Origin of the sequence: Amycolatopsis sp. NPDC059235, assembly GCF_042754125.1 — a bacterium.
In the GTDB taxonomy this organism is placed as follows: Bacteria; Actinomycetota; Actinomycetes; order Mycobacteriales; family Pseudonocardiaceae; genus Amycolatopsis; species Amycolatopsis albidoflava.
In genome coordinates this window covers 1-56,633 of sequence record NZ_JBHZAG010000050.1, presented here as the reverse complement: position 1 = coordinate 56,633, position 56,633 = coordinate 1, and the positions used below count along the sequence as shown (strand labels likewise).

The 56,633-nt window shown below is 68.1% G+C and carries 51 protein-coding genes and 4 tRNA genes (1 of these 55 running past the window's edge); 39 read left to right on the top strand and 16 right to left on the bottom strand.

All coding sequences use genetic code 11. The features are described 5' to 3' along the window. Positions 1-844 carry the 3' portion of a GntR family transcriptional regulator gene (locus ACFXI3_RS28285; RefSeq protein ID WP_378403492.1) on the top strand. The gene continues 5 nt to the left of window position 1, outside the view, so the window shows 844 of its 849 coding nt (coding positions 6-849); the start codon falls outside the window, past its left edge; it ends in the stop codon at positions 842-844. Further along, positions 844-1,788: an NAD(P)-dependent oxidoreductase gene (locus ACFXI3_RS28280; RefSeq protein WP_378403490.1), complete on the top strand. Its 945-nt coding sequence runs from the start codon at positions 844-846 to the stop codon at positions 1,786-1,788. Before ACFXI3_RS28285 ends, ACFXI3_RS28280 begins: the two co-directional genes overlap by 1 nt. A 691-nt stretch (positions 1,789-2,479) precedes the next feature. On the opposite strand, the gene ACFXI3_RS28275 is transcribed toward ACFXI3_RS28280, so the two are convergent. Then, positions 2,480-2,561 (bottom strand) — tRNA-Tyr (locus ACFXI3_RS28275). A 118-nt stretch (positions 2,562-2,679) separates the two neighbouring features. Here ACFXI3_RS28275 and ACFXI3_RS28270 point away from each other — a divergent pair. Continuing rightward, complete coding sequence (locus ACFXI3_RS28270) at positions 2,680-3,171, top strand: YajQ family cyclic di-GMP-binding protein (protein WP_344269916.1); 492 nt, start codon at positions 2,680-2,682, stop codon at positions 3,169-3,171. Between the two features lie 43 nt (positions 3,172-3,214). Here ACFXI3_RS28270 and ACFXI3_RS28265 read toward each other — a convergent pair whose 3' ends face one another. Beyond that, positions 3,215-3,916: a hypothetical protein gene (locus ACFXI3_RS28265; protein ID WP_378403488.1), complete on the bottom strand. Its 702-nt coding sequence runs from the start codon at positions 3,914-3,916 to the stop codon at positions 3,215-3,217. A 199-nt stretch (positions 3,917-4,115) separates the two neighbouring features. Here ACFXI3_RS28265 and ACFXI3_RS28260 point away from each other — a divergent pair, with 199 nt between their 5' ends. Further along, positions 4,116-5,264 (top strand): exo-alpha-sialidase, encoded by a 1,149-nt coding sequence (locus tag ACFXI3_RS28260; protein WP_378403486.1) that lies wholly within the window; start codon positions 4,116-4,118, stop codon positions 5,262-5,264. Between the two features lie 74 nt (positions 5,265-5,338). After that, on the top strand, positions 5,339-6,220 hold the full coding sequence (rfbA, locus tag ACFXI3_RS28255; RefSeq protein ID WP_344269924.1) for a glucose-1-phosphate thymidylyltransferase RfbA: 882 nt from the start codon (positions 5,339-5,341) through the stop codon (positions 6,218-6,220). A 202-nt stretch (positions 6,221-6,422) separates the two neighbouring features. Here rfbA and lon read toward each other — a convergent pair whose 3' ends face one another. The 4 genes from lon to ACFXI3_RS28235 all read right to left on the bottom strand — a co-directional run bounded on the left by lon (position 6,423) and on the right by ACFXI3_RS28235 (position 11,559). Next, complete coding sequence (gene lon, locus ACFXI3_RS28250) at positions 6,423-8,825, bottom strand: endopeptidase La (RefSeq protein WP_378403484.1); 2,403 nt, start codon at positions 8,823-8,825, stop codon at positions 6,423-6,425. A gap of 87 nt (positions 8,826-8,912) precedes the next feature. Then, on the bottom strand, positions 8,913-9,737 hold the full coding sequence (locus tag ACFXI3_RS28245; protein ID WP_378403482.1) for an SAM-dependent methyltransferase: 825 nt from the start codon (positions 9,735-9,737) through the stop codon (positions 8,913-8,915). Then, entirely contained in the window at positions 9,734-10,582 is an 849-nt protein-coding gene (locus ACFXI3_RS28240; protein ID WP_378403480.1) for an SAM-dependent methyltransferase, read from the bottom strand. Before ACFXI3_RS28240 ends, ACFXI3_RS28245 begins: the two co-directional genes overlap by 4 nt. A gap of 35 nt (positions 10,583-10,617) precedes the next feature. After that, positions 10,618-11,559, bottom strand: a complete 942-nt coding sequence (locus ACFXI3_RS28235) for a GNAT family N-acetyltransferase (protein WP_344269936.1) — start codon at positions 11,557-11,559, stop codon at positions 10,618-10,620. 249 nt (positions 11,560-11,808) lie between these two features. Here ACFXI3_RS28235 and ACFXI3_RS28230 point away from each other — a divergent pair, with 249 nt between their 5' ends. The 6 genes from ACFXI3_RS28230 to ACFXI3_RS28205 all read left to right on the top strand — a co-directional run bounded on the left by ACFXI3_RS28230 (position 11,809) and on the right by ACFXI3_RS28205 (position 16,007). Further along, positions 11,809-14,430 carry a putative bifunctional diguanylate cyclase/phosphodiesterase gene (locus ACFXI3_RS28230; protein WP_378403478.1) on the top strand — a complete coding sequence of 874 codons (2,622 nt, stop codon included), beginning with the start codon at positions 11,809-11,811 and terminating at the stop codon, positions 14,428-14,430. Positions 14,431-14,509: 79 nt separating this feature from the next. After that, positions 14,510-14,582 (top strand) — tRNA-Thr (locus tag ACFXI3_RS28225). Between the two features lie 163 nt (positions 14,583-14,745). Continuing rightward, a tRNA-Met gene (locus ACFXI3_RS28220) sits at positions 14,746-14,818 on the top strand. Between the two features lie 49 nt (positions 14,819-14,867). Next, complete coding sequence (gene rpmG, locus ACFXI3_RS28215; protein ID WP_005152047.1) at positions 14,868-15,032, top strand: 50S ribosomal protein L33; 165 nt, start codon at positions 14,868-14,870, stop codon at positions 15,030-15,032. A 130-nt stretch (positions 15,033-15,162) separates the two neighbouring features. Continuing rightward, positions 15,163-15,612 carry a MaoC family dehydratase N-terminal domain-containing protein gene (locus ACFXI3_RS28210; RefSeq protein WP_344269986.1) on the top strand — a complete coding sequence of 150 codons (450 nt, stop codon included), beginning with the start codon at positions 15,163-15,165 and terminating at the stop codon, positions 15,610-15,612. Beyond that, a complete protein-coding gene (locus ACFXI3_RS28205; protein ID WP_344269989.1) occupies positions 15,609-16,007 on the top strand; it encodes a MaoC family dehydratase in 399 nt (132 codons plus the stop codon). Before ACFXI3_RS28210 ends, ACFXI3_RS28205 begins: the two co-directional genes overlap by 4 nt. A gap of 153 nt (positions 16,008-16,160) precedes the next feature. Here the strand turns inward: ACFXI3_RS28205 and ACFXI3_RS28200 are convergent, their stop codons facing one another. Both ACFXI3_RS28200 and ACFXI3_RS28195 read right to left on the bottom strand, forming a co-directional pair. After that, a complete protein-coding gene (locus ACFXI3_RS28200; protein ID WP_378403475.1) occupies positions 16,161-17,069 on the bottom strand; it encodes an SGNH/GDSL hydrolase family protein in 909 nt (302 codons plus the stop codon). Between the two features lie 50 nt (positions 17,070-17,119). Beyond that, positions 17,120-18,022: a TIGR03619 family F420-dependent LLM class oxidoreductase gene (locus ACFXI3_RS28195; RefSeq protein ID WP_378403473.1), complete on the bottom strand. Its 903-nt coding sequence runs from the start codon at positions 18,020-18,022 to the stop codon at positions 17,120-17,122. A 555-nt stretch (positions 18,023-18,577) separates the two neighbouring features. On the opposite strand from ACFXI3_RS28195, the gene ACFXI3_RS28190 reads away from it, so the two are divergent. The 6 genes from ACFXI3_RS28190 (at position 18,578) to ACFXI3_RS28165 (ending at position 22,213) form a co-directional block, all read left to right on the top strand. After that, positions 18,578-18,650, top strand: a tRNA-Trp gene (locus ACFXI3_RS28190). Between the two features lie 32 nt (positions 18,651-18,682). Then, complete coding sequence (secE, locus tag ACFXI3_RS28185; protein WP_161269654.1) at positions 18,683-19,117, top strand: preprotein translocase subunit SecE; 435 nt, start codon at positions 18,683-18,685, stop codon at positions 19,115-19,117. Positions 19,118-19,191: 74 nt separating this feature from the next. Next, on the top strand, positions 19,192-20,010 hold the full coding sequence (nusG, locus tag ACFXI3_RS28180; RefSeq protein WP_344270001.1) for a transcription termination/antitermination protein NusG: 819 nt from the start codon (positions 19,192-19,194) through the stop codon (positions 20,008-20,010). A gap of 82 nt (positions 20,011-20,092) precedes the next feature. Further along, positions 20,093-20,524, top strand: a complete 432-nt coding sequence (gene rplK, locus ACFXI3_RS28175; RefSeq protein ID WP_037360170.1) for a 50S ribosomal protein L11 — start codon at positions 20,093-20,095, stop codon at positions 20,522-20,524. A 90-nt stretch (positions 20,525-20,614) separates the two neighbouring features. Further along, positions 20,615-21,334, top strand: coding sequence for a 50S ribosomal protein L1 (gene rplA, locus ACFXI3_RS28170; protein ID WP_344270008.1), 720 nt, complete (start codon positions 20,615-20,617; stop codon positions 21,332-21,334). Between the two features lie 69 nt (positions 21,335-21,403). Continuing rightward, a complete protein-coding gene (locus ACFXI3_RS28165) occupies positions 21,404-22,213 on the top strand; it encodes an alpha/beta fold hydrolase (protein WP_378403470.1) in 810 nt (269 codons plus the stop codon). A 6-nt stretch (positions 22,214-22,219) separates the two neighbouring features. On the opposite strand, the gene ACFXI3_RS28160 is transcribed toward ACFXI3_RS28165, so the two are convergent. Then, the gene (locus ACFXI3_RS28160) at positions 22,220-23,209 is read right to left on the bottom strand and encodes a hypothetical protein (protein WP_378403468.1); all 990 of its coding nucleotides are present in this window, start codon (positions 23,207-23,209) and stop codon (positions 22,220-22,222) included. 318 nt (positions 23,210-23,527) lie between these two features. Here ACFXI3_RS28160 and rplJ point away from each other — a divergent pair, with 318 nt between their 5' ends. The 13 genes from rplJ to ACFXI3_RS28095 all read left to right on the top strand — a co-directional run bounded on the left by rplJ (position 23,528) and on the right by ACFXI3_RS28095 (position 36,515). Further along, positions 23,528-24,082 (top strand): 50S ribosomal protein L10, encoded by a 555-nt coding sequence (gene rplJ / locus ACFXI3_RS28155; RefSeq protein ID WP_116200926.1) that lies wholly within the window; start codon positions 23,528-23,530, stop codon positions 24,080-24,082. A gap of 49 nt (positions 24,083-24,131) precedes the next feature. Further along, entirely contained in the window at positions 24,132-24,518 is a 387-nt protein-coding gene (rplL, locus tag ACFXI3_RS28150; protein ID WP_344270019.1) for a 50S ribosomal protein L7/L12, read from the top strand. A 454-nt stretch (positions 24,519-24,972) separates the two neighbouring features. Next, positions 24,973-26,151, top strand: coding sequence for an ABC transporter ATP-binding protein (locus ACFXI3_RS28145; RefSeq protein ID WP_344270022.1), 1,179 nt, complete (start codon positions 24,973-24,975; stop codon positions 26,149-26,151). Between the two features lie 32 nt (positions 26,152-26,183). After that, a complete protein-coding gene (locus tag ACFXI3_RS28140; protein WP_051165981.1) occupies positions 26,184-26,936 on the top strand; it encodes an ABC transporter permease in 753 nt (250 codons plus the stop codon). Between the two features lie 2 nt (positions 26,937-26,938). Then, entirely contained in the window at positions 26,939-27,775 is an 837-nt protein-coding gene (locus ACFXI3_RS28135; RefSeq protein ID WP_344270025.1) for an ABC transporter permease, read from the top strand. Next, on the top strand, positions 27,772-29,103 hold the full coding sequence (locus ACFXI3_RS28130; RefSeq protein ID WP_344270028.1) for an MCE family protein: 1,332 nt from the start codon (positions 27,772-27,774) through the stop codon (positions 29,101-29,103). Before ACFXI3_RS28135 ends, ACFXI3_RS28130 begins: the two co-directional genes overlap by 4 nt. Then, positions 29,100-30,128, top strand: a complete 1,029-nt coding sequence (locus ACFXI3_RS28125) for an MCE family protein (protein WP_344270031.1) — start codon at positions 29,100-29,102, stop codon at positions 30,126-30,128. The genes ACFXI3_RS28130 and ACFXI3_RS28125 overlap by 4 nt, the downstream gene beginning before the upstream one ends. Continuing rightward, positions 30,125-31,111: an MCE family protein gene (locus tag ACFXI3_RS28120; protein ID WP_344270034.1), complete on the top strand. Its 987-nt coding sequence runs from the start codon at positions 30,125-30,127 to the stop codon at positions 31,109-31,111. Before ACFXI3_RS28125 ends, ACFXI3_RS28120 begins: the two co-directional genes overlap by 4 nt. After that, positions 31,108-32,289, top strand: coding sequence for an MCE family protein (locus tag ACFXI3_RS28115; RefSeq protein ID WP_378403464.1), 1,182 nt, complete (start codon positions 31,108-31,110; stop codon positions 32,287-32,289). Before ACFXI3_RS28120 ends, ACFXI3_RS28115 begins: the two co-directional genes overlap by 4 nt. 10 nt (positions 32,290-32,299) lie before the next feature. Beyond that, on the top strand, positions 32,300-33,523 hold the full coding sequence (locus tag ACFXI3_RS28110) for an MCE family protein (protein WP_377926247.1): 1,224 nt from the start codon (positions 32,300-32,302) through the stop codon (positions 33,521-33,523). Next, complete coding sequence (locus ACFXI3_RS28105) at positions 33,523-34,785, top strand: MlaD family protein (RefSeq protein WP_344270043.1); 1,263 nt, start codon at positions 33,523-33,525, stop codon at positions 34,783-34,785. Before ACFXI3_RS28110 ends, ACFXI3_RS28105 begins: the two co-directional genes overlap by 1 nt. Before the next feature lie 36 nt (positions 34,786-34,821). Continuing rightward, positions 34,822-35,430 (top strand): hypothetical protein, encoded by a 609-nt coding sequence (locus ACFXI3_RS28100; RefSeq protein ID WP_344270046.1) that lies wholly within the window; start codon positions 34,822-34,824, stop codon positions 35,428-35,430. A gap of 26 nt (positions 35,431-35,456) precedes the next feature. Continuing rightward, complete coding sequence (locus tag ACFXI3_RS28095; protein WP_378403462.1) at positions 35,457-36,515, top strand: hypothetical protein; 1,059 nt, start codon at positions 35,457-35,459, stop codon at positions 36,513-36,515. 17 nt (positions 36,516-36,532) lie between these two features. Here ACFXI3_RS28095 and aroQ read toward each other — a convergent pair whose 3' ends face one another. Next, positions 36,533-37,006 (bottom strand): gamma subclass chorismate mutase AroQ, encoded by a 474-nt coding sequence (aroQ, locus tag ACFXI3_RS28090; RefSeq protein ID WP_378403460.1) that lies wholly within the window; start codon positions 37,004-37,006, stop codon positions 36,533-36,535. A 719-nt stretch (positions 37,007-37,725) separates the two neighbouring features. Between aroQ and ACFXI3_RS28085 the strand changes: the two genes are divergently transcribed. The 3 genes from ACFXI3_RS28085 to ACFXI3_RS28075 all read left to right on the top strand — a co-directional run bounded on the left by ACFXI3_RS28085 (position 37,726) and on the right by ACFXI3_RS28075 (position 45,999). Beyond that, positions 37,726-41,229 carry a DNA-directed RNA polymerase subunit beta gene (locus ACFXI3_RS28085; RefSeq protein WP_344270055.1) on the top strand — a complete coding sequence of 1,168 codons (3,504 nt, stop codon included), beginning with the start codon at positions 37,726-37,728 and terminating at the stop codon, positions 41,227-41,229. Positions 41,230-41,319: 90 nt separating this feature from the next. Continuing rightward, entirely contained in the window at positions 41,320-45,231 is a 3,912-nt protein-coding gene (locus ACFXI3_RS28080; protein WP_344270058.1) for a DNA-directed RNA polymerase subunit beta', read from the top strand. Positions 45,232-45,360: 129 nt separating this feature from the next. Beyond that, a complete protein-coding gene (locus ACFXI3_RS28075) occupies positions 45,361-45,999 on the top strand; it encodes a zinc ribbon domain-containing protein (protein WP_378403457.1) in 639 nt (212 codons plus the stop codon). Positions 46,000-46,128: 129 nt separating this feature from the next. On the opposite strand, the gene ACFXI3_RS28070 is transcribed toward ACFXI3_RS28075, so the two are convergent. The 5 genes from ACFXI3_RS28070 to ACFXI3_RS28050 form a co-directional block, all read right to left on the bottom strand. Then, the gene (locus tag ACFXI3_RS28070; RefSeq protein ID WP_378403534.1) at positions 46,129-46,290 is read right to left on the bottom strand and encodes a hypothetical protein; all 162 of its coding nucleotides are present in this window, start codon (positions 46,288-46,290) and stop codon (positions 46,129-46,131) included. 144 nt (positions 46,291-46,434) lie between these two features. Next, positions 46,435-47,940: a hypothetical protein gene (locus ACFXI3_RS28065; protein ID WP_344270064.1), complete on the bottom strand. Its 1,506-nt coding sequence runs from the start codon at positions 47,938-47,940 to the stop codon at positions 46,435-46,437. A gap of 4 nt (positions 47,941-47,944) precedes the next feature. Then, a complete protein-coding gene (locus ACFXI3_RS28060; RefSeq protein WP_378403455.1) occupies positions 47,945-49,102 on the bottom strand; it encodes a hypothetical protein in 1,158 nt (385 codons plus the stop codon). A gap of 13 nt (positions 49,103-49,115) precedes the next feature. Then, on the bottom strand, positions 49,116-49,451 hold the full coding sequence (locus ACFXI3_RS28055) for a type VII secretion target (RefSeq protein ID WP_344270069.1): 336 nt from the start codon (positions 49,449-49,451) through the stop codon (positions 49,116-49,118). After that, on the bottom strand, positions 49,448-50,029 hold the full coding sequence (locus ACFXI3_RS28050; RefSeq protein WP_378403453.1) for a YbaB/EbfC family nucleoid-associated protein: 582 nt from the start codon (positions 50,027-50,029) through the stop codon (positions 49,448-49,450). Before ACFXI3_RS28050 ends, ACFXI3_RS28055 begins: the two co-directional genes overlap by 4 nt. 630 nt (positions 50,030-50,659) lie before the next feature. Here ACFXI3_RS28050 and ACFXI3_RS28045 point away from each other — a divergent pair. The 5 genes from ACFXI3_RS28045 to ACFXI3_RS28025 all read left to right on the top strand — a co-directional run bounded on the left by ACFXI3_RS28045 (position 50,660) and on the right by ACFXI3_RS28025 (position 55,649). Beyond that, positions 50,660-52,522, top strand: a complete 1,863-nt coding sequence (locus ACFXI3_RS28045) for a hypothetical protein (protein ID WP_378403451.1) — start codon at positions 50,660-50,662, stop codon at positions 52,520-52,522. A gap of 61 nt (positions 52,523-52,583) precedes the next feature. Next, the gene (locus tag ACFXI3_RS28040) at positions 52,584-54,344 is read left to right on the top strand and encodes a hypothetical protein (RefSeq protein ID WP_378403449.1); all 1,761 of its coding nucleotides are present in this window, start codon (positions 52,584-52,586) and stop codon (positions 54,342-54,344) included. Positions 54,345-54,376: 32 nt separating this feature from the next. Continuing rightward, positions 54,377-54,835: a hypothetical protein gene (locus ACFXI3_RS28035; protein WP_378403447.1), complete on the top strand. Its 459-nt coding sequence runs from the start codon at positions 54,377-54,379 to the stop codon at positions 54,833-54,835. A gap of 18 nt (positions 54,836-54,853) precedes the next feature. Next, positions 54,854-55,087: a hypothetical protein gene (locus tag ACFXI3_RS28030; RefSeq protein ID WP_377873167.1), complete on the top strand. Its 234-nt coding sequence runs from the start codon at positions 54,854-54,856 to the stop codon at positions 55,085-55,087. 70 nt (positions 55,088-55,157) lie between these two features. Further along, positions 55,158-55,649 (top strand): MmpS family transport accessory protein, encoded by a 492-nt coding sequence (locus ACFXI3_RS28025; RefSeq protein WP_378403445.1) that lies wholly within the window; start codon positions 55,158-55,160, stop codon positions 55,647-55,649. Here the strand turns inward: ACFXI3_RS28025 and ACFXI3_RS28020 are convergent. Next, positions 55,642-56,121: a GNAT family N-acetyltransferase gene (locus ACFXI3_RS28020; protein ID WP_378403443.1), complete on the bottom strand. Its 480-nt coding sequence runs from the start codon at positions 56,119-56,121 to the stop codon at positions 55,642-55,644. The two genes, ACFXI3_RS28025 and ACFXI3_RS28020, sit on opposite strands and share 8 nt — an antisense overlap. 83 nt (positions 56,122-56,204) lie before the next feature. Between ACFXI3_RS28020 and ACFXI3_RS28015 the strand changes: the two genes are divergently transcribed. Beyond that, positions 56,205-56,357 (top strand): hypothetical protein, encoded by a 153-nt coding sequence (locus ACFXI3_RS28015; RefSeq protein WP_344270092.1) that lies wholly within the window; start codon positions 56,205-56,207, stop codon positions 56,355-56,357. Positions 56,358-56,633 lie beyond the last annotated feature (276 nt).

Here is a 56,633-nt window from a genome sequence, read left to right as displayed (position 1 = left end):
TCGTCCTCGAAGCTCTTTGGCTAGGTCGGAGCCTCTGGCGCAGCAGATCGCCCGGAACATCGAGAACGACATTCAGGCGGGAAGGCTTCGCCACGGCGAGCGACTTCCGTCGTCGCGCGAGCTTGCGCAGGAATGGGAGGTCAGCGTCTTCACGATCAACGAAGCCATGGACTTGCTCGGAAAGAAGGGGCTGGTCGTGAGCAAGGCCCGATCGGCTCGAACCGTGAATGCCCCCGACCAGGAGGTGCGTCGTGAGGCGAGCACCTCGACGCCTCAGGTGATCATGATCGGTGGGTATGCCGGCAGCGGGAAGACCGAACTGGGGCGGGTTTTGGCCCGCGAGACCGGTTGGCCGATGCTCGACAAAGACTCGCTGACTCGCTTTGTGGTCGAAGCGGCGCTGGAAATGATGGGACTTTCGCGAAACGATCGTGAATCAGAGGAATATCTGACTCAGATTCGCCCAGGAGAGTACTCGTCGCTACTTGAGGCGATGACTGAAAATGTTCAGGTCGGAAACAGTGCTATTGTTACGGCTCCCTTTATTCGGGAGTTTTCGGATGAGGCATGGCTTAATCGGCAATTTGCCGCGTGCCGCAACCTCGGCGCGACCTTGACTGTTGTGTGGGTGTATTGCGATGAGGAGACCATGCACACCTACGTCAAGCACCGGGACGCGCCGCGGGACAGTTCCAAGCTTGCAAATTGGGAAGGCTACATGAAGGGCGTGAACCTGAACTTCCGTCCACCTGTTCCACATGTAGTAATTGACAATTCTGTTTCCGGCGGCCTCTTGGTTGACCAGGCGCGCAGTCTTGTTGCAAAGGTAGTGGAGGGGGAGTAATGGCGAATGCCGTAAAAGTTCTCGTTAGCGGCGAATCGGACGATCTTGTTGGGCGTGAGTTGCTTGAGCAGCTGGGTGGCGTCGAAGTTGTCGAGTACGACCCGAATGCGGATCGCCTTAACGACGAACAGCGGGCAGCGGAAATTCTGATTCCGCCGTACCGGGGCAGCCACAGGCCGATTCCAATGCTGGCCCAGCTTGCTCAGCTCCAGATGGTGCAGCTGCTATCTGCGGGTGCCGATGAGTGGGCAGGAGACGTTCCCGCGTCGATCACCCTGGCTACGGCGCGGGGTGCCCATGCCGGCCCGGTCTCGGAGTGGGTCCTGTCTGCGATTCTTGCCCAGCTTCGTCAGTGGCCGGCGCTTGTCCGTTTCCAGGATCAACACACGTGGGCGCATCGCAGGTACCACGCGGATACTCTTGCCGGAAAACGTGCACTTATCGTCGGGGCTGGCGCGATCGGAACTGCGGTTGCCCGTCGACTTGACGCTTTTGATGCATCCTCAACGCTGGTTGCGAGCAATGCGCGGTCTGGAGTGCACGGGCCGGATGAACTGCCGAACCTGATTCCAGGTCATGCGCTGGTGGTGATCACGGCACCTCTCACTGAGGCAACGACGAAGCTTGTCGACTCACGGTTTCTGGGCGCGATGGACGATGGTGCGCTACTCGTGAACGTCGGTCGCGGGAAGATTGTCGATACGGATGCTCTTGTCTCCGAGGTTCAATCGGGACGCATACGCGCCGCGCTTGACGTCACCGATCCGGAGCCGCTTCCAGCTGACCACCCACTGTGGGAATGCCCCGGGGTGATCATTAGCCCCCACTCGGCCCGCACTGTCCCCGGGACGAATTCGCTGTGCTATCAGGTGGCAGCGGAGCAGATATCGGCGTTCGTGAAAGGTGCTGAGCCGGCCAACCTGGTGAGCGACAGGCGGAGGTGAAATCGGGGGCGGTTGGTGCGCCGCGGCTCGCCCTTCTTGGGTGCTGACGTGGTCTGCGGCGGGGGTTTCGTGGTCAACGCCGGTTCCCGGATTCTCTGCGCTCGTTCACTGTGCGTCCTGCTCAGGGGCGGGAAGTGTCTGAATCCGGCGGCCTGAGATGGGCGCCCGGCGGCGCGTGGCGCTGCCCTGGTGTCACTGGACCCCCGCAAGCGGCACAGCGGCGCTCAGTGCCTCTTTTCATGTGCGCTGTGAGCGCAGCGGGGGGGGTGACACCTTGGGCCGGTCGCGCCTGTCACACCTGTCACTCTGTCACTCAACCTGTGCTGACCTGCACGTTTAGGTGTGACAACAGAGTGACAGCATCCAGAGCAGTTGTTCCCCCACACTCTCTCTATGTCACTGCTGTCATGCAGACGGCAAAAGCGGCTGAAACAACGGGGGGTTGATCGCCCTCGAACCCCCCCATTGTTTCAGCCGCTTTGCTTGTGGTTGGTCTCAATCGCAAGGCTGACTGCGGACGTCTGAGGCCACCCGAGTGCCCCGCAACCGTGCAGATCAGGTCGTGCCCACGCTGGCCCACAAATGGCCCACGGGCGCCCGCACACGCTCGCATATGACCGCACACGGCCGCACAGACGAAGAACGCCCCTCTTGCCTGTAAGTCCAGGTGAGAGGGGCGTTTCGTGTGGTGTGGCAGGTGAGGGATTCGAACCCCCGAAGGCTGAGCCGTCTGATTTACAGTCAGATCCCTTTGGCCGCTTGGGTAACCTGCCATGGCCGGGCGAACCGGCCGGGAAGAAGGATACCCAACGGCCCGGACGGCCGGTCAACCGGGATGCCCCGGCGCTACGCTGGGGGTCCCTGACGAGCTGAGACAAGGTGTGAGGACACGTGGCGGATCCCTCTTTCGACGTGGTGAGCAAGGTCGACCGCCAGGAGGTGGACAACGCGCTGAACCAGGCCAGCAAGGAACTGGGCACGCGGTTCGACTTCCGCGGCACCGGAACCGGCATCAGCTGGTCCGGCGAGGAAGCCATCGCGATCGAGTCGGAGACCGAAGAGCGCGCCCTCGCGGCGGTGGAGGTCTTCAAGGAGAAGCTGATCAAGCGGAACATCTCGCTGAAGGCCTTCGAGGCAGGCGAGCCCGCGATCTCCGGCAAAATTTACAAGGTCAGCGGCAAGATCCTGCAGGGCATCGCGTCGGACAAGGCGAAGCAGATCGCGAAGTTCATCCGCGACGAGGGCCCGAAGGGCGTGCAGGCCCAGATCCAGGGCGACCAGCTGCGGGTGTCGGGCAAGAAGAAGGACCAACTGCAGGACGTGATCTCCCTGCTGAAGGGCAAGGACTTCGAGATCGCTCTGCAGTTCACCAACTACCGGTGACTCTCGGGCCTGCTGGCGTCCGGATCAGGATTCCAGCAGGCCCTCAAAAGGCGGTAAAGGTCCAATCCGCCTCGAACGTCTCCACCGCCACATACGTGGGTCCGGTGAGCGGGAATTCCCCGGTGGTTTCGCCGATGTGGTTCACCACCAGATGCCGATACCCGTCGGCCAGGACCCAGACTCCGTTCGAGCCCTTCGAGCCGGTGAAGAACTTCCCCCAGGTCGTGTTCGGGGGTACCGCCAGGACCGCGTCCCCGTGGCCGTTGTACGGCTTGCCGGGCTCGACGACCGGCACTCCGCGGTAGTCGGTGATCGTCGCGGTCCACGAGCCCTTTGCCTCGACCGTCAGCGTGTGCACCGGTTTGCCGCCGGGGGAGACGTTGAACCAAGCCGTCCCGTGGTAGGCGTCGCCGTCGTTGACTAGCAGGCTTTCCGTGCCGTCCGTCGTCACGGCGATGTGCCCGGTGCACTTCGGACAGTCGAAGGTCAGGAACCCCGAGATCCCGGACGGCCAGGTCAGCGGGACTGTCGCGTTGTTCTTGCCCTGGTGGGTTTCCGTCGGGTTCTCGGCGAGGCGGGGCTTTTCCGGTTTCGGCGGCGGAGGCAGGGCCGGCGCGGGGGTGCGGTCGGGCTCGTCCGGCAGCTGGCGCACGATCGCCCCGACGCCGGACGGCTGCAGCGAGCACGACGCGGTGATCGCCACCGCCGCGCAGACAGCGGCGAGACGACCGACAGTGCGGCGCATGGTTCCCCCTAGCGTGCCCCGGCGGGGCCTCCGGATGATCTTTCGTCACGCTCCGCCCGGTCGTTACGCAGCGGGTGCCCCTGAACAGCCCAGCGATGTCCTCGAAGGGGTGGACTCACGCGGGTGACCAGGCGAAATCGATGGTGTCGAGGCGACCACGTGGTGTAATCGCGCGTCTGGTCGTGAGAGGAGTTTCTGGATGCGCCGCTGGACTCCCGTGCTTGCCTTCCTCACCTCGCTGGCGGTCCTCGTGACCGTGATCGCGCCGGTCGCGGAGGCAGCGGGCAAGAAGTTGCTCGTACCCGGTTTCGGCTCGTACCCGCGGCTGGTGCGGCTGGAGTACTCGCCGTTCGGGCGCGGGAACATCATCGCGGCGCTGACCAGCGAGGACGGCAACGGCCGGTTCGCGCCGATCCTCGAGAGCACCGACGAGGGCGAGACCTTCCACCGGATCAGCGAGATCCGCGACCCCGACGCCAAGTTCGGCCAATGCTGCGGAACCCTCTACGAACTCCCGCAACGGGTCGGCCGGCTGCGCGCGGGCACGCTGCTCTGGGCGGCGACCTACCGGCAGGACTCAGGCCCGCAGCGCCGGATGGGGATCAAGGTGTGGGCCAGCCGCGACGGCGGCCGCAACTGGCGGTACCTCTCCGAAGCCGCGCTCTCGCACAACCACGACGGCATCTGGGAACCCGAGTTCACCGTGGACGCCGGCGGCACGCTCTGGCTCCACTACGCCGACGAGACGCAGGCGCCGAAGTACGGCCAGGTGCTCAACCGCGTCGCCTCGACCGACGGGATCAACTGGGGCACCAAGCAGCTCACGATGGCCATCGGACCGTCCCGGGTGCGGCCGGGCATGCCGAACATCCGCAGGCTGCCCGACGGCCGGTACTGGTTCGGCTACGAGATCTGCAACTACCGCGACCGCTACTGCGACCCGTATTACAAAATCTCCGCCGACGGCGCGAACTGGGGCGACCCGTCCGACCCCGGCACCCGCGTGAACACCGCGAACGGCAACTACTTCCAGCACGCCCAGACCACCACCCTGTTCCCCGGCGGCCCGAACGGCGTGCGGCTGGTGATGGTCGGCCAGATCTACACGCGGGCCGACGGCACCCCGGTGTCCGGCAACGGCCAGACGCTGCTGGCCAACGACAATTTCGGCGCCGGGAACTGGTACGAACTCCCCGCGCCGGTGCACATCACCGGCATCTACAACAACTACTGCCCCAACTATTCGTCCACCGTGCTGCCGGTCGACGGCGGGAAGAACGTGGTGGAGATCGCCACCGAGTACGCGAACGGCTGCCAGGCGTATTTCGGCAAGGGTCCCGCGTTCTGAGTTGAGCGGAGTCCCAGACGGCCTCGAAGCTCACTCGGTACGGTGAACACCACCACCGCACGTGAGGAGGGGCTGTGAAGGGCATCGTGCTCGCCGGGGGCAGCGGAACCCGTCTGCACCCGATTACGCAGGCCGTGTCGAAGCAGCTGCTGCCGGTCTACGACAAACCGATGATCTACTACCCGATCTCGGTGCTGATGCTGGCCGGGATCCGGGAGATCCTGATCATCTCGACGCCGGCCGACCTGCCGAACTTCCGCCGCCTCCTCGGCGACGGCAGCCAGTTCGGCCTGTCCTTCTCGTTCGCGGAACAGCCGAGCCCGAACGGTCTCGCCGAAGCGTTCGTGATCGGCGCGGACTTCGTCGGCGACGATTCGGTCGCGCTGGTGCTCGGCGACAACATCTTCTACGGCCAAGGTTTCTCCACCACCCTGCGCACCGCCGCGACCGACCTCGACGGCTGCGTCCTGTTCGGCTACCAGGTGAAGGACCCCGAGCGCTACGGCGTCGGCGAGATCGACGAGAACGGCACCCTGCTGTCCATCGAGGAGAAGCCGGAGAAGCCGCGGTCGAACAACGCGATCACCGGGCTGTACTTCTACGACAACGAGGTCGTCGACATCTCCCGCAACCTGAAGCCCTCGGCGCGCGGCGAGCTGGAAATCACCGACGTCAACCTCTCCTACCTGCGCCGCGACCGCGCCAAGCTGATCGAACTGAGCCGCGGGTTCGCGTGGCTCGACACCGGAACGCACGATTCGCTGCTGGAGGCCGGGCAGTTCGTGCAGGTGCTGGAACACCGGACCGGCGTGCGGATCGCGTGTCTGGAAGAGGTCGCGCTGAAGATGGGCTTCATCAGCGCGGACGAATGTCATGCGCTGGGGACGAAGCTGGCCAAGTCGGGGTATGGCGAGTACGTGATGAACGTGGCTTTGCTGGCGGGGGCGCAGAACTGATTCCTTCTGAGGCCTGGGCTGACGACGGGGCGCTGGGACGGTTGTCGGCGAAGAATCGGTACGCGGACTTGGAACACGGCGGCCCATTGTGTCCAAATAGGACAAGGGAAGTTCGGGGCGGCTCGACTTCTCCTGAGTTCCCGTACAGCACAAGGGGTCCTCACCGAAATCTCCGGTGAGGACCCCTGCTTGCTACTGGCGATCAAGCCGCCTGCCGAACCTCCGAAGAAGCAGGCGTAAGCGCCAACTCCAGCACCTCCCGCACGTTGGCCACCGCGTGCACCTCCAACTGGGACAGCACCTCAGCAGGCACGTCGTCCAGATCAGGCTCGTTCCGCTGCGGGATGATCACCGTCTTCATCCCCGCCCGGTGCGCGGCCAGCAGCTTCTGCTTCACCCCGCCGATCGGCAGCACCCGCCCGGTCAGCGAAACCTCTCCGGTCATCGCTACATCAGCCCGGACCACCCGCCCGGACAGCAGCGAAGCCAGCGCGGTCGTCATCGTGACACCGGCCGACGGGCCGTCCTTCGGCACCGCTCCCGCTGGGACGTGGACGTGGATTCCCCGCTCTCGCAGGTCTCCCACCGGCAACTCCAGCTCCGCCCCGTGCGACCGCAGGTACGACAGCGCGATCTGCACCGACTCCTTCATCACGTCACCCAGCTGCCCGGTCAGCTGCAGGCCCGAAGCCCCGCTCTCCGGATCGGCCAGCGACGCCTCGATGTACAGCACGTCCCCGCCAGCGCCGGTAACGGCCAAACCCGTTGCCACGCCTGGCAAAGACGTCCGCTGGGTCGCCGTCGGCAGCGAGGATTCCGGCACGTGCCGCGGGCGGCCGAGGTAGGTTTCCAGGTCCTCGGCGGACACCGAAAGCGGCAGTGAGACCGAACCCAACGCCACCTTCGTTGCGATCTTCCGCAGCACCTTCGCGATCGTCCGGTTCGCGTCGCGCACTCCGGCCTCGCGGGTGTACTCGGCGGCGATCCGGCTGAACGCGCCGTCGGTCAGCACCACGTCTCCGGGTGCCAGGCCGGCTCGCTCAAGTTCGCGCGGCAGCAGGTGATCCCGCGCGATGGTGACCTTTTCGTGCTCGGTGTAACCGTCCAGCGTCACCAGTTCCATCCGGTCCAGCAGCGGGCCGGGGATGGTCTCCAGCGCGTTGGCCGTCGCCAGGAAGACCACATCGGACAGATCCAGCTCGACCTCGAGGTAGTGGTCGCGGAACGTGTGGTTCTGTTCCGGGTCCAGCACTTCGAGCAGCGCGGCCGTCGGGTCGCCGCGGTAGTCCGCCCCGACCTTGTCGATCTCGTCGAGCAGCACGACCGGGTTCATCGAGCCGGCTTCCTTGATGGCCCGCACGATCCGGCCCGGCAGCGCGCCGACGTACGTACGCCGGTGGCCGCGGATTTCCGCCTCGTCCCGGATGCCGCCCAGCGCGACGCGGACGAACTTGCGTCCCATCGCCTTCGCCACCGATTCGCCCAGCGACGTCTTGCCGACCCCGGGAGGACCGGCGAGCGCGAGCACCGCGCCGGAACGCCGTCCGCCGACCGGGCCGAGGCCCGATTCCGCGCGGCGCTTGCGCACGGCCAAGTACTCGATGATCCGTTCCTTCACGTCGTCCAGACCCGCGTGGTCCGCGTCGAGCACGGCCCGCGCGGCGGCGATGTCGTAGACGTCCTCGGTGCGCTCATTCCACGGCAGCTCCAGCACCGTGTCGAGCCAGGTGCGGATCCAGCCGCCTTCGGGCGACTGTTCGGACGTCCGCTCCAGCTTGTCGACCTCGGCCAGCGCGGCCTTGCGCACCTCGTCCGGCAGGTCGGCGGATTCCACGCGGGCGCGGTAGTCGTCGTCGGCCGCGGTGCCGTCGAGTTCGCCCAGTTCCTTGCGGATCGCCTCGAGTTGGCGGCGCAGCAGGAATTCCTTCTGCTGCTTCTCCATCCCGTCGGCGACGTCCTTGCGGATGGTCTCGGTGACCTCCAGCTCGGCCAGGTACTCCCGGCTCCACTCGAGGGCCTTCTCCAGCCGGACGCTGACGTCGAGCGCGGTCAGCAGCTCCAGCTTCTGATCGGTGGACAGGTACGGCGCGTTGCCGGCCAGATCGGCGATCGCGGAGGGCTCCTCGACCTGCTGGACGGCGTCGATCATCTGCCAGCCGCCGCGTTGCTGCAGCACGGAGATGACCACGGCCTTGTACTCCGCGGCGAGCTGCGCGGTGCGGTCGTCGGAAGTTTCGTCAGCCGCGTCGGCGTGCACCCAGCGGGCCGCGCCGGGGCCGTCGGCGATGCGGCCGACGGAGGCGCGTGCGGTGCCGCGGAGCAGCACGGCGGTCTTGCCGCCGGGAACGCGGCCGATCCGTTCGACGGTCGCGACGGTGCCCAGCTCGGCGTACTCGCCGTGCACGCGCGGGACGATCAGGACTTCGGCCTTGCTCGCACCGCCGGAGCGGATCCCGGGGAACGACGCGGTCGCGGGGGTCTTGGCCTGTGCGGACTCCACTGCGGCCCGGGTCTCTGCGTCGCCGAGGTCGAGCGGGACCACCATGCCCGGCAGCACGACGTCGTCATCGAGCGGGAGGACGGGCAGGAGGCGGGGGTCGGACATGTGCACTCCTCGAATAAGTTGAGTCTAAGGTGCTCAACTCTCCGAAGGGCGGGTTTGTTTCCCAGGGAGTGTTCGCTGGGAGAGAAGTCAGGGCTTCGCCGCGACGGCGCCCCAGGCGAACGGCCGGACCTCCGCGGCGAACTCCGACACCGGCTCGTCCGGCCGCCAGTCCGGCAGCGCGCTCATCCCCGGCTCCAACAGCGGCCAGCCGCCGAAGAACGGCCGGATCTCGTCGTCGGAACGCAGGTACGCCGGGTTCGACGTGTCCTTGTACGCGTCGACGAACGCGCGGACCTCGGCGGCTCGCTCCGGCGGCGCGTCGTCCCGGCAGGTGCCATGCGTGATGGCCAGCCAGGAGCCGGGCGCGAGCTGCTCGCGGTAGGCGGCGACCAGCTCTTCCGGCCGGTCGCCGGGGCCGAGGAAATGCAGCACGGTGATCATCAGCAGGCACACCGGCTGCGACCAGTCGATCAGCTCCTGGGTGATCTCGTCGGCGAAGATCGCCTCCGGATCGCGGATGTCGCGCTCCACGATCCCGGCCCACTCGGTCGCGTCCTCGTCTTCGAGGATCACTCGCGAATGCGCCGCGGCCACCGGTTCGTAGTCGACGTACACCACCCTCGCGGGAAGCTGATCGCGCACGATCTCGTGCACGTTGCCCGCCGTCGGCACGCCGGACCCGAGGTCGACGAACTGCCGGATCCCCGCGTCGAGCGCGGCCCGCACGACCCGGTTCATGAACGCCCGGTTCTCCCGCGACATCGGCCGGATCAGCGGCCACACCTTCTCGACGCGGCGGCCGAATTCCCGGTCCACCGCCCAGTTCTGGGTGCCGCCGAGGTACCAGTCGTAGATCCGGGCGGCGGACGGCTTGTCGACGTCCACGCCCCGCGGCGCGTCCGGCGCGGTCATGGCTTCTGCGCCACGGCGCACCAGGCGAACGGGCGCGCCTCCGCCTCGACGGCGTTCAGCTCGCGCTCCGGGCGCCAGTCCGGCAGATGCGTGATGCCCGGCTCCAGCAGCGGCCAGCCGCCGAAGAACGGCTCGATCTCCTCGCGGTCGCGCAGCCACATCGGATTGCTCGTCTTGCGGTACTGCTCGACGAACCAGCGCAGCCCCTCCAGCGCCGGACCGCTGCCGTCGCCCTCGCTCATCTGCGAGATCGCCAGCCAGCTGCCGGACACGAGCTTGTCCCGGTAGGCGCGCACGACGGCGTCCGGATCGTCGTCCGGGCCGACGAAGTGCAGCACCGCCATCAGCATCACGCACACCGGCTTGTCGAAGTCGATCAGCTCGCGTGTGCGCGGGTCGCTCAGCACGGCCCGGGGGTCGCGCATGTCCGCCTGGACGATGCCGGCCCAGTCGGTGGCCGCCTCGTCTTCCAGGATCAGCGTCGCGTGCGCCACGGCCACCGGCTCGTAGTCGACGTAGACCACGGTGGCCTCGTCGTCGTCCCCGAGCGCGGCCTCGACCACCTCGTGCACGTTGCCCGCGGTCGGCACGCCGGAGCCGAGGTCGAGGAACTGGCGGATGCCGGCGTCCAAAGCGGCCCGCACCACGCGGTTCATGAACTCGCGGTTCTGCTTCGCGCCAGGCCGGGCGAGCGACCACATCTTCTCGACCTTGCGGCCGAATTCCCGGTCCACCGCCCAGTTCTGCTTGCCGCCCAGGTACCAGTCGTAGACCCGCGCGGCCGAGGGTTTCTCGACATCGACGCCTTCCGGCGCTTTCGGCGCGGCGTCGGGCTTCTCGGTCACTGGGACTCCCCTCGGACGGTCTGGCAACCGCCAGACTAGCGAGAACGCACCGCGGGCCTGCGCTGCCAGCCAGTCCACAGCGGCCGGTAACCCTGCGCGTACCAGAACGGCGTCGACCGCGGATTCGCCACGGCGTGGTGCAGCAGCACGACATCCGCGCCCGCCTCGTCGAAGACCTGGTGCGCGTGCGCGGCCAGCGCGGTGCCGACACCGGACGACCGAGCCGTCTCGGAAACCGCCAGCGACGACAGGTAGCCCACCCGGGAAGCGGCGACCCGGTGCCGGATCCAGCCGGTCTCGTCGGGCATCTGCAGCACGACCATGCCGAGCGGCTGGCCGTAGAGCTCCGCGATCCACACCTGCGGCTCGGGCCGTTCGAGGTGGTGCAGCAGTTCCTTGGTGATCAGCTCCTCGACGCCGGGACGGAGCGTGATCCGGCCGAACTGCGCGTCGTACCGCTGCAATTCCAGCTGCAGCGCGACCGCGGTGGACAGGTCGTCCGGCGTCGCGTGCCGGATGCAGACGCCGGGCGTCGCGTCGGGCCCGGCGGCCATCCGCTGCGCCGGGCGGACCGCGAGGACGCCGACCGGGGCGAAGCCGTGCCGGAGGAGTTCGGTGGCTCCGGCGGTGTCGCGGCTGGGCCGGGAGAGCACCGCGGCGCACTCGGTATCCCCCACTCGGGCGAGGGACCCCAGGTGTTCATCCCATCGAGTGAGCAAAGCGTCGAGGCCGGCGGCCGGATCGGGACCGGCGAGCTGGACCTCCAGCCGGTGCTCGACAAGCGCCCGCCACATCGAGCGGGGGCTGTCCGGGCCGAGTCCGGTACAGGTCGTCAGACCGGCCGCGGTGGTGTCGCCGACCTCGGCGGAAAGCAGGGCGGAATCCCCTCCGACCTCGAAGGGGAGCGGCGCGGGAAGCAGCGCGTCCACCGTGGCGATGCGCGCCGCATGGCCGGTGGCTGTCACGTCGTTGTGCATGCCGCCATTGTCCGCCGGTCCGGGCGGAAAAGACCCCCAGAACACTCCCCGGCCCGGGGGTTCCGGGGCAAACCGGGAGTTTCACTCCTTGGTCCACGCAGGTCAGAGAAGAACGCCCATTGTTAACCCTGGGGTGATCTCCTACTGTCTCGAAAGGGACGCCGGTACGCCCTACGGGGTAAGGTGGCGCCCTCGCCCACACCTGACGTCACGGACGAGCGCGACCGGGCAGCCGGGAAGGAAGGTCGGATGCCGGACAGCAACGCCCATCCCGGTACCGCGCCGGAGGCGATGGGCTCGGGAGGTGCTGGCTCCGCACCGGCCGAAGGCCGCACGGACGAAAGCCGCTTCCGCGTTTACACCTTCTTCGTGCTGGGCCTCGGCCTGCTCGCGGCCTTCGCCGTCGGCGCCTGGCTGCCGTTCCACGGCTCGGCCAAGCTCTGGTGGATCGGCCCGGTGCTCGCGGTCGCGTTCCTGCTCGCCGAACAGCTCGGCATCAACGTCGACGTCCGCAGCGGCATTTCGTGGACCATCTCATTCACCGAGATTCCGCTGGTAATCGGTTTCTTCGTCGCCCCGTTCGAAGTGGTGCTCGCCGCGCATCTCGTGGCGGGCATCGGCACGCTGCTGGCCCGCAAGGTCGCCGGCCGGGTCCTCTACAACGCGGGCGCGTTCCTGCTCGAAATCACCGGCGCGTTCGCCGTCGCCGGGCTCGTGCACCTGGCCATGGGCGGCGGGCCGACCATGCCGTGGGTCGCCGCGCTCGCCGGCACGCTCACCGCGCCGCTGGTCAGCACCCTGCTCGCGCTGGCCGCCGTGCGCGTGCTGCGCCGCCGGATGCGCGTGAGCACCGCGATCCGGCTGACCGGCCGCATCCTCGTGGTCGGATTCGTCAACGCCTCGGTCGGCCTCACCGGCTACCTCGTCATCGCGAGCACTCCGCAGGCCTGGCCGCTGGTGCTGGCGGTGTTCCTCGGCCTGACCGCGCTGTACTGGGCTTATTCCGATCTGCTTCGCGAACAGCGGGACATGGAAGCGCTGTCCGACGTCAGCCTGATGGTCGCGCGGTCCGGCCAGCAGGCGGCAGCACGTCCGGCGAGCCGCGCCGAGGAACTGGTGGGCGGAGTCGACGTGCGCGAATGGGCCACGATCGCCGAGCGGATCAAGGACCAGCTCGCCGCCGGACGCGTCGTGCTCCGGCTGCGGCTCGAGGCCGACGATCCGATGCGCGTCGTGGTCGCGGGCAACGAACTTCCGGCCTCCGACCCGGCCAACGACGACCCGCTGCTGCGCCTGCCCGGCGCGCACGTCCGGCACTTCCGGATCACCGAAGCCAACCCGGACGTCCGCGCGGCGCTGCTGGAACGCAGTGCGCAGGAAGCACTCGTGGTGCCGCTGCGCAGTGCGAACCGGCTGCTCGGCGTCGTCGAAGCACACGACCGGCTCTCCCGCTGGCGCGGCTTCGGCAAGTACGACGTCCAGCTGCTCGGCACGATGGCCAGCCACCTCGCGACGTCGCTCGACAACCGCCGGCTGCTCGCCACGCTCCGCCACGACGCCTACCACGACCCGCTCACCGGGCACCTGAATCGGCCGGGTTTCCAGCAGGTCTCGCGGGATCCGCTGCGCGAATCGGCGGAGGTCGTGGTGCTGCGGATCGACCTCGACGTCTTCTCCACGGTCAGCGACGCGCTCGGCTACTCGTGGGCGGACCGGATGGTCGTCGCCGCGGGCACCCGCATCCGCGGCGCACTCGGCCCGGACGTCCCGCTCGCCCGGCTCGAAGGCGCGTCCTTCGCCGCGCTGCTCGTGGACTGCACGGTCGACGACGCGCATCAGGCGGCCGAACGCCTGCGGGTGCAGCTGTCCGAGCCGTATCCAGTGGACCGGCTTTCCGTCGAGGCCAACGCGATGATCGGCTACGCCAGCTCCGTGGACGACGCTGGCGAAGTCGACGTCGACGGCCTGCTGCAGCGCGCCGACGTCGCGGTCCGGGCGACCCGAGGCGGCGAGGAAGTGCGCGGCTATGTGCCGAGCATGGGACAGATCTTCCTGCGCCGCTTCCAGATGGTCACGCAGTTCCGGCAATCGCTGGAAGACGGCCACGTCTCCGTGCACTACCAGCCGAAGGTGACGCTGCCGAACCGTCAGGTGCAGGGCGTCGAGGCACTCGTGCGCTGGGTGCACCCGGAGTTCGGCCGGCTCGGCCCGGACGAGTTCGTGCCCGCGATCGAAGCGGCCGGCCTGATCGGCGTGCTGACGTCGTTCGTGCTGGAGGAATCGCTGAAGCGCGTGCGCAAGTGGCTCGACGAGGGCCTGCGCATCTCCGCGGCGGTGAACCTCTCGGTGCGGAATCTGTCCGACGACGACTTCCCGGCGAAGGTCCAGCGCGAACTGGAGCGCTTCGACGTGCCGCCGGAACTGCTGACGTTCGAGCTGACCGAGTCCGGCGTGATGTCGGACCCGCAGAAGGCGCTGCCGATCCTGCGCGAGCTGCATTCGCTGGGCATCGTGCTGGCGGTGGACGACTTCGGCACCGGCTATTCGTCGCTCGCGTACCTGCGCCAGCTGCCGGTGGACCAGGTCAAGATCGACAAGAGCTTCGTGCTCGGCATGGGCACGGATCTCGGCGACCTCGCGGTGGTGCGGTCGATCGTCGAGCTCGGTCACTCGCTGGGCCTGACGGTGGTGGCGGAAGGCGTCGAGGAAGACGTGGCGCGCGATCAGCTCGAGGCGATGGGATGTGACGTCGCACAGGGTTATCTGATCTCGCGGCCGCTGCCGGAGGACCGCCTGGAGGCGTGGCTGCAGGCCCGCACGGCGCGCTCGCCGGGGCGGCATTCGGAGACAGTGCTGACCCTGCTGACCTGAGCTTTTGCGGTTAACCGACCCCGGTTGCACGGCCGGGTGAAGCCCCTTGCTAATCTTTCCAAGTCCTCGCGAGAGGCAGGCCCCTTTAGCTCAGTCGGCAGAGCGTCTCCATGGTAAGGAGAAGGTCTACGGTTCGATTCCGTAAAGGGGCTCGCGAGTAGGCGAGCTATGTCTGCGGAAAACGCAGACGTGGCTCGCTTCGCGGCGTCCATCTGGGGGTCGAACCCCCAGACCCCCGCCAGGGGGCAAGCCCCCTGGACCCCCAGGCCGGGTCACCTTGACCTGGTGGGTTGAGGCGGGGTGGGTGTCACGTAGGGCGGTGTAGCTCAGTTGGCAGAGCAAGCGGCTCATAATCGCTGTGTCGCCGGTTCAAGTCCGGCCACCGCTACGCGGTAACGACGGGGCTGGCCCCCGGATCTGAGAGAGAAGGAAACGCTGTGGCTGCCACCGACGTGCGACCCAAGATCACGCTGGCGTGCGAGGAGTGCAAGCACCGCAACTACATCACCAAGAAGAACCGGCGCAACAACCCGGATCGCCTGGAGATGAAGAAGTTCTGCCCGAACTGCGGTACGCACCGGACTCACAAAGAGACCCGCTGACGCAGGCGGTCTTTTACCAGCTTCGAAAAGCCGTCCCGGCCACGCGCCGGGGCGGCTTTTCGCTGTCCGCCTACTGACCAGTTCTGGCACCCGCGCGGGACGGCGCCGCGGTTCGGTTAGCCTTCTTCGCGTGCCTTTGGACCAGTCGTTCACCGGGCGGGAGTACCCGTCGGACAGCAAGTACTTCGTGAGCCGGGAGAAGATCCGCGAGTTCGCCGACGCGATCGGGGACCCGAACCCGGTGTACCGCGACCCGGAGGCGGCCCGCGCGGCCGGCCACCCGGACGTGCTCGCGCCGCCCACCTTCCTCACCATCCTCAACCTGCCGAAGATCAACGGCATCGTGACCGACCCCGCGCTCGGCCTCGACTACTCCCGGATGGTCCACGGCGACCAGGGCTTCCGCTACGAGCGCCCGGTGCACGCCGGCGACGAGCTGGAGATCTCGGCCAAGATCGAAGCGATCATGGCGAGGGCGGGCAACGACTTCATCAACCTCCGCGCGGAAATCACCGACGCGGACGGCAAACTCGTGTGCACGACGCGGGCGCAGCTCGTGGTGCGGGGGGCGGAAGCGTGAACATCGGCGACGAACTGCCTCCGCTGGAGGTCCGCATCACGCGCGACCAGCTGGTCCGCTACGCCGGGGCCTCGCTCGACTTCAACCCGATCCACTGGAACGAGAACTTCGCGACCAAGGTCGGCCTCCCGGACGTGATCGCGCACGGCATGCTCACCATGGCCCTGTCCGGCCGCATCGTCACCGACTGGCTCGGCGACCCGGCCCGCCTCGTGGACTTCAGCACGCGCTTCACCCGCCCGGTCGTGGTGCCGGACAACGACGAGGGCGCGCTGGTCGAGGTCACCGGAAAGGTCGGAGCCCTGACGGACGAGGGCCTGGCCCGGATCGACCTGACGGTGAAGTTCGAGGGCAAGACCGTACTGGGCAAACCGCAAGCCCTCGTCCGCCCCTGACGCCGCCTGACGCCACGGGCCGCGAGGCTTGCGTTCCTGCGAAAAGTCCGTGAGGGGAACCCTGAGGGACTCTGATTCCCTCAGGGTTCCCCTCACGGACCTCGGTGCCGCGCGCCAGACTCGTGGATGGGGTGAGAACCCCGGGCTGCGGCATCAGTGCACGCCCAGCACTGACTCCACCGCCCCGGCCATCCCGGCTTCGCCCCGTGCGTTCGGGTGCAGCGCCGCGGCCGAGGAGGTCGGGACCACTCCCTCGACCCACTTCACGTCCGAGTTCGCGCAGACGTCGTGCCCCTTGCTCGGCTCGGCCGTGTCCGCGAACCCGGCGTCGTGAGACTTGGCCTGGTCGGACAGGGCGTCGTTGAGCTTCCCGAGCGCGTCCCGCAGATACGCCACATCACCGCTGCCCAGCGGAAGGACCGGCCAGCAGCCGTCGCCGTCCGGGAGGACCGTCGGGTAGCCGACGACCACCACGCGCGCCTTCGGGGCTTTCTTGTGGATCTGATCGAGCGCGGTGCCGACCTTCTTCGCGGTGTCGCTGATGCGGTCGGCCAGCTGGTCTTTGCCGCCCGCGGTGAGCCGGTCCTTGCACGGCGAGGCGCTTTCGTGGGCGGTCACGCAGGACTGCGCCAGTGCGATGAATCCCACATCGTTGCCGCCGATGCCCAGGGTGACCAGCGTCGTGTCCGCGGTGACCGAGTCGAACTGCGGCGGGTTCGAGCCCTTGCGCGTCGACTGGGTGTCGCTCAAGTCGTCCGTCGTCGCGCCACTGCAGCTGACGTCCACGAACTTCGCCGGCTTCAGCTTCGCGGACACCAGGTGCGGATAGTTGTTGTCCGAGCGCGCGCATCCGGCCGGCGAGCCTGACTGCTTCCCGGTGCGCGGCGCCGACGTGTACGAGTCGCCGAGTGCGACGTACCGGCCGCTGCCGCCGCCGGTGTCCGCGCCGGACGGCGGCGCGGTCGACGAGTCGTGCTTCGACTTGTAGTAGCCGACGGCCAGCAACGCCCCCACGACAACGAGGACGAGCAACCCGCATCCACCGCTCTTGTTAGCCCCCACTCGACCGTTCTACCGGTCCCGCCCCGCGCCGACGACCCGCTTACGGGTGATCACGCAAAGACAGCACCGTGCAGTTCGCCTGCCAGCTCCAGCGCGTGCGGGACGGTTTCGGCCACATAGTGCAGATCGACCAGCGCCTCGGTGATGCCGTCGGCTTCGGCGGCCTTGAGCTGACCTGCGACGTCCTCGACGGTCGCGACCTTCGAACCCGGCGTCGGGTTGATCCGCAGCACCCGGCGCAGCGACTCCGGATCCCGCCCCGCCTTCTCCGCGGATTCGACGACCACCGCCCACTTCTGGCGCAGCATCGGGATCGGAAGCCCGGCGGGCAACCAGCCGTCGGCGATCCGGCCGACGCGCCGCAGCGCCGCGTCCGACGCCCCGCCCAGCAGCACCGGCGGGCCGGGCCGCTGCATCGGACGGAGGCCGATCAGGGAGTCCGGGATGTCCCAGCGTTCGCTCTGGTGCCCGGCGGGGTCCGCGGTCCACAGCGTCCGCAGCACCTCGACCAGCTCGGCCAGCCGCGCGCCGCGGTGCTCCCACGGCACCCCGGCGGCGGTGTACTCGTCGCGAAGCCAGCTGAGCCCGAGGCCGACGTCGAGCCGGCCGCCGGACAGCAGGTCCAGCGACGTGAGGGAGCGCGCCAGCAGCACCGGCGAGTAGAGCGGGCCGTTGAGAGTGCTCGACCCCAGCCGCGCGGACTCCGTCGAGTTCGCCGCGATGGTGAGCGCCAGCAGTGGATCGACGAAGCGGACGAACTCCGGCGGGTACGGCCGTTCGGGTGTTCCGGACGGGTAATAGGTCTTGGGGGAGACCGGGGTCAGGACCCGGTCGCCGACCCACAGCGAGGCGAAGCCGATGCGCTCGGCTTCGGTGGCGAAGCCGGCGATGGCGGAGGGGTCGGCGAGCTTGCCGTACTGCGGCAGCGCCAGTCCGAGCCGGAAGGTGGTCACCGGGTCTCCTGTGTTTGATTGCCACGGCTCCGCCGTGGCGGCGAGATCGCCTCAAGCCGATTTCTTCCCTCCCGATTCGCTCGGCCTGGGGGCCGAGCGAATCGCTCAGTCCAGAAATCGGCGCGATCTCGCGGTCCTGGTTTGCTTGGCGGACAACTAAGATCATCTTTGGTCAAGCCGGTCTTGGCTGCCTGGCGGGGAAATGCGTGGCGAACTCGGCCATTTTGGTTGCCTCGCCAGGAATCCGGGGCGATCGCGAAGGCGGGCTGCCCGGCGAGCGAGAGGGGCTCGGCGGTGGCTTCGCGATTAATCGGATTTCGGTGCACGCGCTTATATTGGCACGTTCGGGTGATCTTCGCCGTGGGGTCCGGGAACCTGCCCGAGAGTGCCGGAACGGTCGTCCCGGGGGCGCCGCGCGGGCGTCGAGGGGGCTGGGTTGCAAGGCAACATCCGGCTTGCCGTAGACTTCGGAACTCGGAACGCACTACGGTCATCCCCGCCGGATGGTGGGGACGATGGAATGCGTCCTCCGGAGCCAGGGTGACCGGGCTCCACAGGGGTGTAGCTCAATTGGCAGAGCAGCGGTCTCCAAAACCGCAGGTTGCAGGTTCAAGTCCTGTCACCCCTGCGTACGGGAACTGGTGGAGCGGAGGAGTGGTCGTGAGCGACAGCGACGCCAGCGGCGAGCACGAGCAGGACGATTCGGGCAAGCAGTCCGGAGTCGAATCCCGCCCGGTGTCCGCCGCGGCTCGACGCGAACGCCGCGCTTCCGCTCGGCCGGCAGGCAAGTCCGAGGCACGGCCGGGCTCGACCCGTCCGTCCGGCAAGGCGGGCGACAAGGTCGCGAAGCCCGCCGACGCCAAGGGCGCGCCGACCCCTAAGCGGGACCGGAAGGCGAAGAAGGCCTCGGTGTTCGCCCGGTTCACGCGGTTCATCCGCGAGGTCTGGGCCGAGCTGCGCAAGGTCATCTGGCCCAACCGCAAGCAGATGGTCACCTACACCGCCGTCGTGCTGGTGTTCGTGGTGTTCATGGTGGCCCTCGTGAGCGGCCTCGACCTCGGCTTCAAGGAGCTGGTCGGGCTGGTCTTCGGCTGACGCCCGACGGGCGCGCCACCGCGCTGGCCGGGCCCCGGTCCGGCCCGGCAAGCGATCAACTGAGAGGACGGAACGTGACCTCCGACAACGGCACCGAAGCCGGTCGCGACCTGACCGAGCTTTCCGACGAGCAGGTGCAGACGGCACCCGGCGACGAGGAGTCCGCCGAGTCCGTCGAGGTGCCCGTCGCCGAGGACGAGGTCGCCGCCGCCACCGACGAGTCCGAGGAATCGGACGACGACGCCGACGTGACCGAGCCCGCCCCCGAGGCGGACGACCCGGTCGCCGCGCTGCGCGCCGAGCTCAAGGCCGCGCCGGGCGAGTGGTACGTCGTGCACTCGTACGCCGGTTACGAGAACAAGGTCAAGACCAACCTCGAGACGCGTACCCAGACCCTGGACGTCGAGGACTACATCTTCCAGATCGAGGTTCCGACCGAAGAGGTCACCGAGATCAAGAACGGCCAGCGCAAGCAGGTGCAGCGCAAGGTGCTGCCCGGCTACATCCTGGTCCGGATGGACCTCAACGACCAGTCGTGGAGCGCGGTGCGCAACACCCCGGGCGTCACCGGGTTCGTCGGGGCCACCTCGCGGCCGTCGCCGCTGACCGTGGACGAGGTGCTGAAGTTCCTCGCCCCGCAGGTCGAGAAGGAAGCACCGGCCAAGGCAGCCAAGGGCGGGGAATCCGCCGCGGCCGCGACGTCCGGCGCGCCCGCCGTCGAGGTCGACTTCGAGGTCGGCGAGTCGGTCACCGTCATGGACGGCCCGTTCGCCACGCTGCCCGCCACGATCTCCGAGGTCAACGTCGACGGGCAGAAGCTGAAGGTCCTGGTGTCGATCTTCGGCCGGGAGACCCCGGTCGAGCTCTCGTTCAGCCAGGTCTCCAAGATCTGACGGCCGGGCCATCCCGGTCGGCAGTCCCCGCGTACTGGCAGGTGTGCGGGGGACTCACGTCAGTTAAGAAGGACACAAGGTAATGCCACCCAAGAAGAAGAAGCTTGCGGCGATCATCAAGCTGCAGATCAAGGCGGGTGCGGCCAACCCCGCGCCGCCGGTCGGCCCGGCGCTGGGTCAGCACGGCGTCAACATCATGGAGTTCTGCAAGGCCTACAACGCCGCGACCGAGTCGCAGCGCGGGGACGTCGTCCCGGTCGAGATCTCCGTCTACGAAGACCGGTCGTTCGACTTCAAGCTGAAGACGCCGCCGGCCGCCAAGCTGCTGCTCAAGGCCGCAGGCGTGGAGAAGGGCTCCGGCGAGCCGCACAAGACCAAGGTCGCCAAGGTCACCTGGGACCAGGTCCGCGAGATCGCGAAGACCAAGGAGACCGACCTCAACGCGCACGACATCGACCAGGCCGCGAAGATCATCGCCGGTACTGCCCGCTCCATGGGCATCACGGTCGAGTAATTGCTTCAGCCTCGCTGAAGCAAGACCCGTGGGAGAGCCAGGTGCTGGCTCGTCACCACACTGATCCACTGACTTACTAAGGACAGAAGCATGACCAAGCACAGCAAGGCCTACCGCCAGGCCAGCGAGCTGATCGACAAGGCGCGCCTCTACGCGCCGCTCGAGGCCGTGAAGCTGGCGAAGGAGACCTCCAAGACGAAGATGGACGCGACCGTCGAGGTCGCGATGCGTCTCGGGGTCGACCCGCGCAAGGCCGACCAGATGGTCCGCGGCACCGTGAACCTGCCGCACGGCACCGGTAAGACCGCCCGCGTCATCGTCTTCGCCGTCGGCGACAAGGCCGCCGAGGCCGAAGCCGCCGGCGCGGACGCGGTCGGCACCGACGAACTGATCGAGCGCATCCAGGGTGGCTGGCTCGACTTCGACGCCGCGATCGCGACGCCGGACCAGATGGCCAAGGTGGGCCGCATCGCCCGCATCCTCGGCCCGCGCGGCCTCATGCCGAACCCGAAGACCGGCACGGTGACCCCCGCGGTCGAGAAGGCCGTGAAGGACATCAAGGGCGGCAAGATCAACTTCCGCGTCGACAAGCAGGCGAACCTGCACCTGGTGATCGGCAAGGCGTCGTTCGACATCGAGAAGCTGGTGGAGAACTACGCGGCCGCGCTGGACGAGATCCTGCGCGCCAAGCCGTCGTCGGCCAAGGGCCGCTACGTCAAGAAGATCACCTTCACCACCACGATGGGCCCGGGCATCCCGGTCGACCCGGCGCGGACCCGCAACCTCCTCACCGAGGACGCGGCGGTCTGAGTCGCACATCACGCGAAAGGGTGGTCACGCTTCGTGCGTGGCCACCCTTTTTTCGTGTCTCATGGACGTATGCCAACGACGTTCATCGCCCCCGACGGGCTCCAGCTGAGCTACACCGTCTGGGAGGGCGACGGACGGCACCGGCGGCCCGTCGTGCTGCACCACGGTTTCGCCGCCGACTCCCAGGTGAGCTGGGTCAACCCCGGAGTCGTGGACGCGCTGGTCAAGGCGGGCTTCACGGTGATCGCGCTGGACGCGCGCGGGCACGGCGAGTCGGAGAAGCCGCACGACCCGGCGGCCTACGGCGAGGACATCATGGCCGCGGACCTGACCGCGCTGTTCGACGAACTCGGCCTCGAAGAGGTCTGCCTGGCGGGCTATTCGATGGGCGCGATCGTCTCGCTCCTGGTGGCTACGCGTGACCGGCGGGTCCGCTGCCTCGCGGTCGGCGGGGTCGGAGCGGGCATCGTGGACTTCGGCGGCGTGGACGCCCGGGTGGTCAACCGAAGCCAGATCGCGGCGGGGTTGCTGGCCGAAGACCGGTCGGAGGTGCCCTCGGCGGCGCGCCCGTTCCGCCGGCTGGCCCGCCGGGCGGGCGCGGACGTCGAAGCGCTGGCCGCGGTCATGCACGCGACCCCGCACGGCCCGATGCGGCTGTCGAACCTCTCGGCGGCGACGCTGATCCTGGCCGGAGAGTCGGACGAGCTGGCGACGCAGCCGGAGCGCCTCGCGGCGGGGATCGCGGGCGCGCGGCTGGTGCGGGTTCCGGGGAACCACATGGAAGCGGTGGCGCACCCGGCTTTCGCGGCGTCGCTGGTGGACTTCTTCGCGTACTCGGACACGGGGGAGACCCGGTTGCCGATCAGCTCGCCTGCCTGACGGCGGTCAGCCCGGGGTAGAGGTCGCGGTCGGCGGCGCGCATTTCTCCGGTCCGCGTTGGTGTCCGGAGATCAGCCACTGTCCTTTTTCGACCTGCTTGACGGTGAAGTCGCCGAGCGCCGGGCCGCCGGTGATGGGGAAGTCGCACGACTTGATGACCACGTCCTCGCCCGGCGGCCATCCGGAACGCTTCGAGATCGACTCGGCGTAGGCGTCGACCGAACCGGGCGCGCGGTCGAGCCGGTCGTGCAGGCCTTGGACCGCCGCGGCACAGTCGGTGAAGCCGAGGTCAGTCGCGAACTTCAGTTGCGTGGCCTGGTCGAAAAGGCCGCAGACGTGGTCGACCATGCTCTTCTGCCCGGGACCGTGCTGCGCGATGCCGTCGTAGACGCGGCGGACCGATTCGTACGGCGAGGCCGTCGTGAGGATCTGGTTCGTGTGGTAGGTCCCGCCGCCCTCGGCGGCGATCTGGGCCGAGGTTTTGCCGTCGTCGCTGGGGAAGATCTGGTGGTAGCCCCAGTTGATCAGGATGCCCAGGATCACCAGGGCGATCACCCAGCCCAGGATTTTCCCGCCGAGGCGTTTCACCCAGCGCGGCACCGGGCGGCGGTTGCGCGGCGGTTCCTCGTACGCGGTCAGTGCGCCCGGCTGGTTCGGCGGCGCTGGCGGCTGGCCGCCGGCGAGCGGCTGCGGCTGACGGTTGCCCGCCGGGACCAAGCCCGCGTCGGGCACGGGAGCCGGTTCAGTGCCCTGCTGGGATTGGGTGAACCTCAGGTACTCCTGGAACCGCTGGAATTCCTGGAACTGGCGCAGCTGCTCGGGATCCAGCTGCTGCGGCTCGGCCGAGCCGCTCGGCTGCGGGAGATTCGGAGCGGGCGTTCGCGGCGCGACCTCGGCCCCGCCGGGTTGCGGAAGCGCGGGCGGCTGAGCCGAGGACTCACCCGAACCGGGAGACGGGGTTTCTTCCGGCTTTCCGTGATCACGCTGTTCCGCCACGTCACCAATGATGCCCGCTCCGCCGCGATTTCCCGAGACTGCCCTGGTTCTCGCAGCTCAGGAAGGGGGTGCCCGCGAACGCCGCGAAGCCCTCCCGTATGCTGGTCGACGGTTCTACCAAAGACCGCTGGTTTTCTCCGGATTCCCGGGGAACGAAGGTTCCGCAGTACGGCGGACGGCCTGCGCAGGAGGAACGAGGCTCACACCCCGGTCGCGAGACCGGGCAACGCCCCGCGTCTGCTGCGCGTGGGCGTTTTTGTCGTTCGGAGGCGCCTCCGACATGGCCAGTGGTGACACTAGCCAAGAGAGGAGGCGACCATGGCGAAGCCCGACAAGGTGGCGGCCGTCGCCGAGATCGCGGAGAGCTTCCGCAGCAGCTCGGCCACCGTCGTTACCCAGTACACCGGCCTCTCCGTGACTCAGCTGTCCCAGCTGCGCCGCGCTCTCGGCACCAGTGCCAAGTACCGGGTCGCGAAGAACACCCTCGTCAAGCGTGCCGCTGAGGACGCCGGTCTCGAGGGCGTCGAGGACCTGTTCGTCGGCCCGACCGCGATCGCCTTCGTGCAGGGCGAGGCAGTCGACGCCGCGAAGGCACTTCGCGACTTCGCGAAGGACAACAACGCGCTTGTCATCAAGGGCGGCTACATGGACGGCCGCGCGCTGTCCGTGGACGAGATCTCCAAGATCGCTGATCTCGACAGCCGTGAGGTGCTGCTCTCCAAGGCGGCGGGCGCGTTCAAGGCGAAGCTTTCCCAGGCCGCCGCGCTGTTCCAGGCGCCGGCGTCCCAGGTTGCCCGCCTGGCTGCCGCGCTGGAGGAGAAGCAGCGCAACGCCACCGGTACCGAAGCAGCCGAAGCACCCGCCGAGAGCTGAACCACCCCACCCCGAACGTTTTAGTTCGTTTTTCTGAGAGGAAGCCATCATGGCGAAGCTGAGCACCGCCGAGCTGATCGACGCCTTCAAGGAGCTGACCCTCCTCGAGCTGTCGGACTTCGTGAAGGAGTTCGAAGAGGTCTTCGACGTCACCGCCGCCGCCCCGGCCGCCGTTGTCGCGGCCGCCCCGGGCGCCGCTCCGGCCGAAGCCGCCGCGGAGCAGGACGAGTTCGACGTCATCCTCGACTCGGCCGGCGACAAGAAGATCCAGGTCATCAAGGTCGTCCGCGAGGTCGTCTCCGGTCTGGGCCTGAAGGAGGCCAAGGAGCTGGTCGAGGCCGCTCCGAAGGCGCTCCTGGAGAAGGTCGACAAGGAGGCCGCCGAGGCCGCCAAGGAGAAGCTCGAGGCCGCTGGCGCCAAGATCTCCATCAAGTGATCCCGGGCGCGCAAGCGCCTGCGTCACCTCGAAAGGGGCGGACACCCGACACGGGTGCCCGCCCTTTTTGCTGTCCGGAACAAAAAAGACGCACAGTCGCCGAACGGCCCGCGAGCGCTCTCGTTCAGGTGAACAAACTGTTCACCGGACGGCCTCGGGTCACCCCCTGTTTGCCGCGTTTCCGCCGGTTAACCCATCGGGATGAGCGCCGGTCGGCCATCTGGATCTGCGCCCGAACGTGACGTGCACTACCGTGCTGCCAGCGGTCGCCGTACTGGATCCCCGGCACGTGAGACGTGCACGGGGGCTGGCCAGAGAACAAAACTGGTGAGTAACCTGTTCGCGCTCAGCTCGTTGCACCTGGTTGAAGCGGAGTTCGCCGCGCGAGCTCCGCCGCTGCCAGCGGTGACGGGGCGGCGGTGCGCGACGACGCGGAACAGCTCCTGGAGGTGCGATGGGTGCCGAGGTGGTCATCGAAGGTCTGACGAAGTCCTTCGGAAAGCAGACCATCTGGCGGGACGTGACGCTGACCCTGCCTCCCGGCGAGGTCTCGGCGATGCTCGGCCCGTCCGGAACCGGCAAGTCCGTGTTCCTGAAGTCGATGATCGGCCTGCTCAAGCCGGACCGCGGACGGTGCGTCATCAATGGCGTCGACATCGTCACCTGCTCCGAGCACAAGCTGTACGAGATCCGGAAGCTCTTCGGCGTCCTGTTCCAGGACGGCGCGCTGTTCGGCTCGATGAACCTCTTCGACAACGTGGCCTTCCCGCTGCGGGAGCACACGAAGAAGTCCGAGACCGAGATCCGCCGGATCGTGCTCGAGAAGCTCGAGATCACCGGCCTCGCCGGCGCGGACAAGAAGCTCCCCGGCGAGATCTCCGGCGGTATGCGCAAGCGCGCCGGCCTCGCCCGCGCCCTCGTGCTGGACCCGGAGATCATCCTGGTCGACGAGCCGGACTCGGGTCTCGACCCGGTCCGCACGACCTACATCTCGCAGCTCTTCCTCGACGTCAACGCCCAGATCGACGCGACGTTCCTGATCGTGTCGCACAACATCAACCTCGCCCGCACGGTGCCGGACAACCTCGGCATGCTGTTCCGCAAGGAACTCGTCATGTTCGGCCCGCGCGAGGTGCTGCTGACCAGCGACGAACCGGTGGTCGAGCAGTTCCTCAACGGCCGCAAGCTCGGCCCGATCGGCATGTCCGAGGAGAAGGACAGCGCCCAGATGGCCCGCGAGCAGGCCGAGGCCGAGGCGGGCCACGGCGACGTGCTCAACGAGGACGTGCGCGGCGTCGTGCCGCAGATGCAGGTCAGCCCGGGCGTGCCGGAGCGCGGCGGGGCCAAGCGCCGGATGGACCGCGTGATGCGGATCCTGCACACGCTCCCGGCGGCGGCGCAGGAGGGGATCATCGAATCCCTCACCCCCGAGCAGCAGCGGCACTACAACGTGCGGCCCAACCCCGGTGCCTTCCACCACCAGGCGGGCCCCGAGGACACCCAGCAGCTGCCCCCGGTCAACGCGCCGGGTCCGGTGCCGAACCAGCACCAGGGACAGCTTCCCGCCGACCAGGTCGCGCAGATTCCGGGCGCGGACCGCCGGTCGCCCCGGCACGGGCAGGGTGGCGCGTGACCACCAGCACGGCCAAGATCCCCGGCTACGGAATGCTGCGGGAGACCGGGAACCTCTTCGCGCTCGGCCTCGACATCATCCGCGGCATCTTCCAGCGCCCGTTCCAGTTCCGCGAGTTCATCCAGCAGGCCTGGTTCGTCGCGAGCGTGACGATCCTGCCGACCGCGCTCGTCGCGATCCCGTTCGGCGCGGTCATCTCGCTGCAGTTCGGCGCGCTCGCCCGCCAGCTCGGCGCGCAGTCCTACACCGGTGCCGGTTCGGTGCTGGCGACCGTGCAGCAGGCCAGTCCGCTGGTCACCGCGCTGCTGGTGGCCGGTGCGGGAGGAAGCGCGGTCTGTGCTGATATTGGCGCGCGGACCATCCGCGAGGAGATCGACGCGATGGAGGTGCTGGGCGTCTCCGCGGTCCAGCGCCTGATCGTGCCCCGCACGCTCGCCATGATGCTCGTCGCGCTTCTGCTCAACGGCATGGTCAGCGTCATCGGCGTGCTCGGCGGCTACTTCTTCAACGTCGTGCTCCAGGGCGGCACCCCGGGCGCGTACCTGTCCAGCTTCTCCGCGCTCGCGCAGCTGCCCGACCTCTGGGTCGGCGAGATCAAGGCGCTGATCTTCGGCTTCATCGCCGCGGTCGTGGCGGCCTATCGCGGCCTGCACCCGAGCGGCGGTCCGAAGGGCGTCGGCGACGCGGTGAACCAGTCGGTGGTCATCACGTTCCTGCTGCTGTTCGTGGTGAACTTCGTGATCACGCTGATCTACCTGCAGCTCGTGCCCGGAAAGCTGGACTGACCATGACGTTCCTTTCGGGGGCGAAGCGGATCGCCAACCGCCCGCTGGAAACCCTGGACACGCTCGGCGACCAGATGTCGTTCTACGGCCGGGCTCTGCTGTGGACGCCGCGCACGCTGCGCCGCTACACCAAGGAAGTGCTGCGGCTGCTGGCCGAGGTGAGCTTCGGCTCCGGCTCGCTCGCGGTCATCGGCGGCACGGTCGGCGTGATGGTCGGCCTGACGCTGTTCACCGGTGTCCTCGTCGGCCTGCAGGGCTACTCGGCGCTGAACTCGATCGGCACCTCGGCCTTCACCGGCTTCCTCACCGCGTTCTTCAACACCCGTGAGATCGCGCCGCTGGTGGCCGGGCTGGCGCTGTCGGCGACGGTCGGCGCGGGCTTCACCGCGCAGCTCGGCGCGATGCGGATCTCCGAGGAGATCGACGCGCTCGAGGTGATGGGCGTGCCGAGCCTCCCGTACCTGGTGACCACGCGGATCATCGCCGGGTTCGTGGCGGTGATCCCGCTGTACATCATCGGCCTGCTGAGCTCGTACCTCGCCTCGCGGCTGGTCGTTATCTATATCTACGGACAATCCGCGGGTACCTACGACCATTACTTCGACCTGTTCCTACCACCGCAAGACGTGCTCTATTCGTTCATCAAGGTGCTGATCTTCAGCGTTTTGATCATTCTTTCGCACTGTTACTTCGGGTACCGGGCCACCGGCGGTCCGGCCGGGGTGGGCGTGGCCGTCGGCCGCGCGGTGCGGCTTTCCATCGTCACGGTTTCGGTCGTGAACTTCTTCATCGGTTTCGCGATTTGGGGAACCGACGTCACGGTGAGGATTGCGGGATGACCACACTACGGCGCAGGTTGCTCGGCCTGCTGCTGGTGGCGGTGCTCGTCGGCGGGATCGCGCTCAGCATCGCGATGTACGACAAGGCGTTCAGCAAGTTCGTCACCGTGAAGCTCGACGCGGGCCACATCGGCAACCAGCTGCTCAAGCAGTCGGACGTGAAGGTCCGCGGATTGATCGTCGGTTCGGTGCAGGACATCAAGGCGACCGAGAACGGCGCGGAACTGACGCTGGCGATGGACCCGGAGTCGGTGAAGCTGATTCCGGAGAACGTGTCCGCGCGATTCCTGCCGAAGACGTTGTTCGGCGAACGCTATGTGTCGCTGCAGATTCCGCAGGACCCTTCGAGCAAGACGCTTTCCCAGGGCGACGTGATCACCCAGGACCGCACTTCCGGCGCGGTCGAACTGGACCAGGCGCTCGAACACCTGATGCCGGTGCTGCAGGCGGTGCAGCCGCAGAAGCTGTCCAGCACGCTCACCGCGATCTCGACCGCGCTGCAGGGCCGGGGCAAGCCGCTCGGCGAGACGCTTTCGCAGCTCGGCCAGTACATCGGCGACCTGAACCCGCACGAGCCGGAACTGCAGCACAACCTGCAGGCGCTCGCGGAGTTCTCCGGCCACCTGAGCAACGCGACGCCGGATCTGGTGCAGAGCCTGGACAACCTGAGCACGACCACCCGCACCGTGGTGGCCGAGCAGGGGAACCTGTCGAGCCTGTACGGCAACCTCACCACGGCGTCGCAGGACCTGCAGTCGTTCCTGGAGGCGAACTCGCAGAACCTCATCAGCCTCGCCAGCACCGCGCGGCCGACCGCCGAACTGCTCGCCAAGTACTCGCCGGAATACCCGTGCGTGCTGAAGCAGATGGCGAAGGTCGTGCCGGTCGCGGACGCGGCGCTGGGCAAGTACAACGGCAAGCCCGGCCTGAACGCCACCATCGAGATCGTCGTGAACCGCGGGCCGTACAAGCCGGGCGAGGAGCCGAGGTTCGAGGACAAGCGCGGTCCGCGCTGCTACGACCTCAACCCCGCGCCGGACCCGTTCCCGCAGCAACCGCCGGACGGTCCGTTCAAGGACGGCACCAAACAGGGCGCGGCTCCGAAGACCGTCGGCGAGGGCCTGAACCCGGCCAACTTCAAGGCGGACGCGGCCGGGGCCAACGGCGGCGGCACGTCGGGCGGCAACCCGGTCAACACCGCGGCTGAGAACGACTTCCTCGCCGCGCTGGTCGGCCCGGAGACGGGGATGTCGCAGAGCCAGTTCCCGGGCTGGGGCTCGCTGCTCGTCGGCCCGCTCTACCGGGGCACGGAGGTGACGGTCAAGTGAGGGGACTCGCCGCACCGCTGATCAAGCTGACCATCTTCGTGGTGGTCACGGTCCTGTTCACGACCGTGCTCGGCATCAGCATCGCGAACATCAACACCACCAGCACCAGCGCCTACTCCGCGCGCTTCACCGACGCCACGCTCCTGCTGCCCAACGACGACGTGCGCATCGCGGGCGTCCGGGTCGGACAGGTCAAGGACGTGAAGATCGTCGACAAGCGCCAGGCGCAGGTGGACTTCGAGGTCGACTCGGGACGCAAGCTCCCGGCGGGCGTCACCGCGCAGATCAAGTTCCGCAACCTGGTCGGCCAGCGCTACGTCTCGCTCGGCGAGGGCGACGACACCAGCGGCGCGACGCTCAAGCCGGGCGAATCGATCCCGCTCGAGCGCACCACGCCCGCGCTGGACCTGACCGAGCTGTTCAACGGCTTCAAGCCGCTGTTCACCGCGCTGAACCCGGCTGATGTGAACAAGCTGTCGTACGAGGTCATCCAGGTCCTGCAGGGCGAGGGCGGCACGGTGCAGAGCCTGCTGTCGCACACCGCTTCGCTGGCCACCACGATCGCGAACAAGGACCAGGTGATCGGCGAGGTCATCGACAACCTCAACTCGGTCCTCGACACGGTCAACCAGCACACCCCGCAGCTCAACGACCTGATCGTGAAGCTGCAGCAGCTGGTGTCCGGCCTCGCCGCGGACCGCAAGCCGATCGGCGACGCGATCGACGGGCTGGGCAACCTGGCCACCACGACCGCCGGGCTGCTGACCGACGCGCGGGCTCCGCTGAAGGACGACATCGCGGCCCTTGGCAAGCTCACCACGAACCTGAACCAGAACGAACCGCTCGTCGAGCACTTCATCCAGTTCATGCCGAAGAAGGTCAGCGCGCTCACCCGCACCGCCGACTACGGCTCGTGGTTCAACTTCTACGCGTGCGAGATGACGGGGACGGTCGGCGCGCCGCCGCTGCTGCCGAACACGAACTTCACGCTCTTGCCGACGAACCGGGACAGGTGCAAGGGATGAAGTCCTTCCAGAAACGCAACCCGATCCCGATCGCGCTGGTCGGCATCGCGGTCATGGCGCTCGGCCTCGTCGCCGCGATGAACTCCGAGGACCTGCCGGTGATCGGCGGCGGCACCACCTACAGCGCGGACTTCTCCGAAGCCGCCGGGCTGCAGAAGGACAACGACGTGCGGATCGCCGGCGTGAAGGTCGGCAAGGTGTCCGACATCAAGCTGGACGGCGCGTCGGTCAAGGTGTCGTTCAAGGTCAAGGACGCCTGGATGGGCGACAAGACCACGGCGGCGATCAAGATCAAGACGCTGCTCGGCCAGAAGTACCTCGCGCTCGACCCGCAGGGCAACGGCAACCTCGACCCCGGCGCGCCGATCCCGCGCGACCGCACGATGTCGCCCTACGACGTGCTCGACGCGTTCCGCGGCCTGTCGCAGACGGTCGACGCGATCGACACGAACCAGCTGTCGAAGAGCTTCGAGGCGATCACCCAGACGTTCTCGAACACTCCGCAGGACGTGAAGGGCGCGCTGTCCGGGCTGTCGAAGCTGTCGGACACGATCGCCAAGCGTGATTCGCAGCTGGCGAACCTGCTGGCCAACACGCGCCAGGTGTCGCAGACGCTGGTCGACCGCGACGCCGAGGTGCAGAAGCTGATCACCGACGGCAACCAGCTGCTCGACGAGATCGGCAAGCGCGAGCAGGCGATCAAGACGCTGCTGGAAGGTTCGAAGCAGCTGTCGACGCAGTTGCAGGGCCTGGTCGACGACAACGACGGCCAGCTGAACCCGGTGCTCACCCAGCTCGACCAGCTCACGTCGATGCTGCAGCGCAACCAGGATTCGCTGGCACAGGGAATCCAGAAGTTCGCCCCGTTCATCCGGGTCTTCAACAACACGATCGGCACCGGGCACTGGTTCGACAACTACATCTGCGGCCTGGTGCTTCCCTCGGTCGGCCCGCTCAATCCGGAGGGGTGCAACTCCAAATGACCGACACCCGCTTCGGCCAGTCGCTCACCCGCGGCTTCACGATCGCGATCGTGCTCGCGCTCGTGGTCGCGGGCGCGCTCTGGTGGACCCTCAAGGACGCCGGCCGCAACCACCTGACCGCGTACTTCGCCGGCGCCGTCGGCCTCTACGAGGGCAACAGCGTCCGGATGCTCGGCGTGGACATGGGCACGGTGACCAAGATCCAGCCGATGGGCAACCAGGTCCGGGTCGACCTCGAATACGACCGCTCGGTCGCGGTGCCCGCCGACGCGAAGGCGCTGATCGTGTCGCCGTCGCTGGTCAGCGACCGCTACATCCAGCTCGCCCCGGCCTACACCGGCGGCCCGCGCATCTCCGACGGCGCGACGATCGGCCTCGACCGCACCGAGGTGCCGCTGGAGGTCGACCAGCTCGCCGCCAGCCTGGCGAAGGTCAGCGAGACGCTCGGACCCAACGGGGCCAACAAGAACGGCTCGCTCTCGGACCTGCTGAACACCGCGGCGAACAACCTCGACGGCAACGGCAAGGCGCTGCACGACACGATCACCAAGCTCGGGCAGGCGTCCGGCACGCTGGCGGGCAACAAGGACGACCTCTTCCAGACGGTGCAGAACCTCGGCAAGTTCTCCCAGTCGCTGGCCAACAGCGACGGCCAGGTGCGCCAGTTCGAGAGCCAGCTCGCCGACGTGAGCGGATTCCTGGCCGGGGAGAAGGACAATCTCGCCCAGACCGTGCAGCAGCTGGGCACCACGCTGCAGTCGGTGCAGGGCTTCATCGAACGCAACCGCGGCCGGTTGAAGTCCAATGTGGACAAACTGGCCAGCGTGACCAAGGTGCTGGTGGACCAGCGCAGCTCGCTCGCCGAGATCCTCGACGTCGCGCCGGTCGCGCTCTCCAACATCGTCGGCGTCTACAACGGCTCGTCCGGCACGCTCGACGCGCGGCCGAACCTCAACGAGCTGACCCAGCCGCCGCTGGTGATGGTCTGCAGCCTGCTCAAGCAGACCTCGGTGACCAAGCAGCTGCTCGGCAACGCCTGCGACGGCATCGCGAAGGTGGTCGACGGCGTGGTTCCGCTCCCGTCCACCGCGCAGGTGTTGCAGGCGATGCAGAACGGCCAGCTGCCGCCGCTGCCGCTCCCGCTGCAGGGCCAGGTCTACGGGACGCAGGGGAGCTGACGTGAAGCGACTGACGAAGTTCGCCGCGGGCGGGGCGCTCACCACGGTGACCGCGCTCGTGCTGAGCGGCTGCGCGTTCAACGGCGTCTACGACGTCCCGCTTCCCGGCGGGGCCGACCTCGGCAGCCACCCGTACACGCTGAAGATCCAGTTCAAGGACGTGCTCGACCTCGTCCCGCAGTCCGGGGTGAAGGTCAACGAGGTGCCGGTCGGGCAGGTCAAGGCGATCGGGCTGACGCCGGACGGCTGGCACGCCGAGGTGACCGTCGAGGTCAACGGCGACGTCAAGCTGCCCGCCAACGCGATGGCCAACGTGAAGCAGTCGAGCCTGCTCGGCGAGAAGTACGTGGAGCTGGCGTCGCCGGGCGGCACCGAGGCGACCGGGCAGCTGGCGAACGGGGCGACCATCCCGCTCGCGCGCACCGGCCGCGACGTCCAGGTCGAGGAGGTGCTCGGCGCGCTGTCCCTGCTGCTCAACGGCGGCGGCGTGGAGCAGCTCAACACGATCACCAAGGAGCTCAACAACGCCACCGCCGGCCGCGAGCCGGACATCAAGGCGCTGCTGTCCAACGCGAACGAGCTGGTCACGAACCTCGACAACCAGTCGGCCAACATCACCCGCGCGCTCGACGGCCTCAACCGGCTGTCGATGACCCTGCGGGACCAGAAGGACAAGCTGGTCGGCGCGGTCGACAACCTCGGGCCCGGGCTCGGGGTGCTGGAGCAGCAGCGCGGCCAGCTGGTGACCATGCTGAACGCGCTCAACAACCTCTCCGGCGTCGCGACCGACACGGTGAACAAGAGCAAGGCGGACCTGGTGGCCGACCTGAAGGCGCTCACGCCGACGCTGCAGAAGCTCGGCGAGGCGGGCAGCGACCTGCCCAAGGCGCTGGAGATCCTGCTGACCTATCCGTTCACCGACCAGGCCTACAACGACGTCAAGGGCGACTACTTCAACCTGTTCGCCAAGGTCGACCTGAACCTCAAGGACGTCATCGACAACCTCGGCCGCAGCAGGCAGAACGGGCTGAACGGGCTGCTCCCGGTTCCCGGGCTGACCGGCGGCGTCGAGGGCTCGCCGGCGAACCAGCCGCCGCCGCTGTCGTTCCCGGGCAGCCAGCCCGCCGGGCAACAGCAGCAGGCTCCGTCCTCGACCGGCGGCCAGGGCGGCGGGCAGCCGTCGCAAGGCGGGTTGTCCGGCCTGTTCGGGGTGCTTTCCGGAGGTGCTGGCTGATGTTGTTGCGCAGGACGAAAATCCAGCTGGTGTTGTTCGCGATCATCTCGGTCGTGGCCATCGTGTACGCGCTGATCCGCTTCGCCGGCCTCGGCACGGTGTTCGGCAGCAGCGGCTACACGGTGAAGCTGCAGCTCAACGAATCCGGCGGGATCTTCACCAACGCCGAGGTGACCTATCGCGGCTTCAACGTCGGCCGCGTCGGGCAGCTGCGGCTGACCCAGACCGGCCTCGAAGCCGACCTGAACATCGACCCGTCGGCCCCGCGGGTGCCGTCCGACCTCGACGCGGTGATCGCCAACCGGTCCGCGGTCGGCGAGCAGTACGTCGACCTGCGGCCGAAGAACGACCAGGGCCCCTACCTCGCGGGCGGTTCGGTGATCCCGGTCGCGCGCACGAGCACCCCGGTCAGCACCGACCGGCTGCTCGGCGACCTCGACTCGCTGTCGTCCTCGGTGCCCACCGACGCGCTGCGGAAGGTCGTCGACGAGTCCTACGACGCGTTCCGCGGCACCGGCGGCGACCTGCAGCAGCTGCTCGACACCGCGCGCAGCTTCACCACCACCGCGCAGCAGTACCTGCCGCAGACCGTGCAGCTGCTGCAGGCGGGCGGCAAGGTGCTGGACACGCAGAACGACGAGGCGTCGAACTTCGCGTCCTTCTCCAAGAGCCTCAACCAGCTCAGCGGGACGCTCAAGAACTCCGACGGCGACCTGCGCAAGCTGATCGGCGTCACCCCGCAGGTGGCGACCCAGATCAGCCAGGTCGTCAAGGACACCGGGCCCGGTCTCGGCGCGCTGACCGCGAACCTGCTCACGACGGCCAACCTGACCGTGACCCGGCTGGACGGCCTCGAACAGGGCCTGGTGACCTATCCGGCACTGGCGGCCGCCGCGCCGTCGGTGGCCCCCGGCGACGGGACCGCGCACCTCGGCCTGGTGCTGAACCTGTTCAACCCGCCGTCGTGCACGAAGGGCTATCTGCCCTACAGCCAGTACCGGCCGGGTTCGGACACCTCGGTCCGGCCGGAGGACGACAAGGCCTACTGTGCCGAGCCGAAGGGGAGCCCGATCAACGTCCGGGGTTCCCAGAACGCGCCCTACAACGGCGTGCCGGTGCAGCCGTCGCAGCAGGACATCGCGGCCAACCAGAACCGGCCCGCGCAGCAGCTGCAGGAGCAGCGCGACGCGCAGGTGCCCGGTGTCGTCGGCAGCCCCGGGGTCTCGCTGAACAGCATGGGCTCGCTGCTGGGACTCGGCTGACCGGGATTTGATGACTGTTACCTACTCTGGAGTGTTATGAGTGCCGAGCACGCGGTCGCCGAGGAAGAGGTGACCGCTGATACGCCCGAACCGGCTTCGGCCGGTGCGGCGCAGGAAAAGTGGACGCTTCCCGGATCGCCGCGCGTCTGGCTGCTCGGGTCCGGGGCGTTCGCCCTCGCCGCGCTGGTGGTGGCGATCGTGTTCGGGATCATGTGGCTGGTCGCGGAGATGGACGGCGACCGGGACCTCGCCTCGGCGCGCGACGACGTGCTCAAGGACGGCTCGGCCGCGGTACTGGCCTACACCCAGGTCGACTACCAGCACCTCGACGACTACTTCGCCAAGCAGAAGGACGTGTCCAGCGACGACATGGCGAAGCAGATCGCGCAGGCCCAGCCGAACTACTCGAAGGCGCTGACCGACCAGAAGGTCAAGGTCACCACCACGATCCAGGACATCGCGGTCGAGGAGCTCAACGACCACGACGGAAAGGCCAGCTTCCTGGCCGCGATCAGCACGGACACGTCGGCGGGCGGCAAGAACGCCACCAAGGCGCTGCGGCTCGAGGTCCAGATGACCCGGGTCGACGGCAAGTGGAAGCTGTCCGGGATCGACCAAGTGCCGCTCGTCGCCGCCGGCCAGTAGCTTCACCCGCAGATCGGAGTTCCGCAGTGCCCCCCTCCCGTCGCCAGCCACCGCGCAGTGCCAGCACGCCACCGGCCCGCAGGCCGAAGGTCGCCGGGCTGCGCAAGCCGTCGGACCCGGCGGCGCAGGCGGCCTCGCCCAAACCGCGCCCCCGGCCGCTTCCCGACGCGGATCCGGCCGAGGTGACCCAGGAGCTGCGGATCCCCCGCGGCGGGCTGGTGCGCCCGGCCGAGCCTGAGCCTGAGCCCGCTGAGACCGACGTCGCCGAGACCGCGGTCGAGGAAGACGCCGTCGAGGCCGCTGAACCCGAAGCCGAGGTTTCCGGGGTCAGCAAGGAGGCTCCGGCCGAAGAGGTCGACGCGCTCACCGGCGAGACGGTCGAAGAAGAAGACGCCCGGCCGAGCCCTCGGCGGAAGAAGCGGGACACCGGTTCGGCGAAGCCCTCGGACGTGGAGGAAGCCGAGACCAAGGCGCGGGCCGAGGACGACTCTGTCCCGGCTCAGCGGTCCGTGGTCAGCCGCAACACCGTGCGGGTCGCGCTGCTGCTGGTGGTCGGCCTCGCGCTGGTCGCCGCGGCGGTCATCTTCCAGGTCAAGGGCTCCGACGCGGCCGATTCGACGAGCAACCGCGCGGTGCTCGACGTGGCGAAGACCGCGCAGGTGAAGGACCAGGTCTCGAAGTCGATCGAGACGCTGTTCTCCTACGACTTCAACAACATCAAGAAGACCGAGGACGCGGCCAACCAGCTGCTCGCGACCGACCAGGTCAAGACGAGCTACAACGCGCTGATGGGCCAGGTCAAGAAGCTCGCGCCGCAGCAGAAGGTGGTCGTGACCTGCAAGGTCACCCGCAGCGCGGTGATCCGGCTGAACGGCGACCTCGCCAGGGTGATGCTGTTCATCGACCAGACCTCGACGCGGGCGGACACGAAGCAGACCGCGGCCGGCACGGCGCAGATGCACGTGGACGCCCAGCTGCAGGGCGACACCTGGAAGATCACCGACATGGACACCTACAAGGCCGCCGCACCGGCCGGTGGCGCACCCGCGCCGTCCGCGCCCGCCTCGGCCCCGCCGTCCAAGTAGACAGTCCTCAGCAGACGTCACGGCCCGTTCCCGGAAGCTCCGGGGGCGGGCCGTTGTCGTGCCAGCGTCCGGAAAGCCGTCCTGAGTGGCTCCTGCTTCAGCTCGTCCGGCGTTTCGGGCGGCGTGAGGGGTTCGGGGCCGATCGCGGCCAGCCGGTCCAGCAGAGCGACTGTGAGGCCGTCCAGCTCGGCGCGCAGCACGGACAGGTCAGGGCCGCCGGTCGGCCGGGCGCCGGGCTGCTCGGTCCAGCGCTCGAAAAGCCGGCGCTGGACCTGCTTGCTCGCGGCGATCTGGTCGGCAAGGACTCCGGCTGCGAGGTCCGGGTCGAGGCCGATTTCGCGAGCCAGCGCCCGGACGCGGGCCAGCTCCCGCTGCTCGCGGACGGGATCGTCGACCGCCCGCCCGGCCCCGAACTTCGCGGCGGCGACCTGCTCGCTGATCGCCAGCCTGCGCAGGACCAGTTCGGGAAGCGACGCGTCGGGTTCCGGCATCGTGCGCACCTCCGGGAGTTCGGCCCCGCCCAGTTGATCACCGGGACGGCGCCGCTGCCAACCGCCGCTTCCCGCCGTCCGCAACCCCTGCCCGGGGGACCCGGAATCCGGGTTCGAGCTGCCCGAAGTTCCCCTATTCCGCTCTGCCGCCGAGCGCACGACCGCTCGCGGAATGTGATCCATCCCGCGCCCGCCGCGCCGCGCCGGAATCCGCCGCCGGGACCGCGGGCGAGCCGCCGACCTGCGTCGCTGCCGCACCGACCTGCGCGGCGGTCCTCGGGTACCCGGCGGTAACCTCGGCGGCCGCCGGATCGGTCACCCTGCGCTGTCCCGCTTCGACGCTGCGCCAACCGGCGGGACCGCCGCGCGGCATCTTGACTCCAAAGCCGCGTGGGTTCACGCTTACTGCCAACGGTCACGGCCGGGGAACGCGAACCTTGCGGGAGGGGCGCGAAAACCCGGGCGAACCGGGAGCCAGAGGACGCAGTGAGGCTCAGGGAGACGCACTGCCCCAAGGTGACGCGATGCAGGCTGGGCCCCGTCGGGAGTGCCCCCTGGACAGACCGCGTCATGGGGGCTAGACTGCTTCTTTGCGCTGCCCTCTTTCAGGCTGCCCGGAGCCGGTAGTTAGGATAGTGGGCACACGGCACCCCTGACAGTCCGCGACAGCTGTTGCCATCGCGGCTGCTCACCGCTCATTGTCCCCGGAAGGACGCATCTTGGCAGTCTCTCCCGCGAACCAGGCCACTGCTGCGACCACCTCGGCTGAATCCCGCGCGCAGGCCACGGGAATCCCCGGAGCGCCCAAGCGGGTCTCCTTCGCGAAGATCCGCGAGCCACTCTCCACCCCGAACCTGCTTGACGTCCAGATCCAGTCGTTCCAGTGGTTCACCGGCAACGAGGCGTGGTTCGAGCGCCGCGTCAACGAAGGCGAAGAGAACCCGGTCGGCGGTCTGGAAGAGGTCCTCAACGAGATCTCTCCGATCGAGGACTTCTCGGGCTCGATGTCCCTGTCCTTCTCCGCCCCGCGCTTCGACGAGGTCAAGGCCTCGATCGAGGAGTGCAAGGACAAGGACATGACGTACGCGGCCCCGCTGTTCGTCACCGCCGAGTTCGTCAACAACAACACTGGCGAGATCAAGAGCCAGACGGTCTTCCTGGGCGACTTCCCGGTGATGACCGACAAGGGCACCTTCATCATCAACGGGACCGAGCGGGTCGTCGTGTCCCAGCTGGTGCGTTCTCCGGGTGTGTACTTCGACAGCAGTGTCGACAAGACGACCGACAAGGACGTCTTCAGCGTGCGCGTGATCCCGAGCCGCGGCGCGTGGCTCGAGTTCGACGTGGACAAGCGCGACACCGTCGGCGTCCGCATCGACCGCAAGCGCCGCCAGCCGGTCACCGTGCTGCTGAAGGCGCTCGGCTGGTCCACCGAGGCGATCCGCGAGCGCTTCTCGTTCTCCGAGACGCTGCTGGCCACCCTCGAGAAGGACCACACCGCGGGCACCGACGAGGCGCTGCTCGACATCTACCGCAAGCTGCGCCCGGGCGAACCGCCCACGAAGGAGAGCGCGCAGACGCTGCTGGAGAACCTGTTCTTCAAGCCGAAGCGCTACGACCTGGCCAAGGTCGGCCGCTACAAGGTCAACAAGAAGCTGGGTCTCGACTCGACGTACGACACCGGCACGCTGACCGAAGAGGACATCGTCTCGGCCATCGAGTACCTGGTCAGGCTGCACGCCGGCGAGGACAAGATGACGAGCTCCGCCGGCGTCGAGGTGCCGGTCGAGACCGACGACATCGACCACTTCGGCAACCGCCGCCTGCGCACCGTCGGCGAGCTGATCCAGAACCAGATCCGGGTCGGCCTCTCCCGCACCGAGCGCGTCGTGCGCGAGCGCATGACCACCCAGGACGTCGAGGCGATCACGCCGCAGACCCTGATCAACATCCGCCCGATCGGCGCGGCGATCAAGGAGTTCTTCGGCACCTCGCAGCTGTCGCAGTTCATGGACCAGAACAACCCGCTGTCGGGCCTGACGCACAAGCGTCGTCTTTCGGCCCTCGGCCCGGGCGGTCTGTCCCGTGAGCGCGCCGGCATGGAGGTCCGCGACGTCCACCCGTCGCACTACGGCCGGATGTGCCCGATCGAGACGCCGGAAGGCCCGAACATCGGCCTGATCGGCTCGCTGTGCTCCTACGCGCGGGTCAACCCGTTCGGCTTCATCGAGACGCCGTACCGCAAGGTCGTCGAGGGCCAGGTCACCGACCAGGTCGACTACCTGACCGCGGACGAGGAAGACCGCTACGTCAAGGCGCAGGCCAACGCGCCGCTGACCGACGACGGGCACTTCGAAGAGGACAAGGTCCTCGGTCGCCGCAAGGGCGGCGAGGTCGAGCTGATCGACCCGCTCGAGATCGACTACATGGACGTGTCGCCGCGGCAGATGGTCTCCGTCGCCACCGCGATGATCCCGTTCCTGGAGCACGACGACGCGAACCGCGCGCTGATGGGCGCGAACATGCAGCGCCAGGCTGTTCCGCTGCTGCGCAACCAGGCTCCGTACGTGGGCACCGGCGTGGAGCTGCGCGCCGCGGTCGACGCCGGGGACGTCCTGGTCGCCGAGCAGGCCGGCGTGGTCGAGGAGCTGTCCGCGGACATCATCACGATCATGCACGACGACGGCACGCGGAAGAGCTACGGACTGTACAAGTTCCGCCGCTCCAACCACGGCACGTGCTTCAACCACCGGCCGATCGTCAACGAGGGAGACCGGGTCGAGCAGGGCCAGGTCATCGCCGACGGCCCGTCCACCGAGAACGGTGAGATGGCGCTCGGCAAGAACCTCCTCGTCGCGGTCATGCCGTGGGAGGGCCACAACTACGAGGACGCGATCATCCTCTCCGAGCGCCTGGTGCAGGACGACGTGCTCACGTCGATCCACATCGAGGAGCACGAGATCGACGCCCGCGACACCAAGCTGGGCGCCGAGGAGATCACCCGGGACATCCCGAACGTCTCCGAGGAGGTCTTGGCCGACCTCGACGAGCGCGGCATCATCCGCATCGGTGCCGAGGTCCGCGACGGCGACATCCTGGTCGGCAAGGTCACGCCGAAGGGCGAGACCGAGCTGACCCCGGAGGAGCGCCTGCTCCGCGCGATCTTCGGCGAGAAGGCGCGCGAGGTCCGCGACACCTCGCTGAAGGTGCCGCACGGCGAGACCGGCAAGGTCATCGGCATCCGGGTGTTCTCCCGCGAGGACGACGACGAGCTGCCCCCGGGCGTCAACGAGCTGGTCCGCGTCTACGTGGCCCAGAAGCGCAAGATCCAGCCGGGCGACAAGCTCGCCGGCCGGCACGGCAACAAGGGCGTCATCGGCAAGATCCTGCCGGTCGAGGACATGCCGTTCATGGAGGACGGCACCCCGGTCGACATCATCCTGAACACCCACGGTGTTCCGCGACGGATGAACATCGGCCAGATCCTCGAGCTGCACCTGGGCTGGCTGGCCTCGCAGGGCTGGACGATCGAGGGCGACCCGGACTGGGCGAAGAACCTGTCGCAGGAGCTCTACGACGTCGCGCCGAACACGAACACCGCGACCCCGGTGTTCGACGGCGCGAAGGAAGAGGAGCTCACCGGGCTGCTGGGCGCGACCAAGCCGAACCGCGACGGCGAGCGCATGGTCAAGGAGAACGGCAAGGCCACGCTGTTCGACGGCCGCTCCGGCGAGCCGTACCCGTACCCGGTGTCGGTCGGCTACATGTACATCCTGAAGCTGCACCACCTGGTCGACGACAAGATCCACGCCCGCTCCACCGGCCCGTACTCGATGATCACCCAGCAGCCGCTGGGCGGTAAGGCGCAGTTCGGCGGCCAGCGCTTCGGCGAGATGGAGTGCTGGGCGATGCAGGCCTACGGCGCGGCTTACACGCTGCAGGAACTGCTCACGATCAAGTCGGACGACGTGGTCGGCCGCGTCAAGGTGTACGAGGCGATCGTGAAGGGGGAGAACATCCCCGAGCCGGGCATCCCGGAGTCGTTCAAGGTGCTCCTCAAGGAGCTCCAGTCGCTGTGCCTCAACGTCGAGGTGCTCTCCAGCGACGGCGCGGCGATCGAGATGCGCGACTCCGACGACGAGGACCTCGAGCGCGCCGCGGCGAACCTCGGCATCAACCTGTCCCGCAACGAGTCGCCCTCGGTGGACGACGTCGTGCACTGATTCGGTGTCGAGCCGGGATCTGCCTCCCGCGGATCCCGGCTCCACCGCCGACCCCTCCTCTAGCCGAATCAACCCCAAGGGGATCTAGACGTGCTGGACGTCAACTTTTTCGATGAGCTCCGGATTGGCCTCGCCACCGCCGACGACATCCGTCAGTGGTCCTTCGGCGAGGTCAAGAAGCCGGAGACCATCAACTACCGGACCCTCAAGCCGGAGAAGGACGGGCTCTTCTGCGAGAAGATCTTCGGTCCGACCCGGGACTGGGAGTGCTACTGCGGCAAGTACAAGCGCGTCCGGTTCAAGGGCATCATCTGCGAGCGCTGCGGCGTCGAGGTCACTCGCGCCAAGGTGCGCCGTGAGCGGATGGGCCACATCGAGCTGGCCGCGCCGGTCACCCACATCTGGTACTTCAAGGGCGTTCCGTCGCGCTTGGGCTACCTGCTGGACCTGGCGCCCAAGGACCTCGAGAAGATCATCTACTTCGCGGCTTACGTCATCACCGGCGTGAACACCGAGCTGCGGCACAACGACCTGCCGACCCTCGAGAACGAGATCGGCGTCGAGCGCAAGAACCTCGAGACGAAGCGCGACTCCGACATCGAGGCCCGCGCGCAGAAGCTGGAAGCCGACCTGGCCGAGCTGGAGGCGGAGGGCGCGAAGTCCGACGTGCGCCGCAAGGTCAAGGAGGGCGGCGAGCGCGAGATGCGCCAGCTGCGCGACCGCGCCGGCCGCGAGCTGGACCGCCTCGAGGAGGTCTGGACGACCTTCACGAAGCTCGAGCCGCGTCAGCTGATCGCCGACGAGCTGCTCTACCGCGAGCTGATCGACCGGTACGGCGAGTACTTCACCGGCGGCATGGGCGCCGAGGCGATCCAGAAGCTGGCGACCGAGTTCGACGTCGCCGCGGAGGCCGACAGCCTGCGCGACACCATCCGCAACGGCAAGGGGCAGAAGAAGCTCCGCGCGCTGAAGCGGCTCAAGGTCGTCGCCGCGTTCCAGGCGACCGGCAACGACCCGCGCGGCATGGTGCTCGACGCCGTCCCGGTCATCCCGCCGGACCTGCGCCCGATGGTGCAGCTCGACGGTGGCCGCTTCGCCACGTCGGACCTGAACGACCTGTACCGCCGCGTGATCAACCGCAACAACCGGTTGAAGCGGCTGATCGACCTCGGCGCGCCCGAGATCATCGTCAACAACGAGAAGCGGATGCTGCAGGAGGCCGTCGACGCGCTGTTCGACAACGGCCGCCGCGGGCGTCCGGTCACCGGCCCGGGCAACCGGCCGCTGAAGTCGCTGTCCGACTTGCTCAAGGGCAAGCAGGGCCGGTTCCGTCAGAACCTGCTGGGCAAGCGTGTCGACTACTCGGGCCGTTCGGTCATCATCGTCGGCCCGCAGCTGAAGCTGCACCAGTGCGGTCTGCCGAAGGACATGGCGCTCGAGCTGTTCAAGCCGTTCGTCATGAAGCGGCTGGTCGACCTGAACCACGCGCAGAACATCAAGTCCGCCAAGCGGATGGTGGAGCGCTCGCGGCCGCAGGTGTGGGACGTGCTCGAAGAGGTCATCACCGGCCACCCGGTGATGCTGAACCGTGCGCCGACCCTGCACCGGCTGGGCATCCAGGCCTTCGAACCGCAGCTGGTCGAGGGCAAGGCCATCCAGCTGCACCCGCTGGTTTGCGAAGCGTTCAACGCGGACTTCGACGGCGACCAGATGGCGGTGCACCTGCCGCTGTCGGCCGAGGCGCAGGCCGAGGCCCGGATCCTGATGCTGTCGGCGAACAACATCCTGTCGCCGGCCTCGGGCCGTCCGCTCGCCATGCCGCGGCTGGACATGGTCACCGGTCTGTTCCACCTGACCCGGCTGAACGAGAACGCCGAGGGCGCGGGCAACGCGTACTCCTCGCCCGCCGAGGCGATCATGGCGTTCGACCGCAAGGCGCTGAGCCTGCACGCCCCGGTCAAGATCCGCGTCACCGACCGGCAGCCGGCGAAGGCCGACGAGGCGCGTCTCGCGGAGGCGGGCTGGGAGCCGGGCAAGGCGTGGCTGGCCGAGACGACGCTGGGCCGCGTGCTGTTCAACGACCTGCTGCCGGCGGACTACCCGTTCATCAACGAGCCGATGCCGAAGAAGCGGCAGGCGGCCATCGTGAACGACCTCGCCGAGCGGTACTCGATGACGCAGGTCGCGCAGACGCTGGACAAGCTCAAGGACGCCGGTTTCTACTGGGCGACCCGCTCGGGCGTCACGGTCGCGATCTCGGACGTGCTGACCCCGGTCGGCAAGAAGGCCATTCTCGACGAGTACGAGGGCAAGGCCGACCAGGTCGAGAAGCGCTACCAGCGCGGTCAGCTGTCCCACGCCGAGCGCAACAACGAGCTCGTCAAGGTGTGGACGCAGGCGACCGAAGAGGTCCACAAGATCATGGAGACGGCGCTGCCGGACGACAACCCGATCGCCATGATCGTGAAGTCGGGCGCCGCCGGTAACATGACGCAGGTCCGTTCGCTGGCCGGTATGCGTGGTCTGGTGTCGAACCCGAAGGGTGAGTACATCCCGCGCCCGATCAAGGCGAACTTCCGTGAAGGCCTGTCGGTGGCGGAGTACTTCATCGCCACGCACGGTGCCCGGAAGGGTCTGGCGGACACGGCGCTGCGTACCGCCGACTCGGGTTACCTGACCCGTCGTCTGGTGGACGTTTCGCAGGACGTCATCGTCCGCGAGGTCGACTGCGGCACCACGCGCGGCATCATGATGCCGATCGGCGAGGACCTCGGCGACGGCAAGGTCGTGCGCGACCAGCACGTCGAGACCTCGGTGTACGCGCGGAACCTCGCGACGGACGCGGTGGACGCCAAGGGCAACGTCGTGCTGAACGCGGGCGACGACATCGGCGACCCGGCGCTGGACAAGCTGATCTCCAGCGGCATCACCAAGGTGAAGGTCCGCTCGGTGCTGACCTGCGAGTCGGCCGTCGGTGTGTGCGCGACCTGCTACGGCCGTTCGATGGCGACGGGCGAGCTCGTCGACGTCGGCGAGGCGGTCGGCATTGTCGCCGCCCAGTCGATCGGTGAGCCGGGCACGCAGCTGACGATGCGTACCTTCCACCAGGGTGGTGTCGCCGGTGACGACATCACGACCGGTCTGCCCCGTGTCACCGAGCTTTTCGAGGCTCGCGTGCCGAAGGGCAAGGCTCCGATCGCGGACGTCGACGGCCGCGTGCGGATCGAGGAGAGCGAGCGGTTCTGGAAGATCACCCTGATCCCGGACGACGGGTCGGAGGAGATCGTCTTCGACAAGCTGTCCAAGCGGCAGCGGCTCGCGAACACCCCGAACGGCCCGCTGGGCGACGGCGACCACGTCAACGTCGGCCAGCAGCTGCTCGAGGGCACGCCGGACCCGCACGAGGTCCTGCGCGTCATGGGCCCGCGCGAAGCGCAGATGCACCTCACGGACGAGGTCCAGAAGGTGTACCGGGCGCAGGGTGTGTCGATCCACGACAAGCACATCGAGGTCATCGTGCGGCAGATGCTGCGCCGCGTGACGATCATCGACTCCGGCGCCACGGACTTCCTGCCGGGCGAACTGCCCGAGCGGACGAAGTTCGAGGCGACGAACCGGGCCGCGGTCGCCGAGGGCGGCGAGCCGGCTTCGGGACGTCCGGTGCTGATGGGCATCACGAAGGCGTCGCTGACCACGGACTCGTGGCTGTCGGCGGCTTCGTTCCAGGAGACCACGCGAGTCCTGACCGACGCGGCCATCAACGGCCGCTCGGACAAGCTCGTCGGCCTCAAGGAGAACGTCATCATCGGTAAGCTCATCCCGGCCGGTACGGGCATCAACAAGTACCGGAACATCCAGGTGCAGCCGACCGAAGAGGCGCGGGTCGCGGCGTACGCGATCCCGTCCTACGACGACGGTTACTACACCCCGGACGTGTTCGGTTCGGGCACCGGCGCCGCGGTTCCGCTGGACGACTACGACTTCGGTCGCGACTTCCGCTGAACCTCGCGTAGCTGAACGAAAAGCCCCCGGTCCTCGTGACCGGGGGCTTTTTCGTCGCGCTGCGTAGCGGGTCCGGAGACGGTACTTGTACGGTCGTGGGTTTCCTCCGGCTGCCTTAAATTCGCGCGCGTGGCTGATGTCGTGCCGTTCACGGACAACTTCTCGGATCTCTCCAATGCCCAGGGCTACCAGTTCGAGTTCCACTGCGAGCGCTGCGGAAACGGGTACCGCTCCGCGTTCCAGCGGGACACGATGGAGACCGGGCGCAGCATGCTGCGCGCGGTGGGCTCGTTCTTCGGCGGGACGCTGCAGCAGCTGAGCAGCTCCGCGGACCAGTGGAAATACGACCGCGCGACGAACTCGCCGGCGAAGGACCGCGCGCTGACGGCGGCGGTCGAGGAGATCACGCCGCGCTTCCGCCAGTGCCGCGGCTGCAGCGACTGGATGTGCGCGGATCAGTGCTGGAACGAGGAAATCGGCCAGTGCCTGCGTTGTTCGCCGATCGTGGCGGAGGAGATCTCGCGCGCACAGGCGGCGGCGCAGCGGGACCAGATCTGGGAAAAGGCGCGCGAGAAGAACTGGACCAAGGACCTGGATCTGGGCACCCGCGCGAAACTCACCTGCCCGGACTGCGGCCTGAAGGTGGCCGGCGGCAAGTTCTGCACGGGGTGCGGGAGTTCACTGGCCCCGACTGTCCATTGTGGAGAGTGCGGGAAGGAATCCAAGGCGGGTGCGGTGTTCTGCGCGGATTGCGGACACCGGCTCTGAGGCCAGACCTTGGCGAGGGCTTCGCGCCGCTTCTTCACCTGGGGCGGGAAGCTCGCTCTTGTTCCAGTCAGCGGTGATCTCGCGGGTGCTGCCGTCCTGCTCGCAGGTACCTCGATCTTGGCTTGATCCTCAGTGCGGGGACAGGTCGCCGCTGGTGGTCACGCAATGCCGGGTACCGCCCTCGCTGACCCGGGTAGCCGTTGCTTGCACCTGCGGAGCCAGCCTCGTTAGCACGGAGACGTCGCTGACCACGGACTCGTGGCTGTCGGCGGCCTCGTTCCAGGAGACCATTGCATCCCGGACGTGTTCGGTTCGGGCATCGCTGCCGCGGTTCCGCTGGACGACTACGACTTCGGTCGCGACTTCTGCTTAACCTCGCGTAGCTGAGCGAGAAGCCCCCGTCGGGACTCCCGGCGAGGGCTTTCGCGTTGGTGGCTAAACAGTTGCGAGAGTCTTGCGCATCTTGCGGACCCGCCGGGGCGGGCGGGGCAGGTACGTGCGCTTTGCGAGGTACAGGCCCGGGATGAGCCAGACCAAGGCCATCAGCAAATCGATCGAGGCGGACGACGGCCAGTCAGCCTGGTAGGCGATGTCTCCCCACAACGGTCCCAACGAGACCTCGACTGTGTCGCCCCTCCTGGGCAGTTCACCGACCCATCCGACGGTGATCTGCCGAGTGGCGCCGTCCTGGCTGACCGTCCCCCGCACGCTGGGCTGGTCGGTGATGCAGCGGTAATTGCCGGCGGCGCTGAAGCAATGCTGGGTGCCGCCCTCGCTCATCGTGGTGACCGTGAGCTGGGCGTGGGAGGCCAGCCCGGTCATCGCTGCTGATGCGTTGACCGCAGGACCGATTCCGATGGCCAGCAGACCGAGCGCGAGCAACGACCGCATGGTCAGCGAGATCGACGTCACCGGCTGCCGGTCGGCGGCTTCGCGGCGGCGGTTCACCGGCGTGCGGATGAAGCCGCCGCGCTTGCCGAACCAGGCGTCGTAACTCGTGTCGGACTGGGTGACGACGTCGTGAAAGTCCCGGTCCCCACCCCATACTTCCCACACCGGCGCCGAAACGGCGGCCGCCAGCATCGCGAGGCGGCGGGAGTTGCCGAACATCCGGTCCTCGGTGAGGCCGCCGGTGTCCGTGGTCCATAAAGCCGTTCCGTAGAACGCCACTTGGTGGACGCGGAACCACAGGTCATTCATGATCATTTCGCGGCATTCGCCGGTGAGCACCGCTGCCGCGAACTCCGGGTCCGACGTATAGACGGAGAACCGGCGGTCGAACTCGGGGTCGACCTCGAAACTGTGCAGTGTCGTATCCGGCCGTAGCCAGCCGAACTGGTTGCGGACGATCCGGGCGTCCTCCAGCGGGGTGAAGAAGTCCGGCTCGAACGCCTGCGTGTTCGGCGAGATCGTGAGAGCGGGCACCTCAGGAACGCGCAGTTCGACGACCGCGTTGATCGAATCGAGCTCTTCGGACACTCTTCCGAGTTGTTCGAACGTCTCGTTCCGGATAGGCGATTGGGTCGAGTACTCCATGCCGAGCAGCCGGTGGCCTTGGTGCGTGAACTCGACAGTGGTTCGCCGAGGCCAGGGATCGGGATGGTCGAGTGCCACCGCGCGGCCGCTGTGCGGCAGGAAACCAAAGGTCGGTTCCCCAGCCGAATCGAGACGTTTGATCCAGCTTCGTTGATGCCAGCCCCGCCACGAGATCAACGCGGTGACGACGAGCGGGAAGGCGATCCATCCGAACAGCGGAACCGAACTGGCCGTGCCGGCTGACAGCCAGTAGAGGCTCGTCAGCGAAAACGCGATCCCGGAGAGCGCATAACAGACCGCGGCACTGGCCGAACGGCGTGCCTCGAGCCAGTTCGCGAGCCACAGCAGGCCGAAGGAGAGCGCGTAACCACCGACGATGAGCCAGGGACCGAGCAGATCCGCCATCCGCTTACTGGCCCATGTCGAGATCTTCGCGGGTTTCTTCGGAGCTTTGGCCGTTCCCGGGATGCTCGCGCTTGAGATTGTCGATCGTCTTGTTCGCCCCCTTGTAGGCGGCCTTGCCGGTGTACGCCGAGCCCTTCGACAGGTCGCCGGGGGTGATCCCGGTCGTCTCCTTGACGGTTTCGTCGAAGAGCTTGCGCGGCACGCTCGTGAACACGTCTTTCGCCGCCTGCCCGTAGGCGGCACCCTGTGCGTTCAGGCCCTTGGCCAGTGCGCCGGTGATCGCCTTCTCCTCGCCGGGAGTCATGCCGACCTTGCCCGCCTTCGTGAGCTTCGAACCCTGCTTGACCAGATCGTCGCTCCACTTCATCAGGAAGCCCATGAACTTGTCGAGCAGCTTGCCGAGCCTGCCAAGATGCTTGGTGATTTTGCCGAGTGCGCTCGCCGCCTTCGCGACTGATGCCGCCATCGCCCCCGCGACCGACGAGCCGAGGCTCACGATCGAAGCGGCCAGTGCCGGCAGCCAGATGTAGATGAGCCAGCTGACCAGCTCCGAAATGATGGCCTTGATGACCTCTTCGATGACGGTCATGACCATCGACCACATCTGCAGCGTGTCGGCGACCGCGCCGGCAGCGGAGCCGATGCCTTCGATGCCCTGTGCGAACTCGGCCAGCGCCTTCTTGGCCGCCTCGCCTCCCTCGCCTTCCCAATCCTTGAGCGCTTCGTCCCCGACCTGGACGAACTCCTCGGCCAGGGTGACGAAGCCCTTGCCGATCGTGACAAAGTTGCCGGAGGCCGTCTTGAGCGCGGGGCCGTCCCCGGTCACCATGTGCAGCCCGTCCTGGAGAGGCTGAATCAGCTCGAGGAGCATGTTGAGGCCGTTGCTGACCAGCCAGCCCACCGGGTCGAGCGCGAAGCTGGCCATGTCCAAGGTCGCGCCTGCCACGAAGCCCGCGCCGTCCTGCAACAACTGCCCGCTCGCCGCGGCGACATCGCCGACGTCCTTCGCGGAGCCGAACTTCTTGTAGGCGTTCTCGATGGTTTCGGCGCCCTTGCCGACGACCGGTGCCTTCTTGACGGTGTCGCCGACATTCTTCAAGAAGCTGTCGTCGTAGCCTTTGAGGTTGTTCTTGACGCCGTCGGCGACGCTGTCCTGCCCCATGCTTCCCCCTTGCTCAGAGCGGTCCGTCGATGTCGGCCTTGAACTTGCCGAAGGTCATCACGGTGTCCTTTTCATGGCCGTCGTAGATGCTCGCGGCCTGATTGAGCTTGCCCTGGAACGCGCCGACCCCGGTCTTCATCAGCTCCAGCAACTGCTTGAGCTCGTCGAGCTTGCTCGTATAGGTCTGCTTGACCGCCAGCCCGATCAATCCCCACGACCGGTCGGTGACGTCGGCCTGGTTCACGAGGTCGCCGAACTTGGCCGCTTCTCCCGTGTAGTGATCGAGGCCGGTGGCGTACTTCGTGATCGCGGCGGTGTCGACCTTGTGGCCGCCGTTCGTCGGGCTCATCGGTGCCCCTCTTCGTCGTCGAACAAGTTCTTGAGGAACTGGTCGCCCGCCGAAGCCGAGGGCGGCGCCGGCGGAGGCGCCGGAGTCGCCCGGTTGTCGTCGCGAAGCAGATCGTTGTTCGCGAAGTCCTCGTCGTCCCGGGCCGGTGCTGCCTGCCGCGGCTGCTCCTCCGGCAGATTGGACTCCAGTTCTTCGACAGTGGTTCCCAAACCGGCTGCCTGAGCTTCCAGGACCTGATCGGACACGTTCAACCCGAAGGCCGTGCCCACGTGCTCGTCGACGATCCCGGCCTGCTTGCGAGCGGATTCGGCGACGGCCTGGTGCAGGGTCGCCAGGATCGAGGTCGCCAACTGGTCGGGTTGTTGCCGGAGCGCGTCCGGGGTGAGCCGGAGGTCTTTGATCGATCCGCTCGGGCCCGCGACGACGGTGACCGCTCGATCCGGCGACATCACTTCGGCCTCGAGCGCGTTTAGCTCCTCCTGCATGTCGCCGACTTTCGCGAACTGCGCTTCGGCCTGCTTGAGCTTCGTCTGGAACTTGTCGAACTCCGCGACGAGTCGTTCCATCTCTGCCGACACCGGCGGTCACCCCTTCCCCTGGTCCGTCACGTGATGTGCGGATTATGCCGCTTCTGTCAGGTTCGCGCCGCAGGGTCAGCGAATCCGGCATGGGTGATTCATCGCGGGGCCGGGGCGAAAGTTCCCGGCGATCGGTCACGAAAAGGTAACGAACATATCGGGCGAACAGTCCCTCCCCGGACGCCGAATCGCCGAACATACTGTGGGCCGAACGGAGCATCGCAGGTCAGCGCCGCCGCTCGGGGCGGGCGCGGAGCGAGGGGCGGGCAACTCGGCCCAGTTCGTGGGATATTCACCCCTTCGGTCGACGTTCCCACGATTGATCACCGCATTGACAGTGCGTGCGGTTCGCCAGAGTATTTCGCGCATGTCCTTTCCGGTTGCCCTGGTGTGGCGTCTGCACGTGGATCTGCGCCAGCAGGCCAGCGCGCTGTGTAGGGATTCCTGACCTTTTCTCCCGGCCGCTTCCGGCTGGCTGATTTCTCTTGCCCCGCAACGGGTTTCTCTGACCCGAGGGGATGAACGCTTTCTCTGTTCGGCGTGGGTTTCGCGCGGGTTTCGTGCTGCCCTCGGAACGGGGAAAGAAGTGCCTTCGCGGGCGCTTCACGGGAACACAAACAGGGAGACACAATGCGATTCAGCTCCTCCTCGGGCGCCCCGCCCCGATGGCGGAAAGCGCTGACCGTCGCCGGCGCGGTCGCGCTCGCGATCGGTGCGGTGACCTACACCGGGTCCAGCACCAGCGCTTACGCCGACGTCCAAGTGGTCACCGACGCCAAAACCGCGTCCGACGGCAAGCAGTACTGGGTGCAGAACCACCTGGTGAGCAAAGACCTTGCCGCGCAGGCGCGTTCCGCCGACGGCACGCCGAAGAAGTGGCTGCTGGTCTGGGCGGGCGACGAGAACATCGCCGACACCGCGGTGAAGGACGTCAAAAACCTGCCGGGTTCGCTCGGCGGCGGCCTCGGCAAGGTCAAGAATGCCTTGCCTGGACCCGATTTCCTCGCGGTGATCGACGCGACGCAGGGCTCGCCGACGTACGGCAAGGTGGTGAACACCGCGACCGTCGGGCCGCTCGTCGAGAACGAGCCGCACCACATGCAGTACGTGTGGCACAAGGGCGACACGATCTACGCCGGCGCGTTGTTCGCCGCGGCGACGTACGCGTTCGACGTCAGTGCGTTGCCCCAGTTGAAGCTCAAGGGCATCAGCCTGCCGACGCAGACGCTCGGCGGGTCCGTGCCCGACGCGTACTGGGTGTTGAAGGACGGCACCGCGTACGGCACGTACATGGGCGGTCCGGTCGTGCCCGGTCCGTACGCGTACCAGGACGGTTCCACGCAGATCGGCAACGGTTTCGCCGGCAGTCCGGGCGAGGTCGTGCACTTCGACCAGAACGCGCAGGTGCTGTCGCAGAATCCGGCGGCGACCCCGCAGGGCGACAACGCGAAGCTGTGCGACAACCTGCCGCAGCTGGGCAAACCGTCCTGCGCGAACCCGCACGGCGTCCAGGCGCGCGAGGATCTCAACACCCTCGTCACCAGTGACTACGCCGAACCGCGCAACATCATTCTCGACCCGGTGAAGCAGCCGTCGCCGTATCTGCGCCGTCCGACGATCCGCACCTGGGACATCTCCGACCGCAATCACCCGAAGCTGAAGGCGGTGTCCTACCTGCAAGACGGTCCGCGGGCGAACCCGGCGGACCCGCTGCACTCGGAAAGCCGCGCGGTCATGGAGACCACGGTGACGAACAAGCCCGGCCACAAGGGCGCGTTCGCCGAAACCATGCAGGGCGGCGCGATCTTCTACACGCCGGACATCACGGCGAAGGATCCGCACTGGATCGAGGTGTTCGACGACGGCACCGCGGGCAAGCCGATCTACTCGCAGAACGACTCGAACGGCGCCAGCTCCAACGGCGGCTGGCTGCAGACCAGCCCGGACGACCGGTTCCTGTACCACGCGGTGCAGGGCAGGCAGAAGGGCGCGCTCGGCCCGGACGACCCCGGCACCACCGGCGGCGTGTACGTGCTCGACATCCAGAAGCTGGTCGCGGCCGGCGACAAGGTCGAGGACATCAAGGGCCGCGTCGACACAAAGGAAAAGGCGCAGCAGGGCGGCGGGGGAGACCTGCCGACCGTCGTCGGCTCCGCGCCGATCAACCCGGGCGTGCCCGGGGCGGGCCCGCACTGGGGCGCGTACGACAACTTCGCGCTCGGCCAGGACGGTCTCTACCACGAAACCGAGCAGCCGCAGCACATCGCGGTGTCGAACTACTTCGTCGCCCGGTCCGGTTTGGACGGTGACCACAAGGTCAACCTGCTGAACCTGTCGCCGGACGGGAAGCTCGCGGTCGATCAGAACTTCCGCGACGAGTTCACCGGGCAGGTCGGCCTCAACTTCAACCGGAAGTCGTGGCCGCACGGGGACTTCGGCAACGCCAAGCCGCACTCCGAGCTGTTCGTGGTCGCCGACCAGAACGTGAAGTAACTCCTCCCCGGCGCGCGGGCGCCCCGTCCGCGCGCCGGGATCTTCTCCCCGGAAGGTCTCCATGGATCACCACGTCACTCCGGTCGCCACCGGATCGTCCGGTGTGGACAGTGCCGCGCTGGTGCTGCGGCTGATATTGCTGCTGGCGACGGCTTTCCTCGCCGGTACCGGGATTCTGCGCCCGCTCGTCGGTCCGCTGCCGCGCAAGCTGTGGCTCACCACCGGCGTGCTGGGCGTCGGTTCGGCGGTGCTGGCCGCGGTGTCGGCGGCGACGGTCGACGTCAATCTTGTCGCGCTGATCGTCCACGTCGTGCTCGCGCTGGCGGTGCCGGTGCTGCTGCGGTGGCCCTCAGCGGGTCGTTGGGCTTCGCTCGCGCTGGTCGTGCTCGTGGTGCTGGAAACTTCCGTTGATGGCTCGGGAATCTCCTTCGCCATCGACACCGTGTACGTCGCAGCGGCCGCGCTGTGGTTCGGCGTGACGCTGCTGTCGGCTTGGGTGCCGGTTGAGGAGTGGCGATCGACGCCGTTGCGCGTCGGTCCGCTTTCGGTCAGCCTCGCCGGACTGCTGACGCTCGCGGGCGTCGTGCAACTCGGCGTCTCCGGGGTCGCCTTCGACCGACGGCTGTACGAAACGCTCTTCGGCCTCTCGCTGATCGTGGTGGTCCTGCTGCCTGCAGCGGTCACCGTCATATCGGCGATCTTGTTGTCTCGCAATGCTTCTCTTCGCGGCTACCGCTACGGCGTCGCTGGTGTCGCACTCGGTTTCGTCGCGTGGAGCGCGCTTGCCGCGGTGCCGCAGCCAGCTCCGCTGCCGGTGCCCGGTGTGCCGGTGCTGACGGACGCGGCAGTCGGTGGTGCGACTGTGCCGGTGCTGGTCAGCCCGCACCGGCCCGGGCGCAATCTCGTGCACTTCCCTTCGAGCGCGGGCACGGACCTGTCCGCCGGCGTCGAGGGCGGAATCGTGACCACTGCGGCGGCGCGTCCCGGTGCCGAAGGCAGCTGGGCCGAGGTCGAACTTCCGGCCGGACGCAGCACTCTCGTGGTCCGCAAGGGCGACGCGACCACCACGGTCGACGTCGACGCGGGTACCGAAGCGGGCCCGGCGGTGCCGGACGCCGACGCGCCGGAATGCGCGGAAGCCGCACTCGGCGGTCTGGTGGCGCAGAAACGCGAGGTGCTCACCAGCTGTCCGGCAGAGGCGTTGTCGCCGGAGGACCGCGGTTCGCTGGTGAAGCTGGTCGAGTTCCTCGCCTCGCGAAAGCCGTCGGCGATCACGCTGGTCGAGGACAAGTCGCCGCGCGGGGTGCAGGCCGCGCAGCTCGTTCGTGAGACCGCTTCCCGCGTCGGTCTGCCGGTGCGCCCGGACGCGGCGGCGGACACCGCGCTGGTGGTCGTCTCCGGCTGGAGCGACGGGTACCTCGCGATGAGCCGCGCCGCCGAATCGCAGCGGCTCAAACCGACCCACCAGTTCGGCCTGTACCTCGCGCCGTGGCTGCTCAACGGACCCATCGTGAACACCGTGGCCAGCGCGGCCATGCCGCTGCGCTTCGACCCGCGCGACCAGCTCGCGGTGAGCTACGCGGTGGCCGTCGGCAACAGCTTCGGCGGGGAAAGCCCGTCGCTAGGCGGTTTCCGGACCTGGCTCGGTCCACAGTGGACAGCGGTGAACGGCGAGGTGCAGCTGTTCGCGGCCGCGCAGGTCAACGCGATGCCGATGTACCCCAACGAACCGCACGCGCCCGGCATGCAGGCCGCGCGCGACTACGCCGGGCAGTGGATCCCCGACGGAACCATCGTCCCGATCAGCGGCGCGCTCCGCTGAGCCCCCAGTTCCCCGAAGAAAGGAAAACCCTGATGAAACGCATTGCCGCCCGGATCCTGCTGCCGCTCGCCGCGGCCGGGGCGTTCGCCGGATTCGCCGGGGGAGTGGCCAACGCCGCCACCCCGGAGACGTCCGCCGCCGGTCAGCCCGCTGGCCTGCCTTCGTTGCCGACTGGCGGCCTCCCGTCCCTCCCGACCGGCGGCTTGCCCTCGCTCCCGACTGGCGGTCTCCCGTCCCTGCCGACCGGTGGCCTGCCCTCGCTGCCGACTGGCGGCTTGCCGTCCTTGCCGACCGGCGGCCTGCCCTCGCTGCCTTCCGTGCCGAACCTGCCCACCCCGGGCCTGCCCGGCGTCCCCGGCGCACCGACCGGCGGCGGACCGTCGGTCTGGGTCGTCCCCGGCCTCGACGCGGGCAGCCTCCTCGGCCCGACCACCCAAGCCCCGGCCCAGCTTCTCGCGCCGGTGTTCAACGCCATCACCGCCGTTTCCTGAGCACAGAAGGAGAAAGCCATGAAAAAGACCGTCGTCCGAGCTGTCGCCGCCACCGCGCTCGCCGGAGCCGCCGTGCTCGGCGCCGCCGCGCCCGCGCTGGCCGCGACGCAGGACCAGCCCGGTGTCACCGTCGTCGACGAGCCGGACACGTCGAACCTGAACAACATCTGGACGTTCGCCCCGCTGGGCGTCCCGGCGCTGGGCCTGATCCAGTCGCTGAACGGCGTCCCCGGCCGGATCCTGCCCGGCTGACCCCGCCTCCGCCGGTGGTTCCCCTCGTCCCCGGGAACCACCGGCGGATCCCGCCGAAAGAACGAGGACCATGGACAGACAGCTGATCGGCCGGCTCGCGATCGCGGGCATCGCGGTGGCCGCCGTCGCCGCGACCGTAGTGATCCTCGGCACCGGCGACGATCCCGCGCCCGCCCCGGTCGCCGTGACCGCGCCGACCACCGAGGTGCCGCAGCGCGCCCCAGACCGCACGGTGACCCGCACCCTGGCCCCGACGACCTCCACCGGGCCGGTCGCGCCCGCTCCGTCCAGCTGGCAGATCACCTACGAACTCTCCGGCTCCGGCACCGCCACCGTGGTTTACGACGACAACGGCCTCGGCCTGGTGCACCAGGAGCTGTCGGTGCCGTTGCCCTGGAGCAAGACCCTGACCTGGCCGAAGACCGCCGTCGCGCCGACTGTGCAGCTCATGGGCCAGTCGAGCGACGCGGTCGAATGCCGGATCTCGGTGAACGGCGTGCTGGCGCGGTCCGCGAAAGCCTCCGGAGGCGAGGTCGCCAGCTGCGCGGGACGGCTCAGCTGAGGTCCTTGGAGAACCAGTGCTCGGCGTACCGGTCGTCGTTGAACGCCTCGACCTCCGCGTAGCCCATCGACGCGTACAGCGCGCGTGCTTCGACCAGATCGTCCCGGGTGTCGAGCCGCATCCGGACCGAGCCCAGCCGCTTGGCCGCCTCTTCGGCCGCCGCGACGATCAGCTTGCCGCCGCCGTGCCCGCGATGTTCCGGGCGTACGTACACCTTCGTCAACGCGCTCAGCCCGGGCTCGACCATCCGGACGCCGACGCAACCGGCCGGCTTCCCCTCGCGGTAAGCCACCAGGAACGCTCCGGTCGGCGCGACGAGGCCGTCGCTCGGCTCGTCGGCCAGTGCCGCGTCCACCTCGGCGGGTGTCGCCGGGCGGCCGTGATACCGCGACGCCAGTTCGTCCATGTACTCGCGCAGGATCGCGGTCGCGTCGGGGTGTTCGGCCGGGAATTCGCTGATCTTCCAGTCCACGTCCCTCATCTTGGGGAGTCCGTCCACCGATTTCCCCGGCAGGTACCGTGCAGAACGGCAGGGGAACCGAACGAGGAGGCGACATGGACGGCAGCGAGAAGGTCGACCAGCCGGGGGACAAGAAGACCGGCGGCAGCCATGCCGCGCCGGAGGGGGCTGGAGTGCACCCGCTGATCGATCTGTCGCGCGACCCCAACCCGGGCAAGCCCGACCACGCGAAGCCCGACGAGGACTGACCCGCGGCCCGGCCCGGCGGGTGCACACCGCCGGGCCGGGTTTCGCGGCTCGCCCCGGTGAGGTGATTGTCACCCCGGGGCGGAAGTCCATTGTGGAACATCCGGCGGCTCTTCTTCTTGCCGCCGAAGAATTTCTCTCGCGTTCTTAACGCCGCCGCGAGTCCCGCCGCGTCTTCCGTGCGCAGGGTCCTCGCCGCCGATGAGCTTGGCGCGCGATGCCGAAAGTCCGTGAGGGGAACCCTGAGGGAATCAGAGTCCCTCAGGGTTCCCCTCACG

What these genes read in the sequence shown, in the direction of transcription:
- ACFXI3_RS28280 (WP_378403490.1), top strand. Translation starts at nt 844, where the DNA reads ATGGCGAATGCCGTAAAAGTTCTCGTTAGCGGCGAATCGGACGATCTT.
- ACFXI3_RS28265 (WP_378403488.1), bottom strand. Translation starts at nt 3,916, where the DNA reads ATGCGCCGCACTGTCGGTCGTCTCGCCGCTGTCTGCGCGGCGGTGGCG.
- ACFXI3_RS28260 (WP_378403486.1), top strand. Translation starts at nt 4,116, where the DNA reads ATGCGCCGCTGGACTCCCGTGCTTGCCTTCCTCACCTCGCTGGCGGTC.
- lon (WP_378403484.1), bottom strand. Translation starts at nt 8,825, where the DNA reads ATGTCCGACCCCCGCCTCCTGCCCGTCCTCCCGCTCGATGACGACGTC.
- ACFXI3_RS28245 (WP_378403482.1), bottom strand. Translation starts at nt 9,737, where the DNA reads ATGACCGCGCCGGACGCGCCGCGGGGCGTGGACGTCGACAAGCCGTCC.
- ACFXI3_RS28235 (WP_344269936.1), bottom strand. Translation starts at nt 11,559, where the DNA reads ATGCACAACGACGTGACAGCCACCGGCCATGCGGCGCGCATCGCCACG.
- ACFXI3_RS28230 (WP_378403478.1), top strand. Translation starts at nt 11,809, where the DNA reads ATGCCGGACAGCAACGCCCATCCCGGTACCGCGCCGGAGGCGATGGGC.
- rplK (WP_037360170.1), top strand. Translation starts at nt 20,093, where the DNA reads ATGCCACCCAAGAAGAAGAAGCTTGCGGCGATCATCAAGCTGCAGATC.
- rplA (WP_344270008.1), top strand. Translation starts at nt 20,615, where the DNA reads ATGACCAAGCACAGCAAGGCCTACCGCCAGGCCAGCGAGCTGATCGAC.
- ACFXI3_RS28165 (WP_378403470.1), top strand. Translation starts at nt 21,404, where the DNA reads ATGCCAACGACGTTCATCGCCCCCGACGGGCTCCAGCTGAGCTACACC.
- rplJ (WP_116200926.1), top strand. Translation starts at nt 23,528, where the DNA reads ATGGCGAAGCCCGACAAGGTGGCGGCCGTCGCCGAGATCGCGGAGAGC.
- rplL (WP_344270019.1), top strand. Translation starts at nt 24,132, where the DNA reads ATGGCGAAGCTGAGCACCGCCGAGCTGATCGACGCCTTCAAGGAGCTG.
- ACFXI3_RS28145 (WP_344270022.1), top strand. Translation starts at nt 24,973, where the DNA reads ATGGGTGCCGAGGTGGTCATCGAAGGTCTGACGAAGTCCTTCGGAAAG.
- ACFXI3_RS28140 (WP_051165981.1), top strand. Translation starts at nt 26,184, where the DNA reads ATGCTGCGGGAGACCGGGAACCTCTTCGCGCTCGGCCTCGACATCATC.
- ACFXI3_RS28135 (WP_344270025.1), top strand. Translation starts at nt 26,939, where the DNA reads ATGACGTTCCTTTCGGGGGCGAAGCGGATCGCCAACCGCCCGCTGGAA.
- ACFXI3_RS28130 (WP_344270028.1), top strand. Translation starts at nt 27,772, where the DNA reads ATGACCACACTACGGCGCAGGTTGCTCGGCCTGCTGCTGGTGGCGGTG.
- ACFXI3_RS28120 (WP_344270034.1), top strand. Translation starts at nt 30,125, where the DNA reads ATGAAGTCCTTCCAGAAACGCAACCCGATCCCGATCGCGCTGGTCGGC.
- ACFXI3_RS28115 (WP_378403464.1), top strand. Translation starts at nt 31,108, where the DNA reads ATGACCGACACCCGCTTCGGCCAGTCGCTCACCCGCGGCTTCACGATC.
- ACFXI3_RS28105 (WP_344270043.1), top strand. Translation starts at nt 33,523, where the DNA reads ATGTTGTTGCGCAGGACGAAAATCCAGCTGGTGTTGTTCGCGATCATC.
- ACFXI3_RS28100 (WP_344270046.1), top strand. Translation starts at nt 34,822, where the DNA reads ATGAGTGCCGAGCACGCGGTCGCCGAGGAAGAGGTGACCGCTGATACG.
- aroQ (WP_378403460.1), bottom strand. Translation starts at nt 37,006, where the DNA reads ATGCCGGAACCCGACGCGTCGCTTCCCGAACTGGTCCTGCGCAGGCTG.
- ACFXI3_RS28070 (WP_378403534.1), bottom strand. Translation starts at nt 46,290, where the DNA reads ATGGTCTCCTGGAACGAGGCCGCCGACAGCCACGAGTCCGTGGTCAGC.
- ACFXI3_RS28065 (WP_344270064.1), bottom strand. Translation starts at nt 47,940, where the DNA reads ATGGCGGATCTGCTCGGTCCCTGGCTCATCGTCGGTGGTTACGCGCTC.
- ACFXI3_RS28060 (WP_378403455.1), bottom strand. Translation starts at nt 49,102, where the DNA reads ATGGGGCAGGACAGCGTCGCCGACGGCGTCAAGAACAACCTCAAAGGC.
- ACFXI3_RS28055 (WP_344270069.1), bottom strand. Translation starts at nt 49,451, where the DNA reads ATGAGCCCGACGAACGGCGGCCACAAGGTCGACACCGCCGCGATCACG.
- ACFXI3_RS28045 (WP_378403451.1), top strand. Translation starts at nt 50,660, where the DNA reads ATGCGATTCAGCTCCTCCTCGGGCGCCCCGCCCCGATGGCGGAAAGCG.
- ACFXI3_RS28040 (WP_378403449.1), top strand. Translation starts at nt 52,584, where the DNA reads ATGGATCACCACGTCACTCCGGTCGCCACCGGATCGTCCGGTGTGGAC.
- ACFXI3_RS28035 (WP_378403447.1), top strand. Translation starts at nt 54,377, where the DNA reads ATGAAACGCATTGCCGCCCGGATCCTGCTGCCGCTCGCCGCGGCCGGG.
- ACFXI3_RS28030 (WP_377873167.1), top strand. Translation starts at nt 54,854, where the DNA reads ATGAAAAAGACCGTCGTCCGAGCTGTCGCCGCCACCGCGCTCGCCGGA.
- ACFXI3_RS28025 (WP_378403445.1), top strand. Translation starts at nt 55,158, where the DNA reads ATGGACAGACAGCTGATCGGCCGGCTCGCGATCGCGGGCATCGCGGTG.
- ACFXI3_RS28015 (WP_344270092.1), top strand. Translation starts at nt 56,205, where the DNA reads ATGGACGGCAGCGAGAAGGTCGACCAGCCGGGGGACAAGAAGACCGGC.